This is a genomic window from Alkalithermobacter paradoxus (assembly GCA_002029295.1).
GTDB lineage: Bacteria > Bacillota > Clostridia > Peptostreptococcales > Peptostreptococcaceae > Alkalithermobacter > Alkalithermobacter paradoxus.
Map to the genome: position 1 here is coordinate 173,015 of MZGW01000003.1, position 57,671 is coordinate 230,685.

Below are 57,671 nucleotides of genomic sequence, written 5' to 3' on the forward strand. Positions count from 1 at the left end.
ACTTTGAGCTTGTGATGCTAGTTCTTGAGATGAGGCTGTTATTTCTTCAGAAGAAGCTGCTACTTCTTCAGTTGCTGCAGTGTTTTCTTCTGTTACAGAACTTACTTCTTCTACCCTCTCCATTACATTGTTTTTAGATTTTACTATATCATCCATTGCAACATATGTCTTTTTCATGAGCGGTGCTATATTCTCTATAGCTATTAATATATCTGCAAATGATTTTACTGTATTTTCAAGCGACTGAGATTGTTCTTTTACAGACTGTGTTACATTTTTAGAAGTATAAATTACATCATCAGTATTTTTGATGATAGAATTAACAAGATTTGTAATCTTTTCAGTGGATTGCCTTGACTGTTCTGCTAATTTTCGTACTTCTTCAGCCACTACCCCAAATCCTCTTCCATGTTCTCCTGCTCTTGCTGCTTCTATAGTTGCATTTAATGCAAGTAAATTTGTTTGTTCTGATATTCCTGATATTATTTCTGTTATACCACTTATTTCTCTTACAGAGTTAGTTAACATCTCAACCCTAGTAACTACTATCTCAAATGTATTTTTTATTTCGTTTATAGATCTAATTAATACATCCATCTCTTGTTTGCCTATATTTGCTTTATTTTCTGCATTTTCTGTTTCAAATTTTACACTTTCAAGCTCTTTATATACATTATCTATGTTGTTTGTTAATTCTGATAATGAATTCACAATTTCTTGAAGATCTTGTGCCTGACTAGTTGCTCCCTGTGCAACTTGTTGCATTGTTGATGCAAGTTCCTCAGAAGATGATGACATTTGCTCAGACACTGCAGCAAGATTTTGAGATTGTCCCGTTATCTTTTCAGATCCTATCTTTATATTAGCCAGTGCTTCTTTAATATTTTCAATAACTTTCGATAATGAACGATTCATTTGGGCAAATTCGTTCTTTCCATAGCTTTCTAAATCAACAGTAAAGTCATAATTTGAAAGCTTGGTTAATACATAATTTATTTGAGCCATTGAGTCTTTTAATAATTTTATCAATATAAAAGTTAAGGCAGCTAGTGTTGATATGACTATTATAGATATCCTAGTGAATACATTTCTAGCACTACTATAAATGCTATTAGCTTCGTCAACCATGCTTTGTATTTGATGTTTATCAAGAGTTTCAAAGTTCTGATAAAGTAAATTCATATCATTATTCAGTATTCTCATATTTTCTAGGGATGAATAAATTAAGTATCCTATAGATACTGATGTAAGAATTAATATTATGAATAACAGATTAATCATTCTAACGTTTTTGAGAAAATTGATATTAACATTCCCATTTTTTGTAAAACTATTACCTTCCATCCTAAATTCCTCCCGAAATAATATTTTATACTACAAACATTACTCCTGACTCATATGCTTTATTTTATTTATGGTAAGCTCAAGTTTCAAGTATTTTTAGTATACTTTCATGAAATTTTAGAATGAAATTAATTTTTAATTTACATAATACCAAGGTATCCTATTTATACATAGAAGATTTTTATCAACAATATTTGTTTACTTAAATTTTCTTATAAATAAAAATAGGGCTATACACCCTATCATAATTTAATTAAAGTATTTAGATGATCCTTCTAGTTGCCTTTTTGCAACTAATTTAGTAAGATCCATAAGTTCTAATCTTTTGATGTCTTTAAAAGATATGCTCATAACAAAGCTCACCTCAGTAAATGTCTCATCTAGATTGTATATTTCTGAATGAACCCTTATACTATCGTATTTGTACTCTTCTCTAAAATCATCTTCAATATGATCACACACATCTTTTATATATTCTTTTATATCTTCAAACATAACTTGAAAATAATCTTCATCAACTTCTATATCGTCATAAAATTCTCCGTCTGGTTCTTCATACTTAAACGCAGATTTATCTAATTTACAATCAAAAACCATTATATTGTTTTGCTTTATGCTATCTGTTATATCCTTTACATATTCAAAATCAGCCATCATTTTAAGTATATCTTCTATTTTTGAACTATTTAAGGTCATTTCTCCTGCTTTATTAACAAAGGTGATGTCTACCATACTTGGCCCCCTATCTTTATGTTTATATTTTATATTATTGTATATTTGATTTAAAAAATCAACTATTCTACGATTTTATATACTAGTTTTTCAAATGTAGGATCTACACCTAGCAATTTCTTAAGAGCATAGTATTCATCTAATGCTTTTTTATTTTCATCTTTTTTCTTTATTCCTCTTATCATCAAGTTTTTTGGAGTGTCAAGAGGAGATATGTATTCAACTACTGATACATCATATCCATAACCTTCTAAAAGAAGACTTCTTAAGCCATCAGTGATTAAATCCGCAAACCTTGCTTTAAAGACTCCGTGCTTTAGTATAGGATTAATCTCATCATATTTATACTGACTTAGTATTTCTTTATGACAACAAGGAACTACAACTATAGCTTTAGCTTCACTTCTAACTCCTAGTCCTAGTGCCATATCAGTTGCTGTATCACATGCATGCAGACTCATAACTATATCTATATCTCTAGTTGGTATATAGTGATTTAAATCTTCCTTTATAAATTCCATATTTTTATATCCTAAATTACTCGCCATCTTTTTTGAAGACTCTATTACATTGTCTGAGTAGTCTATTCCTATAAAATAGCAGTTTTTCTTTAGAACTTCTTTTATATAATAATTAAGAACAAAGCTTAAATATGACTTTCCACAAGCACAATCTAATATAGTTATACTATCCTTATTTCCAAGTTCTTTTATTAATTTATCTACAAGCTCTACAAAGTGATCTATTTGATTATATTTCCGTATTTTATCATTTTTTATTTTTCCTTCTTTAGTTAGAATTCCTATTTCTTTCAGAACTGAATTGGCAGCTCCAACCTTTACATAGTAATCTCTATTTTTTATCTGTGATGCAGTGTAGCTATCTATTTCTTCTTTTTCTTCATTTTCTAAGTATTTTATATTTACGCCTTTATTATCTCCTTCTATTAATATGGTAGTTCCTCTTTCCACATACTTAAATCTTATACTATCGTAATTTTCACTTTCTTTTAGTATATATTTACAAAGGTCATCAAAACTATAGTTATTAGTTGCTCCCTTGAAATTTAATTTATATTTTTCATCTTCTAAAACTACTATTCCCTTAAATTCCTTGAGTCCAGACTTATATATTATTTCTATTGATTTAAAGAAGTCTCTATTTTCTACACTTCTCTCTTTAAGTCCCATAAAAAACAAATTTAACTTTGCAATATTTTGTTTATTCATACAATCCTACCTTTCCTTACAATTTAAAAAAGGACCTTTTAGTCCTTTTTACATTCCTAATTTTCTTCTAACATTGTTTAGCTTTTCTCTGCCATTTACAATGTATTCATCAGATAATTTAAACTGCTGTTGCAATTTTATCATATATTTTGGATTTTTTCTATCTAAAAGCTTAAGACCATTATCTAAGGCTTCTTTTCTTAGAAAGTATGCTGTTTGAAGATCAGATTTTGCTGAGATTAATTCTTTTCTTATTTCAGCATCTAACTCTTTTGGTACTCTCAGTGCTTTGTATGCTTTTTCTGCATTTTCACAGTCTTGCCTTGCAGTTTTTGCTATTTCGTATAGATTATTCAAATTACCCTGTCCAGCCCTTACCTTGTTTATCTCATCATAGCATTCCTGAAATTTACTCAGCGCAGACTTTTCTATAACTACTAATTTATCATAGAACTCTTTAAATATATCTTTCTGTGTTTTGCTTACAACCACTTCAGGTTCTTTAACATCTTCTACCTTTACATTCTTTACTTCCTTAGTATCTTCTATCTTCTTATCTTCTACTTTTATGTCTTCATATTCTTCAGTTTCTTCTTCATCTTCTATTTTAATGCTTTCTACATATTCATTCTCTATTTCTTCTTTTTCTTTAATATCTTCTATATGAACTTTTTTATGATCCATCTTTATACTTTCACTTTTATTAGCTAGATTCAATACTGTTATTATCATTATGGTTGCTAATATCATGTATATAGACCCATATATTAACTTCTTACCTCTTACACTTCTCCACATAAGTATTACCATTAGTGGCGGGATATATAATGTTATGAATACGAAAAGCCAAATGGGCATTTGTATCTCCTCCTTTATAATATCTACATTTATACAAATGCCCATTATATTAATATTTCATAACTATTTTATTAACTTTTTTTAAACTGCTTCACCTCTATCAAACTGTGATTTATATAATTTTGCATATATACCATCTTTTCTTATAAGTTTTTTGTGATCTCCTTCTTCTACTATTCCTTCATCAGTTAGCACCATTATCCTATCTGCATTTTTTATTGTACTTAGTCTATGAGCTATTACAAGCGTAGTTCTATCCTTTGAAAGATCATGTAGAGACTGTTGGATTAATTTTTCTGTTTCATTATCAAGTGCAGATGTAGCTTCATCAAGTATTAATATAGGAGGATTTTTGAGGAATATCCTAGCTATTGATATTCTTTGCTTTTGTCCTCCAGAAAGTTTTATACCTCTTTCACCTATATATGTATCATATCCATCTTCTAATTCCATTATAAATTCGTGAGCGTTAGCTTTTTTAGCTGCTTTTATAATTTCTTCATCTGTAGCTCCTATTTTTCCGTATGCTATATTATCTTTTATAGTTCCCGAGAATAAAAATACATCTTGTTGAACTATTCCTATATTTTCTCTTAATGATCTTTGAGTTATATCCTTGATGTCAACATTATCTATGCGTATACTTCCTTTATCAACCTCATAAAATCTAGGAATTAAACTGCACAAAGTTGTTTTACCTGCACCTGATGGACCTACAAAAGCTATAGTCTCTCCTGCGTTAATCATGAAACTTATATCCTTTAATACATTACTCTTATCGTTATAGCTAAAAGCAACGTCTTTAAATTCTATATCTCCTTTAACTCTATCTATCTCCATAGCATCTTCCTTATCTACTATATCTGGATCAATTTCTAGTATTTCTACAAATCTATTAAAACCTGCCATACCTTTTTGATAGTTTTCAATAAGATGAACCATTCTTCTTATAGGCTGTAAGAACATTGAAACATATAGTAAAAATCCTACAAGTTCTCCTAAACTAAGCTCTCCACTACTGATTAAAAGTCCACCATAAACTAGTATTATTAAATTTATAAAATTCGAGAAAAAAGTTACACCCGAAAAAAACTCTGCCATTACCTTGTATGAATATTCCTTAGAATTTTTGAAATTCCTATTTCCTATCTCAAATTTCTGATGCTCATACTCCTCATTTGTAAAAGCCTTAACTACTCTAACTCCTGAAATACTATCTTCAACTTGAGCATTTATATCTGCAAGTTTTTTTCTTAGTTCTCTGAATGATTTTTTCATAGCTCTATTTTTTACTACTGCAAATACTAACATAACAGTTACAACAGCAAATGTAACTAATGCTAGCTTTACATTTAAGCTTACCATTATCACAAAAGACCCTACTAATGTTATAGTTGTTATAAACAAGTCTTCTGGTCCATGATGTGCAAGTTCTGATACTTCATTAAGATCATTAACTATCCTAGACATTATGTGACCTGTCTTTGTATTATCAAAGTACCTAAATGAAAGTTTGTGTATATGATTGAATAGATCCTTTCTCATATCGTATTCCATTCTTACACCTAGAATATGCCCCCAGTAATCAACTATATACTGGAACACACTTCTTAATATGTAAAGTAATAAAAGTCCTCCACCGAATAATAATATTAGCTGTACATTTTTCTGCGGAAGTACGTCATCAACCATTTTTCTAGCAACCATTGGGAATATAAGATCCATAATCGCAATAAAAAAGGCACATGTAAAGTCTAAGAAAAATAAGTGTTTATGTGGCTTGTAGTACTCTATAAACTTTTTTATCATTGTTTTCTCCCTCTTTGAGTTTATTAAATTTTCAAAATTTATTATACCATAATAAGGGTATTATATACACATAAAAACCTAAGCTACAAGCCTAGGTTTTATTTCTTAATGTAAATGCTATTATTCTTCTTAATATAGGTCTTATTTCATTTATTCTAATGCCATAAGATCTAAGTTCTCTTATAACAGGTTGATTTGTACTTATCATTTCACTTAATATTTCTGTAGCTTGAGATTGTATATCTAAAGGTATTTTATACATATCTCCTTTTTGAAGTGTATAGTAGACAATATCTTTTACTACTTTTGGAACCTGAGCTTGAGGTACACCGTAAGATCTTAATATCTGGAATATATTTGTGGTATTTCTTATTTCATTAGTTATTCTAATAGCCTCTCTTTCTAGACTTTGTTCTGTTGATTCTATGTGTTCTATAGTAAATCTTATTATAGTTCTTAGTATTGCTCTTATTTGATTCATAGGTACGCCATAAGATTGTAATTCTTTTATTGGCTCTAGATTTGACTGTTGCATCTTTATAAGTATATTTCTAACTTTTTCTTCCATATTAGTATATATATCCTCTAAATCTATATTTATTATAGTAAATATAACTAATGACTTTACTATATTGTCTATTCTTCTTTGAGGAATTCCATATCCTTTTAGGTCTGTGTATATATCTGTTTTTTGTCTTATTAGATTAGTTATCTGCTCTGCTTTTTTATCTACTTCAACTGGTATACCAGAAGGCCTATCTATATACGAAAGAACGAAAGATATTATACCTAATACTGCTTGATCTATAACTCTTGGAGGTATTCCATAAGCTCTTAATGTAAAGAATATCCATGGATTGTCTTTTCTTAAATCATTTAGCAATCTTTGAGATCTTTCTTCTATGCTTCCTTTGTATTTGTTAGCATTATCTAGTGTATATCTGACAATAAATCTTAATAATACTCTCATCGCCATATTATTTAAGCCAAGCTTACTAGTTTCAGTGTACATATAAGAGAATTGTCCTTCAAGTTCATTTATTATTTTATCTATGTCCTCCGTTCCCTGTCTTAATATATCTGTATATTCACTTTCAAGATTCTTACCAGACCTTGAATAAAGTGAATGATAGTAACTCATTATATTAAATGGATTGTTATTGTAGCTATAGTACATATTAAATCCCCCTTTCATACTTTTTCAATTCATAATATACAGTTTCTAAAAAATTGTTACAGTTTTTAGAGTAACTAAAATAGGAGTGTCAAATTTGACACTCCTATTTCATAATCTGTATTAATTTAAAGTCAGTATAGTCGCACGATGCCAAACTATACTCAACATTATTTCTTTCTCCTATAAGGCCATGCTTAAAAGATTCTTTCCCATGCAAATGCCCATATATAACTTTTTTAACTTTATATTCTTCGTACATTTTAGTGAAATTAGATTCATCTAGTCTATCGTTAGTAGGTGGATAATGAGTTATAACTATTATATCTTCAAATCCATCTTTTTTAGCTGCATCTAAAGATAATTTCAGTCTTTGTACTTCTCTATTATATATTTTTTCATCTTCTTCATCGAATTTAGTTTCATTAGGACAAAGCCATCCTCTTGTTCCACATATAGCATAATTTTCATAAGTATAATAATTATTTTGAAGAAATTTCATGTTATCAAATAGTTTATTTAACTTACTTACTGTAGACCACCAGTAGTCATGGTTTCCTTTTACTAGTATTTTTTTGCCCGGGAGATTGCCTATATCTTCTAAATCTGGCATTGCCTCCTTTAGATTTATTCCCCAAGATATGTCTCCAACAACTAATACTGTATCGTTATCATTTACACTCTCTGACCAGTGCTTTATTATTTTTTCTCTATGGTCTTGCCAGTTGTCCCCAAATATATCCATTGGCTTATTTACTGCTTTTCCAAAATGCAGATCTCCTATTGCATAAAGAGCCAAATTCCATCACTCGCCTTTTTAATTTTTCCTTATTCCCTTTAGTGCATTATCTATTGCTTTTTTTAATTTTATCATTGTATTTAAATCTTCAAATCCACCTATATTATCAAACTCCTTCTGGAAGGAAACAGCTAGTTCATCTTCTCCTACTCTATAAAGCTCCTGAATGGAGTCTAAAATATCTCTTGTAGTTGTAGACCTCATCTCAAACATAACTTGAGCCTTCATTATTTCTTCCCTTATCTCACTCATTTCTTGATCTAGTAAAAACGCTGCATCAGCTGCTCTTCTAAGTCTTTTAGCTATGTCCTCAGGCATAAAATGGTCGTATTTGTATCTTAAAGAATGTTCAATAGTAGCCCAAAAGTTCATCGCTAGAGTTCTTATCTGAATCTCCGCTAGTATGTCCTTAGATCCTGCAGCAGTTTGTATAGGGTACTTTATTATAACGTGGTAGCTTCTATATCCACTCTCTTTATAGTTGTTTATATAATCTTTCTCATAAACAACTTCCATATCATTTCTACTTCTTATCAAACTTGTTACAGTATATATATCTTCTACGAACTGACACATTATTCTTATTCCAGCTATATCTTCTATTTTCTCTTCAATTTCATCCATAGCTACACCTAATCTTTTAGCCTTTGATATAATAGATGCAACCTTCTTAACTCTACCTGTTACAAACTCTATAGGAGAATACTCTCCTCCCCCTTTTAGTTCATTTCTTATGTTCTTAAACTTGACTTTAAGCTCCTCGACAGCATACTCGTAAGGAGTTAGCAAAGATTTCCACTCTATTATTTCCATGCCCATCACCCTTAAATTTATTTTTGTCAGTTATTCAATTTTCCCCTATATATTTTATCATCAAATCCTAAAATATTTTACTATTTTTTCAAAGAGTAATATATTTTGCCACATTCGATTTTGTACTCTACCATATCTTTTTCTATTAAATACGATACCATTGACGCTAATGTAGACTTTGAAAAATAATATTCTTTGTAGTTTAGGATTAAATTATTCTTCTCTATTATATAAGCTAGTAACTCTTCCTGAGTACATTTGTTATCTAAAACACCTTTTATCTGCTCAATATACTTATTTATAGTTTCTATATTGTAATCTGCAAGATCAAAGACTTCTTTTTTAGTAAGTAATGGATTTCCATGACCTATAACCCCAAAATCAAAATCCATATTTTTTATATTTTCTAGCGTATTTAATTCACTTTCAACATCTATTATAAATGGAAAGTTGAATTTTTCTAGTATATTTTCATTCAAAAGTGAATCTCCTAGATAAAGCACCTTATCTTTAGTCATAACCCCTATATGTCCTAGACTATGACCTTTTAGATTTACTATTTCAAATTCCTCATTATTTAAAATTATTTTTCCTTCATCTAAAGTCTCATCTACTCTTAGTATTTCTCCTCTATTTTTGAAATTATCATCAAAAAATCTATTTGACTTTCCTCCATAAGTGTACATATTAAATATATATGGGTTGTCTATAACCAGCTTTGCATCATATGATGATAAAGATTTACAATCTTTGAAATGATCTAAAATTACCTTGCTTGCACCATAGTGATCAGAATGTTCATGTGTATTTATTATATATTTGACTTTAATTCCTTGCTTTTCAAACATCTTTATCAATCTATTTGCCCTAGAGTTAGATAATCCAGGGTCGATTACTAACGCACTATTATCTTCAAATATATACACTCCTGTATTCGTTCCACCTTTTAAATAATAACTTCTTCCTTTTATATTTTCTAATTGCAAGTTTTACCCCCACCTTCTAAAAGTAGTTTCTTTATTCGTTTAAGTGCAGTTTCTCTTATATTTTCATCTTTTGTTATTTTTATCTTTATGTTCATAGCTAAATTCTCATAAAATATAGATTCTATGAAATAATCTACAATGCCTCTATCTTTAAAATCAAACTTAATTAATCCTTTTGAATATAGTATAGAATCTAAAATCATTACTTCATCGGAGAAACTAAGCCTTTCTTCTTTAGTCATATATCCATTGCGTGGCTTAAATTCATAACAATAATTTATTTTATAATTTGATATCTTTTCATTTATTTTTATTCCGTAATTTTCACTTAAAACATTTGATAAATTTATATTATCATTTTTTACTTTATCATAGTTTTTTTCATAGTCTTCTTTTTTCCAATGTCCATATATTCTACAATTCAGTGGCCTTACATCATATATAAGGCATCTATTATTTTCATCTTTAAATGGACAAGGTTGTTTTTTTATATACTCTAAGAAATAGTAATCTAATATCTTATTCATTACTTTTATTTTTATATCTTTATTTTTATTTATATAATTATATATATTTAAAAATTCTATATAACTAACTCCAACTGATTCCATACAGCAATTTCCACATCCTGAGCAGTCCCCGCTAGGAATTGTGCTATATATTTTATTAAGCTTATTTAGCATATCCTGATTGTTTATATAATTTACAGCATCTTTTATATCTTCTCTTTTTATGCTAGGCATATTTGCATCTCCTTGTTATAATATTTTAATAACTAGGATATTATATCAAAATATTATAAGTCTATGGAGGTATTTATGAATAGATATACTAAAGTAATTACTATAATGGGATCGTACTTCACTAAGGATTTTGAAAAGAAGAGAAAAAATATGGTAAAAACTAGAGAAATAAAAGAGGAAACGGTTAGAAAGTTCTTTGTCCAAGGAGATTGTGAAGTTATCGTTCACTTTGAGGAAACAGGAAAGGAAATAGTTTTAGATTCTTTTAGTTCTCCAGAAGATATCAAAAAATACTTAGGACCTAAGTTTTTAGGATAAACCCTCCTTTTATAAGGAGGATTTATTTTGTTTAAAAACTTCTACTTTATCGTCTAAATCAACTATATTAATAACACTATATTTGTAATCTATCTCAAAGTTAGCAAATGCAGAATGTAAATCTATATCTCTTAGCATGTGACAAGTCATAACATTTCCACTTTTGCTAAACCTTATTACTAAGCCTCTAACCTTTGTAAACTGTATTCTAGATATATCTAGATCATTTTTTCCTATATTTAAATCTAAACTTCTATATCCTAAATCTATAAACAAATCTACATCCATATCATCTTCCTTTATAATTCTAATATCAAAGTCAGTATCTATTGTAAGATTTCCTTTTGTGAACATAATTATCTCCTTAAATAAATTTTTTTACAGTCTTTCCATTTAGGTAGTCGCACTTTTTACCTTGATATATATCATTTTCTTTCATATATTCATCTATCATATCTTTAATCTTCCACCAAGATGTGTTCCAGTTGCAAAATAAAGTATTTTCCTCAGGAGCTCTACCTATTAATCTATGTATGACTATATCTTCATTTAAGTATTCTAAAAATGTAGCTACCCTTTTTACATATTCATCTAAAGATATAATGTCTATGCTTTTATTTTCATACTCTTTTGCCATTTGAGTTCCTTTGACTATATATAAAGAGTGAAGTTTTACTCCATCAACTTTAAGTGCAGATAATACTTTTGCACTTTCTATAACATCATCTATAGTATCTCCTGGAAGATTAAGTATCAAATGTGCACAGGTTTCAAATCCGTATTTTTTAATTCTTAAAATAGCATCTATAAATTCAGCTAGTGTGTGTCCTCTATTTATTTTGTTTAAGGTATGATAATTAACAGTCTGAAGGCCAAGTTCTATGGATATGTTTATCCCTTCTTCTTGAAGATCTTTAAGTGCCTTTAGATATTCATCATTTATAGCATCAGGTCTTGTTGATATATCTATTTCTACTATATTATCCATCTTGGCATCTTTTATATATTCTCTAAAATCACTTAACTTCATATATGTATTTGTATAGTTTTGAAAATAAGCTATGAATTTTCTAGCTTTATATCTTTCTTTTATATATTCCATGTTCTTTGAAAGTTGTTCTTTAACTGAAAGTGTATTTTGTAGTGATTCAAATCCTGCTCCTACATCTGCACAGAAAGTACAACCTCCGTATCCATTTTCATCTCTATTTGGGCACGTTATTGGCAAATTTATAGGTAGCTTATATACTTTTTCTCCGTATTTATCCTTTAAATATTTAGAGTATATTCTGTATCTATCTTCCATTTTTTCCTCCCTGCAAATTTTAATATAATATATAGTATATATCAAAATCTTATATTAAATAATAATTATATAGTATCAGTATTGATAGAGTGTTGACAATTAAATCATTATATCGTAATATTGTAATATGATTAATTACTGAGGTGATATTCATGGAAAATTTTAAAAATAATCCACAGTTGTTTGAAGATAATGCAGAGCTTCTTAAAGCTTTAGCACACCCAGTTAGACTTTGTATGGTTAAGGGACTTTTGCAGGCTGGAGAAAGTAATGTTTCAAATATGCAAAATTGTCTTAATATGCCTCAATCTACTATTTCTCAGCATATTGCTAAGCTTAAATCTGCTGGTATTATAACTGGAGAAAGAAATGGGCTTGAGATAATATACAAAGTTTCTAACCCTAAAGTAATAAGTATAATAAATGCTCTGTTTTAGAAAGAAAAAAGGACCATTTGGTCCCTTTTTTAAGTATATAATGTAAAATAGCTTTTTTATTATAAATTTTTAATCTTGAAGTAATCCTAGAATTATCAAAATTAAAGGAAGAAACCAAATTCCAAAGGGAAGTTATCTCTAATAAGTCCATCCGACTCCAACATATAAATCCGAAAAGATTTTTCTGTAAATTTCTACAAAGAGGCTAACCTATATAGGCTAGCCTCTTTCTAAACATACTCGTTTATTTACTTGTTTTTCCATAAGCTTTTTTATATATTTCTGCAAGTTCACTAACTAATGGTAGCTTTGGATTAGCTCCTGTACACTGATCTTCAAAAGCCTTATCTGCAAGCTCATCTATTTTACTAAAGTACTCTTTTTCATCAATTCCACATTCTCTAACTGTAGAAGATATATTAAGCTCTTTTAAAAGATCTTTTATAGCATTTATTAGTGATTTTACACCTTCTTCAACTGTATCAGATTTTAGTCCTAAGGCCTTAGCTATTTGTGCGTATTTTTTATCTGCTATAAACTCTTTATATTTAGGGAATGCTGTTAATTTACTTGGTTTTGATGCGTTATATTCTATTACATGAGGAAGTAATATTGCATTTGCTCTACCATGTGGTATATGGAACTGACCTCCTAGTTTATGTGCTAAAGAATGATTTATTCCAAGGAATGCATTTGTAAATGCCATTCCAGCCATAGCAGATGCATTGTGCATTTTTTCTCTTGCTTCTTTATCATTTCCATTTTTATATGCTCTAGGAAGATATTCAAATACAAGTTGTATGGCCTTTATAGCTAATGCATCTGTAAAATCTGTTGCCATTATAGAAACATAAGCTTCTATCGCATGTGTAAGCACATCCATACCAGTATCTGCTGTTACGCTCTTTGGAACACTCATTACAAAACTTGGATCTAATATCGCAACATCTGGAGTTAACTCGTAATCTGCAAGAGGATATTTTGTATTATTTTTCTTATCTGTTATAACTGTAAACGCTGTAACTTCTGAACCTGTTCCAGATGTAGTTGGTATAGCTACTAACTTAGAGTGATTTCCTAATTTAGGGAATTTGAATGTTCTCTTTCTTATATCCATAAACTTAAGTTTAAGAGCATTAAAGTCTAAATCTGGATGTTCATAGAATAACCACATTCCCTTAGCGGCATCTATAGGAGATCCACCACCTAGAGCTATTATGGTATCAGGTTTGAATTTTCTCATTAAGTTAGCTCCATTCATAACTGTTTCAACTGATGGATCTGGCTCTACATCTGAGAATACTTCTACCATAACAGGATTTCTTCTTTTTCTTAAGTGATATAACACTTTATCTACATAACCAAGTTCTGCCATTACTTTATCTGTAACTATAACCACTCTATCTACATTTGGCATCTTAGTCAAATACTGAACTGATCCAAATTCATGATATATTCTTTCTGGAAGCTTAAACCACTGCATATTTACTCTTCTTTTCGTAACTTTCTTTACATTTACAAGATTTACTGCTGATACATTGTCCGTTGTTGAGTTATTTCCCATTGAACCACATCCTAATGTAAGTGATGGTATATTTGTATTATATATATCTCCTATAGCTCCATGAGTTGATGGTGCATTTACAATAAGTCTTCCAGCTCTTACCTTATTTGAAAATTCATTTATAACCTTATCATTATTTGAATGTATAACAGCTGAATGTCCTAATCCACCAAACTCTGTCATTTCTATTGCTCTTTGAATTCCTTCTTTGCTATTTTTAACTTTATAACAAGCTAATATAGGGCTTAATTTTTCTCTTGATAATGGATATTTTTCTCCTACACCTTCTAAATTTGCAACTAATATTTTTGTGTTTTCTGAAACATTTATTCCAGCCATCTTAGCTATTTCATAAGCACTTTGTCCAACTATCGCTGAGTTTATTGAGCATTTGTTTTCATCTATCGCAAACTTTTCAAGTTTTTGTGTTTCTTCTTTATTTAAGAAATAGCAGTCATATCTTTTCATTAAAGCTACTACATCATCATATATTTCTTCATCTATTATAACTGCTTGTTCTGATGCACATATCATTCCATTATCAAATGTCTTAGATAAAACTAAATCATTTACAGCTTGACTTACATCTGCGCTTTTTTCTATATAACAAGGAACATTACCTGCTCCTACTCCTAATGCTGGTTTTCCTGATGAATATGCAGCTTTAACCATTCCAGGTCCTCCTGTTGCTAATATAAGAGATACTCCTGAATGATTCATAAGCATATTCGATGCTTCTATCGATGGCTTATCTATCCATTGAATACAATCTTCTGGTGCTCCAGCTTTTATAGCAGCTTCTTTTACTATTCTTGCTGCTTCACTTGAGCACTTTTGAGCCGATGGGTGAAAACTAAATATAATTGGATTTCTAGTTTTCATTGCTATTATAGCTTTAAACATTGTAGTTGATGTAGGATTTGTAACAGGAGTAACTCCAGCTATAACCCCTATAGGTTCTGCTATTAAGCTATATCCTTCTTCTTCATTTTCTTCTATTACTCCTACTGTTTTATTGTACTTTATGCTATTGTATATGTATTCTGTAGCAAATATATTTTTTATTATTTTATCTTCATAAACTCCTCTTTTTGTTTCTTCAACAGCCATTTTAGCAAGCTCCATGTGATTTTCAATTCCTGCCATTGCCATTTCTTTTATAATGTTATCAACTGTTTCTTGATCTATATTCATAAACTCATCTTTTGCCTTGTTTGCCTTTAATACTAAATCATCAATCATAACCTTAACATCATTTTTTTGTTTTACTTCTTTAGACATAATACCATCTCCTTTGTTTGATAAATATCTAACCATGTTTGACTTAATAATACATATTATTTTATATTTTGTCAATCATTTTTCTATATTTTTCTAGATTTTTGTGCGGAAAACGTTTGTATTTAACCCTTCCTACTATTTATTTTTGTTGTTTTTTTATTATCAATCGTTATTTTTACATGTATAAATCTTATGTTATAATTTTATGTTTGATATTGTTTTATCATTTGTGTATAATGAAAAAGGGACCATTTGGTCCCTTTTTATGCCTTTTTCATCTCAACATTATTATCTATATTTTTATTTTTTATCTTAGCTGCAAGTTTCGAAGCTTGATCACAGAAGTATCCAAGTATAGCTCCACAAAGTAGTCCAATCGCAGCCATTTTATAATCTCCGTTTAGAGCAAATGTTATAAAGCATCCTATGAAACACGCAGGAACGGAAGATAGAATTTCAAATTTTGATTGGTAAATTACACATACAGTAACAATTCCTGTAGTGATTATTATTCCCATAGCAGGTATTCCTATTAAGTTACTTACATATATAGAAGTTGTAGCCCAGAATATTCCACTTAAATTGCTTATATATGATTTTATTGCATTTTTAAGGGGGTCTTTTTCTCCAACTACGAAGTAACTTGTGCAACCTGCAAATCCTACCCATGTAAATATTCCACTTAGAAAGCTTGCTGTTCCCCATGCCGTACATACGATACCCGTAAGAATTGCTGCTAATAATAATTCGCTAATAAGAATCAGTCCTTTCCTTCTAGTCTCTGAAGAATATATTATATCAACAAAGATTAAAAAAGAAAAGGACTTTTCTACATATTTCTACATGTTATTATGTTTTTTAATATATAATTTATATTCTTATTTTACATTAGAATGTATGGGCAATATCCTTTGCTCTTTTGAGTGCTTCTTGTTTTATTTCATCGCTTTCACTTGGATTTTTGCCCATACCTTCTATAAATATTGATTCTATAGATGTAATTCCAAGGAAATTTAGTATAAATCTTATATACTTATCTCCAAAGTCTACTTCTCCATTGTTATGCTTATAATAAATATCTCCACTTGATTGAATATGAAGAGCCTTTTTGTTGTCTAAAAGTCCTATCGGCCCATCTTCTGTATACTTAAATGTCTTTCCTGCAATACAGATTGTATCTATATAAGCTTTCATAATAGGAGGTATACTAAAATTCCACATAGGATTAATAAATACATACTTATCAGCTGAGACGAACTCATCTGATAGTTGATTTATTCTATCTATCTTTTTTCTTTCACTATCTGTTAAATCTTCTCCTTTTGCAAGCTTTCCCCATCCATTAAATACATCTTCATCTATATACGGTATATCGATTTTATAAAGGTCAAGCTCTACTACCTCATCATTTGGGTTTTTGCTTTTGTATATGTCTAAAAACTCATCTCCTACTTGTAAACTGTAGGACTGGCTTTCAACTTTAGGATTAGCTACAATATAAAGTAATTTAGCCATATTCATCCTCCTCTTTGTTTTAAATATTAGCTAATTAAAACCTAACATTTAAAGTATATCCATATTCATCGGAATATATATCAAGAAGGATGACAAAAGTCTTTATCTTTTTTCTAGTATTATATCTTCGTACCTTACTTTTCCTATTGGATTTAATACTACATTTGATACGCTATCTTTGTGTATATATGCTGTCTTTGGGTGATACAGTAGTATCCACGGCGCATCTTCAAGTATAATATCTTGTATTTTTTCATACATACTAGTTCTCTTCAAAGGATTTATAATTTTTTTGGCTTCATCCATAAGCTGAACAACCTCAGGATTGTCGTATCCACAGAAGTTTGTGTAATTACTCGGGTGGAATAAAGGCTCTAGATAATTATCTGGATCTCCTGTATCTGCAATCCATCCCATTATGAATAAATCACTCTTAGCTATACTTTCTGGTTTTAGATAATTTTCTTTAGGGACTTGAATTATCTGACACTCTATTCCTATTTCTTTTAAGTCTTTTACAATAAATTCTATAGTCTTTTCGTTATTTGTCTTTTTATTAGTATCATTTTTTTGAATTATTATTTTGAGTTTTTCATTTATCCTTCCAACTCCAGACCTTTGAAGTATTTCTTTAGCTTTTCTTAAATCATATCTAAATCCTGAAATATTTTTATTATCTAATATAGTAGTTGGAAATACCCCTTTTGCTTCAGATGCCATATTGCTCATTACATCTTGTATTATTCTTTGTTTGTTTATAGCATAGTTTATAGCTTTTCTTACATCTTTATTTCTTGCAAATATGGAATTTGATTTTAGGTTAAATCCACAAAATACTGTGGTCATAACGTCTTGAGTTTTTATTTTATTTTCATATTTTGTAGTTTTGAATTCATCTATAGATATATTATTGTTTAGTATAACAAAGTCATATTTATCATCTATTATATTTTGTATAATATTCTCATCATTATAAACAACTTCAATCTTGTCCACATAAGGTGCTCCTCCAAAGTATCCTTTACAAGCTGAAAGTATATACTTACTATCATCCTTGTGTTCTATTTTGTAAGGACCACATCCTGTAAACACTCCTTTTAGTACATCTTCTTTTGCTAGTACAACACAGCAAGGTTGTGCTAAATTAAGTAAAAATCCACTATAAGAATTTTCTAGTTTTATAGATAGTCTATATCTATCAAGCACTTTTATTCCACTAACTTCTCTAGCCTTGCCCTCCATGTAATCCTTAGCTCCGTCTATAGGTGCTAAAAACCAATTATTCGGTGATTTAAGAGAAGGACTTAGTACTCTTTCTAATGAATATTTAACATCTTCTGCTGTAACTTCTCTTCCATTATGGAATTTTGATCCTTTCCTTAAATTAAATATCCAAGTTAAGTTGTCTTCCTCCACATACCAACTCTTAGCTATTCCAGGCATTATATTTGTAGATTCACCCTGAGTTAGAAGTCCTAAATGTATATTGGTAAATATTCTAGAGCTTTCTTGATCAAATGCAATAGCTGGATCTAGTGTGGATATATCATTATTTATCCACGTTGTAAGTTTATATTCTTCATTAGCACTTCTTGCATTGAATATATTATCAGTTACATTCACTAAGTCTTTAGATGTTTTAGATAGCATTTGTATAGAAGATTTTGTATGTTCAGTACTCATAAGAGCTATCTCTGTCATTGATATTACTTTTTCAGATACCGTTCTCATGTATTCTGTAGATTCCATTACCTTTTGAAGATTGTTAGTTTGATCATTTATTGCACTATTTATCTCTTTTGTAACATCTGTTGTAGCACTTACTGACTGTATTATATTATTAAATACAGTATTTGTATCATTTGCTATTATTACTCCTTCTTTTACCTTAGCACTACTTTCATCCATAGCCTCTATAGTCTTTCCTATGCTATGCTCTATTTGTTTTATAGTTTTTGATATTTCCTCAACAGATTCATTACTTCTTTGTGCTAACTTTCTTACTTCATCTGCAACAACAGAAAATCCTCTACCTGCCTCTCCTGCTCTTGCAGCTTCTATCGCAGCATTTAACGCTAAAAGATTTGTTTGATTTGCTATATCTTTTATTATTTTAAGCATTCCTTCTATCTGCGTTGATTGACTGCTTAAAGAGTTTACTACATTTTTTATATATTCAACTGAATTTTCTATTTCATTCATAGCTTTAATAGAGTTGTCAACAGCTACACTTCCCTGTTTTGCAACTTCCATTGTATGATTAGCTATTTCTTTTGAGCTTTCAGTGTTAGCATGAACTTGCTGAACAAATGCATAATAGTTTCTAACTTCATCTATAACATTATTAACAGATTCCATTTGGAATTCTGCATTTTTAGATATATTGTTTATAGTATTAATTAAATTTTCTATTGAAAAGTCAGTTTCTTCTACTCTTTTGGATATTTTTTCTATTGTTGTTTTTTGATTCCTCATTAAAAGAACATTGCAACTTGGTTGTTCATCTTGTAATGTTAAAACTTTGCTTGCTGCAATTTCTTCATAAAGTTCTTCACTGTGTGAACTCCTTGATTTTGAGAAAAATTTTGAAATCATCTTTTGTCCCCCCTAACAAACTGTATGATTTTATATTATATCATCAATTTGTATAATAATCTAACTTTTGCAAATCTTTTTTATGTTTCAAATGTACTAAAAATTTTTATTTAAATATTATATCTATATCTTCATACCCCAAGTCTTTTAGAAATTCTTCTAAGAAAGTTTTTGCATTATTTGTTGCCTCATCTAAAAAACCTTTACTTATTAACTCTTTTTCTATAATCACTTTTTCGGTAGATATTTCATCTAGCATATCTTGTAAGCTCAATTTATTAAATATAGCGTTTTTTTCATCATATACATACACATTTCTTTCATCAACATTATGTTCTAGTATTACAGGTTTATTTAGTTCAATTTTTATGCTGTCTTTATTTATACTTGCTACATTAATTTCATCTAATTTTATACCAGCTTTTATATATCCTTCGTATTTTATTAGAAATGATTTTTGAGTAAATGGTATTTCTATTTCTTTTATTTTTTTAGTTTCCTTAAATGACACTATATTACTGTAATAATATTTGGTAGTAGCAAGTTCAGATATTGTAGATAATTTTTCCATGATAATCGTGGAATCTTTCTCCTTAAAATTTCCATAGTTTTTATTAATCATATAAATGCCTATAAAAGCTAATGATATAATTACAACAAGTATTATTGCTTTTATTTTATTTAAATTTTTAATCACTATAACACCACCCTTTCAACATATCTGATATAATCAGTATATTAAAGTAAAGTGTAAATATTAACCAAAGGAGGCCTAAAATTGTCTATATTAATATTTGGACACAAAAACCCAGATACAGATTCTGTGGCATCTAGTATTGCATTTTCAAACCTTAAAAGAAAATTAGGATACGAAACTATCCCTTGTGTTCTAGGAAATATAAGTAAAGAATCTAAGTTTGCTTTAGATTATTTCAAAGTAGAACATCCTAAAGTAATAAAAAATGTAAAGATACAAATAAAGGATTTAAGCTATGATAAGATAGAAGGAATTTCTCCAAATATTTCTATACTATCTGCATACAAGCTCATGGAAAGCAAAAATATAAGAACTTTACCTATAGTAGATGAAAATAACAAGCTTTTAGGCATAGTTACTATGAAAGATATAGCTATGGATCTTATAAAAGGAGATTTCTATACTTTAAATACTTCTTTATCTAATATACTTAATGACTTAGACGGAGAAATTCTAGTTGGAGATGAATTTCTTGTTTTTGGAAAAATATCTGTACTAGCTTATTATTATGAAACAGTAAAGAAAGGTCATTTAGATAAAGATAGTATAATAATCGTAGGAGATAGATATGACATTATAGAGCACTGTATAAATTCGAAGGTAAAGCTTATTATATTAACAGGAAGTAAAGATTTGCCTGAAAAGTACATATCTTTAGCAAAGGCAAATCATGTTCCTATAATATCTGTTCCTACTGATACTTATACTACTTCAAAACTTATAAACCAGTGCAACTACATTTCGTCTATAATGAGAAGAAATATTATAAAATTTGATGAAAATGAATATATAGAGGAAATAACAGATGATGTAATAGTTAATAACCTTAGAAACTACCCTATCGTTAGAGATAACAATATATTTTTGGGATTCTTAGGTAGAAAGCACTTAATAAATCCTAGTAAGAAAAAGGTTATATTAGTAGATCATAATGAATACTCTCAAAGTGCCGAAGGGTTAAATGAAGCTGAAATACTAGAGATTGTTGACCACCATAAGATAGGTGATATATATACATCTATGCCTATAAATTTTAGAAATATGCCCGTTGGAAGCACTTGTACTATAATATACAATATGTTCAAGGAGCAAAATGTAGATATAGATTATAAAACTGCTGGAATTTTAATTTCTGGTATAATATCAGACACCTTACTTTTCAAATCGCCTACTACAACAGTTCTTGATAGAAAGGCCGTTAGTGAGCTTAACGAGGTTGTTAATATAGATATAAATACATTTGCAATGGATATGTTCAAAGCTGGTACTTCTCTTGAAGGATTTACTATAGATGAAATCTTTTATAGAGATTTTAAAGAGTTTAATATCGAAGGAACTAAAGCTGGAATGGGTCAAGTGTTTACACTTGATATAGAAGATGTTTTCAATAGAAAAGATGAGTTTATAAATTTCATAGAAAAAGTTCACGAAGACAAAGGTTATTTCTTAACACTTCTTGTTGTAACAGATATATTAAAGGAAGGTTCTTATTTGCTTTATAAATGCGAAAATAATAGCTTAATGTCTATTGCTTTTGGTATTTCTGAGCAAGGGTCTTTCGTTGAAAATCTAGTTTCTAGAAAAAAACAAGTAGTTCCGAAGATATCTGAAAGCATTAAGATAATAAAATAGGAAGAAACGTTAATTTCTTCCTATTTTCTGTTAGTTTTTCTCTACTTCTCCGTATTCTACTCCAAAAGTTTCAACTGTTACATTTTTCATTCTTTGGTCTTCAAGTGGTCTATCCATGTGATTTGTTGTAACACTTACTATTCTATCTACTTCTTCCATTCCACTTATAACTCTACCAAAAGAAGCATATTGCCCATCTAAATGAGGAGATTTTGCAACCATTATAAAGAATTGTGATCCAGCAGAATTAGGCATTGAAGATCTTGCCATAGATATTACTCCTCTTTCATGCTTTAGGTTATTGGTGAACCCATTCATTGAGAATTCTCCTTTTATTGAGTATCCAGGTCCACCCATACCAGTTCCATTTGGGCATCCTCCTTGAATCATAAATCCAGGTATTACCCTGTGGAATATAAGTCCATTATAGTATCCTTTTTTAACTAAAGATATAAAGTTTCTAACTGTATTTGGTGCAATATGTGGATATAATTCTATTTCTATCTTATTTCCATTTTCCATTTCTATAGTAACTATTGGATTTTTTTGCATAATATCTCTCCTTTTTATGTATTTGAAAAAGAAGCTGATTTTTACTCAGCTTCATCACACAATTCTAATGTTTCTTTGTACTCAAGTCCTAATACTGAAAGTATCTTTTTAGCCCTTTCTTTTGTGCTTCCTGTAATTTCCATAAACTTTACATTTTCACTCTTTAAGAAAGTTAGTATAGCATCATCTACTGATTTTGCAATCTCTTCATCTTGCCATCTTACTCCATCTTGAACGTATCCAAATTCTCTTGGAACATAGAATATATAGTCATAATTTTGAATATCTTCTATAGCTAGTGAATAAAGATCTTTTAGTATTTCTATTTCTTTTTTGCTTCTATCTTTATTGCCTAGCATAAATCTACCGTACACATACGGTATAAAAGTAGCATAATCAGTAAGTGCATATTCAAAATCAGACAAACCGTCTTCTAATTTCTTTTGTCCTAAATATATTCCATATTGCTCTGCTATACTTTCAATCATACCTTTTTCTTTTAAATACTCAGTTGAATATTCAAAGGCACAACCTACATCTAATCCTAATATTTTCATTTCAACATAAAGATGCTGAATTAATGTAGTTTTACCACATCTTGGTCCACCTAGTATTGCAACTCTTTTAGCCATCTAACATTCACTCCGTAACCTTATATTTTTTAAGACGACTAATTTATTATACTAGTTTTTAGATGTATATTCAACCTAAGTATAAAAAGAATTTATGTATTTTCATATTTTACCAAACTAATCATTCATATATACAGATAATATTTCTCCATAATACAAAACATGGTAATCTCCATCTGGATAACATTTGTCTTTTACATTATTGTCCAAAAATCCATCTTCATTCATTTCTTGCTTGTATACTACTTTGCATTCCATATAAAGATCACACTCTTTTATTATCGGTGCATCCACATTTTTAGATTCTAATGGGTTTAAGTTACAGTCTTTAAATTTATCTATATCTCTTCCTGATTTTCTTCCACATATAGATAATTCATTCTTTAAGTCATTATTTATAGGGAAGCTAACTGTAAATTCATTCGACCTTTCTATTATGTCATAAGTATATCTTGAATATCTAACCATAGCTGTAAATATCGGTTTGTTCCACATATATCCTATAGATCCCCAAGCTATAGTCATAGTGTTTGTATTTCCATCTTTGTCTTTAACTGTTATAAATGCCCCTCTTTGAAGTTGCTCTAGCATTTCTTTAGACATATCACTAAATTTCATTTCTCTCATATTTTCCCTCCTAGAGTTTTATGTTCTCACTTAACTTATACCCTTCATGAAATAAATTTATACAAAATTCTTTTTCAAATCTCAGTGTATCTCTAGGTTCTAAATTACTCTCTGGACTTATTATAATTATATCTTCTTTGTTATAACTATCTAAAATATGCTCTGAGGCTTCATAATTATTTCTAAGAGGTATTATTATTAATTTCTCAACTTTATTATCTATAAAGGGGCTTAATAATGTATTATTTATTAAGCCTCCATCTAAGGAAAATCCGTCATATATTCCATTTTGTAAATCATATTTGAATTCTTCAGATAATCTCTTAAAATCAAATTCTCTTACAATATCATTCATAACCTTGCTTTTACCAGTTCTATATGGAAGTAATGAGCTATATTTTATGGAATCTAAAGCTTTTTCACAATCTAATTTAGTAATATCAACTATTACTTCTCTTATATTTTTATCTATAACATCTATATAATTTACATATACAGACTTTATAGCTTCATCTTTTCCAGTAAGGTTTCTTAATATATTCATTAGATTTGAATTTTCTATTACATTTTCTGTACATATGGTGTTTTTAAAGCTTTCCTCATCTACATTTTCCCAAGTTTCTTTAAGTTTTTCTATACATCCTCTGTATACAAAGTATGAATTTATAGCTCCTATTGATGTTCCACAAACTATGTCAAATCTTACTCCCCTTTTATATAGTCCATAAATAACTCCTGCTTGAAAAGCTCCTTTTGCTCCTCCACCAGGCAAGCAAAGCCCAAGCATACCATCAACCCCTTTTAAATTATTTCTAAACTTACATATTCTATGTTTATACTTTTTATCCCTTTATTCTCGAACGCTATGTTTACAGTAGAACCTATTTTACTTACAACTGTTCCTATTCCAAATTTTGGATGACGAACTTTAGATCCTAACTTTATTTCTCCATTTTGAACATTTTCTTTCTTTTTATCAATTTTATATTTTTCTCTGTATTTTTCTAGTAAGCTTGGAGTAGTATCAACTTTATTGTTTGTATTTTTTGTGTTAGTGCTTAAATTATCTATATAATCACTAGGAATCTCATCTATAAATCTAGAACTTCTAGAATAATTAGTCTTTCCATAAATAGTTCTCATAAGTGCATGTGTTAGGTATACTTTTTTCATACCTCTTGTTATTCCTACATAACAAAGCCTTCTTTCTTCCTCAAGTTCTAAATCATCTATTAATGCCCTAGATGTTGGGAATATCCCCTCTTCCATACCTGCTAAAAACACTACAGGAAACTCAAGACCTTTAGCACTATGAAGAGTCATAAGCGATACAAAATTCATATCTTCATCTAAAGAATCAAGATCAGAAACTAAAGATACAGAAGCTAAGAAAGTTTCAAGGTCTTTTTCTTCACTAGTATTTTCAAACTCTATAGCAACAGATATAAATTCCTTTAAGTTTTCTATTCTAGTTTGACTTTCTATATCTCCTTCTTTTTCTAGCTCTTTTATATATCCAGTGTTGTCTAATATTTTCTCTATTAATTTACTTACAGGATATATTTCTTTCATAGCCATAAATGTAGATATTATAGTTGTAAATTCATTAATCTTACTCTTTGCTCTTGTTGATATATCCGATATACTATCTACATCTAATAATACAGAATAAATGCTTTCTCCTTTTAATATTGCTATATCTTCTATTTTTTCTAAAGTCTTAAGACCTATTCCTCTTTTTGGAACATTTATTATTCTCTTTACACTTATATCATCAAGTGGATTCTGTATAGTTCTCAAATACCCTAGTAAATCTTTTATTTCTTTTCTTTCATAGAATTTTATTCCACCATATATTTTATATGGTATATTCTGCTTTATTAATGCTTCTTCTATTGCACGTGATTGAGCATTTGTTCTATATAAAATAGCGAAATCACTGTATTTTTTGTTTTCATTTTTCACTTGTTTAGCTATATTGTGAGCTATAAAGTCTCCTTCTTCTCTTTCGTCATTAGCTTTAAATAAAGATATTTTATCTCCAGATTCATTTTCAGTCCAAAGTTTCTTTCTTTTTCTAGTGCTATTGTTGTATATAACAGTATTAGCAGCATCTAATATAGTTTGAGTTGATCTATAGTTTTGCTCAAGCTTTACTATGTGTACATCATCAAAATCTCTCTCAAACTCTAATATATTTCTTATATCTGCTCCTCTCCAGCCATATATAGATTGATCATCATCTCCTACAACACATAGATTCTTGTGTTTTGAAGAAAGTAGATGAATAAATTTGTACTGAGCTTTATTAGTATCTTGATACTCATCCACCATTATATATTTGAATTTTCTTTGATAAAAGTCCAAAACTCCCTCATTTTTTTCAAACAGCTCTATAGTCTTCATTATAAGATCGTCAAAGTCTAGTGAGTTATTTCTAAGCAGTCTTTCTTGATAAAGAGAGTATATAGATGCTATTTTATTCATTCTAAGATCGCCTTCATGTATCTTACTAAACTTTTTAGGAGTAATTAATTTATCTTTAGCATCTGATATATAGTTTATGACAGTTTTAGGCTCGTACATTTTTTCATTTATATTAAGTTCTTTCATACAACTCTTTATTAAAGTTAATTGATCTGCTCTATCGTATATAACAAAAGATCTTGAATATCCTATTTTATCTATATCTTTTCTAAGTATCTTTACACAGCATGAGTGAAATGTGCTTATCCACATATCTTTAGATTTAGATCCTATTATTTCCTCTACTCTTTCCTTCATTTCATTAGCAGCTTTATTAGTGAATGTTATGGCTAATATATTAGCTGGGTGTACACTTAAATTTTGTATTAAGTGAGCTATTCTATTTGTCAAAACCCTAGTTTTTCCTGATCCTGCTCCAGCTAGTATCAAAACTGGGCCTTCTGTCCTAAGTACAGCTTCTTTTTGCATGGGATTTAAATTATCTATATTCATAAGTGCCTCCTTGTAAACTTTGCAGTAAATATATTTTAATTCAATTTATAAATTTTTTTAAGGTTATTTTTTTTATTATATGAAAGACTAATATTAAGGAGGGATGACAATGAAAGCTAAAAATCCTAATGATTCAATTCAAGCTACCTATAACGCAGAAAAGTATAAAGTTATAGAAAGACCTTTAACAGGACTTGTTATGCCGCTTGATATGAAAAGAGATTTTGACTGCATTGATTCAGTTAGGTTTTCTGAGGGCGAATCTTTAGTTGAAGATGATAAAAAGTAAAATATAGTGCAGGGTACCCTGCACTATATTTTCAGTTTTCATTTATTAAATCATTGTCTTGTATTTTGCCACTATCTAACTTTTTCATTTCAATGAATAACACTATAAATGTTAATATAAAAGCTAGAAAATCTGATATAGGAGATGCAAGCCATACTCCTTCAAGTCCTAAAAACTTAGGCATTATAATAAGAACTGGAATTAGAAATAAAACTTGTCTTGATAAACTCAAGAACATAGAATATTTAGCTTTTCCAACTGCTTGAAAATAATTTGATCCCACTATTTGAAATCCTACTATAGGAAGCATTCTCAAAGCAGCTTTCATTCCGTGAGCACCTATCTTTATCAAATCCTTATCCTCATTATTAAAAATCATTATTAAATTCTCAGGGTATCTCATAACAACTATAAATCCAACAATACATATTACTGTCGATGCTAGAATTGAGTATTTTAGCGTTTCCTTAACTCTATCATATTCTCTAGCACCGTAGTTATATCCTATTATAGGCTGTGAGCCTTGATTGATTCCGAATATAGGCATTAGTATGAACATACTTATACTATTTATTATACCCATTGCTGCTATAGCAGAATCTCCACCATAAGTATATAAATTCCTATTTAAAATTACAACTATTACACTTGCTGCTATCTGCATAGAAAAAGGTGCAAGACCTATAGCAATAATTTCTTTAACTATCCTCATATGAAGCTTTAAGTTCTTTAAGTGTATCTTTAAACTACTCTTTCCTCCAAAGAAATACCAAAGAACCCAAACAGATGATATAGCCTGAGAAATCACAGTAGCAATTGCAGCTCCTCTAATTCCCATACCAAATGTGAATATAAATAAAGGATCTAATGCAATATTAGCCAAAGCTCCTATTACCATAGTGTACATTGCTATTTTAGGATTTCCTTCAGCTCTTATAAATCCATTCATCCCAAATCCTATACTTTGGAATATACTTCCCATAAGTATAATAACTAAATACTCTCTAGCATAAGGCAAAACAGTACTACTTGCTCCAAACCTTATAAGTATCGGATTTACAAATATAAGTCCAAGTACGGTCATTATTATAGATGTGAGTATCAAAAGAGAAAGTGCATTTCCTAGAATTATCTCAGCTTCTTCGCCCTTTTTTTCTCCTAGTCTAATAGAAATCAAAGATGTAGCTCCAATTCCTATAAGCATACCAAAAGCCATTATTATAATCATAATAGGAAAACTAACAGTAATTCCAGTAAGTGCTATAGATCCTACTCCTCTTCCTATAAATATTCTATCTACAACATTGTATATAGAGTTTACTATCATTCCAACGATAGCCGGAATAGAAAACTTCAATAAAAGCTTTCCTATTTTTTCTTCTCCAAGTTGTTTTGAATGGTCCAAATCCAAATCCTCCTATATAATTATCATAACTTATATTTTATCTTTATTTTGATACTTGTGTCAATTTATATATATCCAATTTTAGCGTTCTCCAAAATGCTTCCGTTGGAATATTTTCATAAGTCTATAGATTCTTCTATTATTTACACGAAAATTTTGGTCTTGATTCAATTTTATGGTTATCTAATGATATAATAACATATATCTCCTTGACATCAATATAACAGCTAAATGCTTAAGCAAATCTTCATCAGGACGATGCTTTTCAATAGCTTTGATTTTCCCCGATCTGAGATCTGCCAAATAGAACAAAGTCTTTCTTTAGAAAGATTTTAAAAGAATACTTTGTTGAAACACATTACGTAAATTATAACTTCCCCACAATTTATTAAAGTACATAATTTCCTATGTGTTATAAAAAACTCTCCTTGTAGTACACAGTTTTTATTATTTTAACTGTCTGCAACAAGGAGAACATAGCAACTTGGTTGGATATTCATTTCATTAATGGTTTTATTTTTATTATTTTTTTCTACGATGAGTTAAATAAATTAATAAAAATATTATTGTAGGTATATTTGCTAATAAAAATGCTACAAGACCTACAAGGAATGTCATAGCCTGTAGAAGGTATAATAATGAAAATAAAAAGTTAATTGTAGGCAATATTAAACCAGGTATCTTACTTTCTTTCTTTGATAAAAATATTTGCAATAATATTATAGGGATGAGTGAAAGAATACCTGTAATACCATATAAAAATACATGCATAAACTAACCTCCCTTACTGTTTTTTTATATTCTAAAATTAAAGTTTTGGCTGTATCAAAATTTATTTTATCCTGTAAAACAAGTTTTTTATAAATACTATATGTGGCTCGCTTATATTGCTTTCATTTAATTCTATTTTCTCAATTAATCTGTTTAGTTTTAATATCACAGTTCTATAAGTACATTATATGCACTAGCTACTTTTTTCAGGAAGCAGAAGATAATATAAATTTTAATAAAATAATATATGCATACATTAATAAAGTTAAAGACGTAATATATATTATACTATAATATTTTGGTTTAAAGATGGTTATTTTATCTGGTATAATAGAAGTGGTTTATTGAAAATAACACCAAATATGTAAACGATAAGTGAAAGGGGTAGAGAATCGTGAGTTTATTTAAGAAAAAAGTTTCTTCTGTCGTATTAATTTTAACGTTATTATTTTCAAGTGGAGTAGAAACAATTAATGCATTTGCAGATTCAAACAAACAAATAACACAAACTACTTCAAGTACAATAAATAATAATGATGTAGAATCGGCAAATAAAAAAATAGACAATACAATAGATAAATTGATTAATTATCTAGATAATAAAAATGTTATGGCATTAGATGATAATATAATTGATGATTTCTTTCAAAATCAGCTTGATGAATCAGAAAAAATAACAGATAAGGAAATTGTATCGTTAATTAATAAATCTAACCAGAAGACTAATAATCTAAAAATAAAAGGATATTCAACCGAAGATATATTACAAACTCAAGTAACGAAATCAGTAGTTGTTAATGACAGTATAAAAATAGAAGTTTTAAGTAATGGTATTTTTACAGTAGAAGAGTTGACTGAAAATGGCGAAAATGAAGCAATATCTATTCTAGCTGCATCTACTACTCAAACTTCATCTGCTAGAAAAGATTATTACAGCTGGGTAGGAATACATATATTTACAGTATCAGCAATTGGTACATTCACTTATAATGGTTCAATATGTACTCTCAACAGCGGAACAAATAATTCATATATAAAAAGAGGAACATTGTCAATCTGGGGAGTTAGTAATCAGTCAACAAGCGGTGGATCTAGAGGAACTAGTGCATATGCTAAAATCTCTGCGAATTTACATATAGGATTTGCAGTTGGTGGAGGGATGCTAACCCTTCAAGATCTATATGTTATGCATGAAGTATTAGTTGATAAAGCTGGTAAGGTAACTAGAACTATGACAGCTGTTTAGATTAAAGAATAAGAATGTGTAGAAAATTAGAGAAAATGTTTTATTCTATTATTACATCAAAGTTACAATATAGATAATCCCTGAATAAATAAAAAAACTTCAACTGGAAGTGAACATACCTCTGTCAATTAGACAGTTTGACATCAATATAATCTTTAGCATCGTCCTGCTTAAGCAAATCTTCATCAGGACGATGCTTTTCAATAGCTTTGATTTTCTCCAATCTGAGATCTGCCAAATAGAACAAAGTCTTTCTTTAGAAAGATTTTAAAAGAATACTTTGTTGAAACACATTACGTAAATTATAACTTCCCCACAATTTATTAAAGTACATAATTTCCTATGTGTTGTAAAAAACTCTCCTTGTAGTACACAGTTTTGTCTACAACAAGGAGAATATATCATAATAGGTCATTTGTTATTTTTTCTTTCCTAAATAAGCTTCTTGTATAGAATCATCATTTATCAGATCCTTTGCGTATCCTTTTTTTACTATTTTTCCTTGCTCTAATATATAAGCTTTATCTGCTATAGATAATGCTTTATAAGCATTTTGTTCAACTAATAGTATTGTTTTGTTCATTTTTTTTATTTCTTCTATTATTTCAAATATAGTTTTTATCAAAAGAGGTGCCAACCCTAAAGAAGGTTCATCTAAAAGTATAATATCAGGATTACTCATAAGTCCTCTTCCCATAGCTAACATCTGCTGTTCTCCACCAGATAATGTTCCTGCCATTTGAGTTATTCTTTCTTTTAGTCTAGGAAATAGATTATACACATCTTCTAAGTCTCTTTCTATCTTTTCCTTATCATTTCTAAGGTAAGTCCCCATAAGTAAATTCTCTTTAACTGTAAGATTGGCAAATATATGTCTTCCCTCTGGAACTTGGCAAATACCTTCCTTAACTATCTTGTGTGGCAGCTTTGGAATTTCTTTTCCCTTATATGTTATTGTTCCTTCCCTTGGCTTTACTATACCAGAAATACTATTTAAAAGTGTAGACTTACCAGCTCCATTTGATCCTATTATAGATACTATTTCACCTTGACTAACCTCTATATCTACACCTTTTAATGCGTGAATACCTCCGTAATAAACGTTAAGATTTTCTACTTTTAACAAGATGTATCCTCCTTTCCAAGGTAAGCTTCTACCACGCTACTATTTTCTTGTATCTCTCTTGGAGTTCCCTGTGCAAGCTTTCTTCCAAAATTCAAAACTAATATGTTGTCACATATTCCCATTATAAGATCCATATGATGCTCTATTACAACGACTGTTAAATCAAATCTATCTCTTATCTCTTTTATAAGGTGCATAAGCTGTATTGTTTCTTCTGGATTCATTCCAGCTGCAGGCTCATCTAGTAGAAGTAGCTTTGGCTTTAATGCAAGAGCTCTACCTATCTCAAGTCTTCTTTGAAGTCCGTAAGGTAAATTTCCGGCTATATCATCTTTTCTATCCCAAAGTCCCATTATCTTTATAAGCTCATCTGCTTGCTTTATTAATTCACTTTCCTCTGTCTTAAATTTTTTATTTCTCATTATAGAATCTACTAAAGAATAATTAGAATTATTGTGACATGCTGTTAGAATATTTTCATAAGTAGTGAGCTTTTTGAAAAGTCTTATATTCTGAAATGTTCTAGTTATACCACATTCTGCAACTTGAAAAGGTTGTAAATTATCTATTCTTTTATCTTCAAATAGCATTTCACCATCTGTTATCTTATAAATTCCAGTTATAAGATTAAATATCGTAGTCTTTCCTGCCCCATTAGGTCCTATAAGTCCAAATATACTTCCTTTTTCTACTTCAAAGTCTACATTCCCTACAGCTGTCAGACCTCCAAACTGCTTAGTTATATTTTTTATTTTAAGTATCTTATCCAATCTAATCAGCCCCCGTTTCACTTTTTCTTCTAGATAATCTAGAGAACAGCTTCTTTATGTTGCTAATAGTTATCTCATATCCACCCATTAATCCTTGTGGTCTGCTTATCATTATAAAAATAACTGCTGCTCCATAAACAACCAATCTCCACTGCGAAAAAGTTCTAAGCATTTCTGGTAAGGCTGTAAGAGTCAATGCTCCTATTATACTTCCTGATATACTTCCAAGTCCTCCAAATATTACTATTATTGTGAGTTCCGTTGATTTTATTAGTTGAAACATTCTTGGCTGCAAAAATCCTAAATAATGAGCAAGCATACCTCCTGCAACACCTGCATAAGCAGCACTTATAGCAAGAGATGTTAATTTGTATTTAAATACATTTATTCCTACTATCTGAGATGCCATTTCTTCTTCTCTTATTGCCTTCATATTTCTACCATGTCGAGATTTTATTATGTTAACGAGAATTATTATTCCTATTATATTGATTATTGCTACATTCATTAGATTAGTTTTCATAGGAATTCCAGCCCAACCTCTAGCACCACCAAAATATTGTATATTATCTAATATAAGTCTTATAGCCTCTCCAAATCCAAGTGTAGCTATACAGAAATAATCCCCTTTAAGGTTTAGTGTTAATTTACCTATTATAAGACTTATCAAGCTAGCTGAAAGCCCTCCTATCAAAAGTGCAGGTATAAAAGGAATTCCAAAATTCACTGTCATCATGGCAGTAATATATCCACCTATAGCCATAAATCCTGCATGACCAAATGAAAACAATCCCGTAAAGCCTGTAAGTAGTGATAATCCAAGCACAGCAAGTAAATTTATTCCAGATAATATCAAAATACCTTGTATATAAAACCAATCCATAATATACCTCCTTATGCCTTATCCTCAGTAGATTTGCCCATTATACCTGTTGGCTTTACTACCAATACAAATATTAATAGTGCAAATGCTATGAGATCTCTATATTGAGATGATATATAACCGGATGTAAGCGTTTCTATTATTCCTAATAAAATAGATCCTATAACTGCTCCTGGAAGACTTCCTAATCCCCCAAATACTGCTGCGATAAACGATTTCATAGTTATAAAACCTATTTGAGGATAAACAGTATATTTCATTCCAAATAAAACTCCAGCAATTCCAGCTAAAAATCCTCCAAGTGCAAATACTATGAATATAATTCTATTTGTATCTACCCCCATTAGCGTACTTGCTTTTATGCTATATGAAGTTGCTCTAATTGCCATTCCTGTTTTCGTTTTTTCTATTATATATATAAGGATTGATAAGCTTATTGCTGATATTATGAACATGGTCAAATCTAATCTTCCAATTGAAATCCCACCTATATTTATAGGAGTTGATGAGAATACTGCCGGATATGTTCTAAATGTAGGCCCTATAGTTGCTACAACTATATTTTCTAAGAATATAGACGCTCCCATAGCAGATATTATAAAGTATAAAAACGGAGCATTTCTTTTTCTAAGTGGGCTATATGCTACTTTTTCAACACTTACTGCCAAAATAGCAGTACCTACTCCAGCTAGTAAAAAAGAAATAAAAAATGGTAAATTCAGAATTGTCATTAAGAAAAATCCTATGTATGCACCTATCATTATAACTCCACCATGTGCAAAGTTACTAAAATTCATAATACTATAAACAAGAGAATATCCTACTGCCATAAGTGCATAAACGCTTCCTATCGAAAGCCCATTTATTATCTGTTGCAAAAAAGAATTCATATTTTCCCTCCCCCTCAATTTATTGACCTTTAGAACAAAAGAGGGATTTCTCCCTCTTTAAATTATTTAACTCCGTATTTTTCTTGGAATTTATATCCACCATTTTCAATTTTAATTATCGCAGCTTCTTTTCCTTCTGGATTATGAGTATCCTTGCTTATATTTATTTGACCAGTTATACCCTTTACACTTGTTGTTGAAAGAGCTTCTGCTATAGCTGCAGAATCTAAGCTATTAGCTTTTATTACAGCTGCTTCTAGTAATTTAACTGCATCGTGAGCTAAGAATCCATTTATTTCTATGGCTTTATTGTGTTTTGATTCGTAAGCTTTTTTAAATTCTTGAACATCTGGATCATCAAAGTCTAAGTGATTAACTACATAGCTTCCTTCTATAGCATCTTTTGCCATTTCTAGAAGTTGATCAGATGGCCATCCATCTCCTCCCATTAATACTGCATCTATTCCTAATTCTCTAGCTTGATTTGCACTTAAAGCAACTTCTTTATAGAAATACGGCATAAATATTACATCTGGATTAGCATCTTTTATTTTACTTAATTGAGGTCTAAAGTCTACATCACCAAATTTAAATCCTTCTTTAGCTACTATTTCTCCACCCTTTTCCACAAAGTTCTTTTCAAAGAACTCTGTAAGTCCTTGTGAATAATCATCAGTTATATCGTATAATATAGCAGCTCTTTTGAATCCTAAAACCTCAGCAGCGTATCCAGCAGCAACTGCTCCTTGATAAGGATCTATAAAGCATACTCTAAAGTTATAAGGTTTTACCTTATCATCTACAACTGTTACCTTAGGATTTGTAGCAACTGTTGCTATACTTGCAACTTTCATTTCTTCAAGTACTCCAGATATAGATATTGCCTGACCACTTGAATTTGGACCAATTATAGCTATAACTTTGTCTTGAGATGTAAGTCTTCTAACTGCATTTACAGCTTCCATTGCATCCCCACGAGTATCATAACCAATAACTTCTACTTTCTTTCCTAAAAGTCCACCATTGTTGTTTATTTCTTCTACCATCATCTTAACTGCATTAAATTCGCAAGTTCCCCAAACTGCTTGATCACCAGTTAAAGACCCTATCCATCCTATCTTTACAGTGTCTGAGTCTGAAGAGTTACCAGGTGTACATCCTGTAAGCACTACACTCATAAGTACGATTAAGGAAGTAATTAGAGCTGCAAACCTTCTTTTCAAATCCATCCCCCCATTGATTTTGTATTTATGAAACAACTTCCATAATCTAACCTATGAATATAAAATGTGATTTATTCTAAAAAAAAGAAGGGCCAAGGCCCCTAGCTAATGAAATACTCTTTTATATCTGTATAATCAATTTCTACATCTTTTCGCTTTAGATATATAGCTTTCAAAAATAATCTTGCAGTGTCTAAAGATGTGAATATAGGAATTTTATGTTCTATTGCAGATTTTCTTATCTTAAATCCTTCTCTTTGCGGAATATTACCTTTAGTTGGTGTATTAATTATTATGTCTATGCCTTTTGATGCTATTTGATTACTTAAATTTTTAAGTTCTATTATTTCGCAATCTATATTGTTTTTCATAAGGAATTCATAGGTTCCTCTAGAGCCATATATCTTAAATCCAAGATCTACGTAGTTCTTTATAACTAGTAGCCCTTCATCTTTATCTACATCTCTAAGTGATATATACAAAGATCCACTTTTAGGTACTGTAAGATTTGCTCCTACAAATCCTTTATATATAGCAATGTCTAACTCCTTATCTATTCCTAGTACTTCACCTGTAGATTTCATCTCCGGTCCTAGATGCATATCAGCCCCTACTATCTTCTCGCTTGAGAAAACAGGTACCTTAACAGCGTGAAGATTTTTATCTTTCATAAGTCCAGTTCCATAAGTATAATCACTTAACTTTTTACCTAACATTAAGTTAGTAGCTATTTTCACCATAGGAACTTGTGTCACTTTACTCAGTATAGGTACGGTTCTTGAAGCTCTAGGATTAACTTCTATAACATATATATTTTCTCCATCGTACACATATTGTATGTTTATAAGGCCTACAGTTTTAAGTCCTATACTTATCTTTTTTGTATATTCAACTAAAGTGTCTATCACATCATCACTTAAACTAACTGGTGGATATAAGCTTATACTATCTCCTGAGTGAACTCCTGTCCTTTCTACATGCTCCATAATTCCAGGTATTAATATATCATCTCCATCACATATTGCATCTACTTCTATTTCTATCCCCCTTATGTATTTATCTATAAGTACAGGGTGATCTTTTGATATATTGACTGCTTGCCTCATGTAACTTATAAGTGATTCTTCATCATACACCACTTGCATAGCTCTTCCACCTATAACATAAGAAGGTCTAACAACAAGTGGGTATCCTAGCTTCTTTGATATATTGATAGCTTCATTTGTATCACTAGCTATATCACCTTTAGGAGCCTTTATATTTATACTCTCTAAGAATTTTCCAAACTTATCTCTGTCTTCTGCTAAATCTATATACTCAAAAGGTGTTCCTAATATACTAACTTTATTTTCATGTAGCTTCTTAGCAAGATTTATTGAAGTCTGACCACCAAATTGAACTATAACTCCCTTTGGCTTTTCTTTGTTTATTATATCCATTACATAATCTATCTGAAGTGGTTCAAAATATAATTTATCTGCAATGTCAAAGTCTGTACTTACGGTTTCAGGATTGTTGTTAATCATTATAGCTTCATATCCAGCTTCTTTACTACCTAGTACTCCATGAACACAACAATAGTCAAATTCTATTCCCTGCCCTATTTTTATAGGCCCTGAACCTAATATAATTATTTTTTCATTATTAGATATTTCATTTTCATCTTCTTCATCATAGCATGAGTAATAGTATGGAGTTTTCGCATCAAATTCTCCACCACAAGTATCTACCATTTTATAAACTAAAGATTTATTTTTATTATTTTCTTTAGACACTATATTTTTTATCTTATACAAAAACCACTTATCTATCTTTGTTATATTGTATATTTCATCTATATCAATGCCTATTCTTATTGCATGTGCTATTGCAAATATTCTTTCGTGGTCGCAAGCTTTTATCTTAGCAATTATTTCTTCTTTTTTCATATTTATCATAGTTTTATTTTCTAAATTATTTATTTCTGTGTCTAGTGACCTTACAGCCTTCAAAAGTGCATCTTCAAAGCTCCTACTTATAGCCATTACTTCTCCTGTTGCTTTCATCTGAGTTCCCAATCTTTTTTCTGAAGTTGTAAATTTATCAAATGGAAACTTAGGAATCTTTAGTACTACATAATCTAATGTCGGTTCAAAGCATGCACTTGAATTTCTAGTTACACTATTTCTAAGCTCATCTAAACTATATCCTAGTGCTATCTTTGCACTTATCTTAGCAATTGGATATCCCGTAGCCTTTGATGCAAGAGCACTTGACCTGCTAACTCTTGGGTTAACCTCTATAACTATATATCTGTTGCTATGTGGATCTAATGCAAATTGTACATTACATCCACCTTGTACATTTAGATTTCTAACTATATTTATAGATGAGCTTCTTAGCATTTGGTACTCTTTATCTCTCAACGTCTGAGATGGAGCTACAACTATACTATCTCCAGTATGCACTCCTACTGGATCTAGATTTTCCATGTTACATACTATTATACAATTGTCTTTGCCATCTCTTATAACTTCATATTCTATTTCCTTCCAACCTGCAACACTTTGTTCTAGAAGTATCTGCCCTATAGGACTACTTTTTATTCCATTTGTACATATTCTTATAAGTTCTTCATAATTGTTTGCTATACCCCCACCTGTTCCACCTAAAGTATATGCAGGTCTTATTATTACAGGGTATCCATTTTCCTTAACAAACTCTACACATTCATTTATGCTTTGAGCTATTATACTATTTGCCACAGGTTCTCCTATACTTTCCATAAGTTCTTTGAACTTTTCTCTATCTTCTGCTTTTTTTATTGTCTCGCTACTTGTTCCAAGTAACTTAACATTATATTTTTCTAATATCTTAGCATCATATAGTTTCATAGCTAGATTTAGAGCTGTTTGCCCGCCAAATCCAGCAAGTATTCCATCGGGTCTTTCTTTTTGTATTATCTTTTCTATACTTTCTAAGTTTATAGGCTCTATATATACCTTATCTGCTACATCAGAATCTGTCATTATTGTAGCTGGGTTGCTATTTACAAGTATTGTTTCTATTCCTTCTTCTTTTATTGCTCTACACGCTTGAGTTCCAGAGTAGTCAAACTCTGCTGCTTGTCCTATTATTATAGGTCCAGAACCTATTATCATAACTTTTTTAAGGTCTTTATTTAATGGCATAATTATTCCCCCTTAACCATGGATATGAATTTATCGAATATATAAGATGTATCAGTAGGTCCCGGAGAACCTTCAGGATGAAATTGCACTGAAAATACTGGAAGTGTTTTATGCTTCATTCCTTCTACAGTCTCATCATTCAAGTTAATATGAGTAACTATCATATCTTTTTCTATACTCTCTTTATCAACTACGTATCCATGATTTTGAGATGTTATATATGCTCTATCTCTTTCTATATCATATACTCCATGATTGCCACCTCTATGGCCGTATTTCAATTTATAAGTTTTTCCACCTACTGCTAGTGCTAATACTTGATGCCCCATGCATATTCCAAGCGTTGGAATGCTTTTGATTATCTTTTTAATAGTTTCTACTGCCTCTGTAGCTTCTTTTGGATCTCCCGGTCCATTACTCAAAAGAATTCCATCTGGGTTTATCTTAACTATATCATCATAAGAAGTATTGTATGGAAATATAGTTATATCGCAATCTCTACTAATTAAATTTCTTATTATATTTTGTTTTATACCAAAATCTATTACCCCTATCTTAGGACCTTTTCCCTTTATACTTATTACTTCTTTTGTTCCTACCCTTTTCATAAAGTCATGTTTTAACTCTACTTCACTTAGTTTTTTCTTTATTTCATCTAATGACAGATCCTCATTAGATATTAAGCATTTCAAACTTCCACAACTTCTTATCTTTTTTGTTATACTTCTTGTATCAACATCATAGACTCCAACTACCCCCATATTCCTAAGCATACTGTCTATATCTATATTGGCCATGTAATTAGAGTATTCTTTGCATATTTCTTTGACTATAAGGCCTTTTGCATGTACCTTAGATGATTCATTTTCTATTTCGTTTACTCCATAATTGCCTATAAGTGGATATGTCATGTTTACTATTTGTCCACTGTATGATGGGTCTGTAAGTATTTCTTGATATCCTGTCATAGATGTATTAAATACTATTTCCCCAACAGAAGTTCCAGCTTTCCCAAATCCTTTACCTTCATAAATAGTTCCATCTTCTAAGTAAATTATTCCACGCATTTTATCACCCCTTCAAAAGTTTTTGAGGCAACAAAAAACCTTCTTGCCATAGGTGCAAGAAGGTATAGGTATCCCTTATTTTCAAAAGAATCCATATTTGTTTACCTTTCTAGCCTCTCTGGACCAGTTTAAAGAAATATATCTTTTATAGAATATTATCACTTAGATTTTTCGTTGTCAATAATCTATTTTCCCTTCATATAATATTATTTTTTTACATATTTCCCGAGAAATAATTATTTTTCATCCTTATTCTCTCTAAAATTGCATATATGCAACTAATTGTTACAACAAGAATATATTGCTACTTTCGCACATATCTATCATTTCTTGTGGCCATATAGAAGCTTGAACTTCGCCTATATGTGCTTTCTTTAAAAAGAACATACACATTCTAGATTGCCCAATCCCACCACCTATTGTAAATGGTAGTTTTTCTTCTAATAACATCTTGTGATATGATAACTCTTTTCTTTCCTCACATCCTGATAGTGCTAATTGTCTTTGTAGAGCTTCTTTGTCAACTCTTATCCCCATAGAAGAAAGCTCTATAGCTCTCTCTAATACTGGGTTCCAAAATAGTATATCTCCATTCAATCTCCAATCATCATAATCGGGAGACCTTCCATCATGCTTATAACCTGATTTTAATATATCTCCTATTTGCATAATAAATACAGCACCTTTTTCTTTCGCTATCTCATCTTCTCTCTCCTTAGCTGTAAGACTAGGATACATATCTTCTAGCTCCTGAGAAGTAATGAAAAAAATCTCATCTGGAAGATATTTATCTATATGAGGATATAATTTATTTACATACTCTTCTGTATCCTTAAATACTTTATAGATTTTAGATACAATACTTTTTAGTGTTTCTTCATTTCTATCCTCTTTACTTATTATTTTTTCCCAATCCCATTGATCAACATAAATTGAATGTAGGTTTCCTAAATCCTCTTGCCTTCTTATTGCATTCATATCTGTATAAATACCTTCTCCAACACTAAACCCATATCTATATAAAGCCATACGTTTCCATTTAGCTAGTGAATGTACAATTTCTGCTTTTCTATTATCAATTCCTTTAACTTCAAATGTAACAGCTGTTTCAATTCCACTTAAGTTATCATTTAATCCAGTTTCAGGTTCTACAAATAGGGGAGCTGATACTCTTATTAAATTAAGTTCCTTTGAAAGTGAAGACTCAAAAAAATCTTTTATATGTTTTATTGCTATTTCAGTTTCCTTAAGGTCTAACTTTGATTTATATCCTTCAGGTATTATTAAGCTCTTTTCCATATTAATTCCTCCTTTAATTGTTTAATTTAAAAGAAAAATATATCTAAACTTTAAAGATTATTTCAGAAATCATGGCCACAATTCCTAGTAAATAAAAAAGCCTTCCGTCCCTATACAAAGGGACGAAAGGCTATAGCTTCCGCGATACCACCCTGATTGTCATATAAAAATATGACCAGCTCAAACCAGTACGGAGATATGTTCTCGATACTGTCCAATGTATAACGGTTTGGTTCCGTCTAAGCCTACTTTCAATACATTTCGGTTAGAAACTCAGAGATGTTCTTCAATATAGAATTTGTATTGGGCTTCCACCATCCCCAACTCTCTATAACTCCAACTATATCTACTCTTCTCATCATTGTCTTTAATATATATGTTTTTAATTTATTAGATTATATGATTTATTATTTCCTATGTCAATTTTATAATTCAAATTTTATAAATAATTTAATTTATATTACTTATTAAAAGCTATTTTAAGAGCTTCATAATTCGATTTTATTGTATATTCTATATCATCATCTGTATGTGCAGTAGATAAAAACATAGCTTCAAATTGAGTAGGTGCAACAAGTATTCCTCTTTGAAGAAGTTCTTTAAAATATATATTAAAATTTTCTACATCACATCTTTTAACATCATCGTAATTATCTACAGGGCCTTCTCCTAAGAACATACAAACTAATGATCCTACTCTATTTACTGTTCCAGCAATACCTAGTTTGCTTAGATTATCCATTATTCCTTTTTCTAGTTTCTCAGCCTTTATTTCCAAATCATTATATATTTCTCTGTTATTTTTCAATATGGTAAGCATTCTATGTCCCATGTACATAGCAAGAGGATTTCCTGATAATGTTCCCGCTTGATAAACTGGACCTATTGGAGATACCATATTCATTATTTCTCTTTTTCCACCATATGCTCCTACAGGAAGACCTCCTCCTATTATCTTACCAAAACAAGTCATATCAGGCTCTATGTTGTAATATTCCTGTGCTCCTCCAAATGCTAGTCTAAACCCTGTTATCACTTCATCAAATATAAGAATACTTCCATACTCTTTTGTTATTCTTCTAAGTCCTTCTAAAAATTCTTTCTTAGGTGCTACAACTCCCATATTAGCAGCTACTGGCTCTAATATTACTGCTGCTATATCACTTCCTTGTTTTTTGAATATATCTTCTACAGATTTTAAATCATTGTATGGGCATACTAATGTATCTTTGACAACATCTTCTGGAACTCCTGGACTTGTAGGAACTCCATACGTCAATGCACCAGAGCCTGATTTTACTAAAAGAGAATCTGAATGCCCATGATAACATCCCTCAAATTTTAATATCTTACTTCTTTTTGTGTATGCTCTTGCCACTCTTAATGCACTCATAGTAGCTTCTGTTCCTGAGTTAACCATTCTCACCATCTCTACAGATGGATACGCCTGAACTATTAGTTTTGCAACTTCAACTTCTATCTGAGTTGGCACTCCATAGCTTGTACCTTTTCTTAGTGCATCTTCAACTCCTTTTAGAACATCTTCATTGCTATGACCAAGTATTAGTGGCCCCCATGAACATATATAATCTATGTACTCATTTCCATCTACATCATATATTTTAGATCCATGTGCCTTATCTATAAATATAGGGTTTAGTCCTACTGATTTGAATGCTCTAACTGGACTATTCACCCCACCCGGTATATACTTTACCGCTTCACTATATATTTTTTCAGATTTTATGTTATTCACTTGCACTCCTCCTTAATCATCTTTGCAATATCCTTTGCAAAGTAAGTTATTATTATATCCGCTCCTGCTCTTTTTATCGAAAGAACACTTTCCATTATAGCCTTTTCACTTAAAAGCCCGTTTGATATTGCAAGTTTTATCATTGAATATTCACCGCTTACATTATAAGCTGCTATAGGGGCATTTATATTGTCTTTTATTCTTCTTATTACATCTAAATAAGATAGTGCCGGTTTTATCATTATTATATCTGCTCCCTCTTCTATATCCAGCTTAGCTTCTCTTAATGCTTCATTTATATTTGCAGGATCCATCTGGTAAGAACTTCTATCTCCGTACTGAGGTGCTGAATGTGCTGCATCTCTAAAAGGACCATAAAAAGCTGATGCGTACTTTGCACTATATGACATTATAGGTATGTGAGTATATCCTTCACTATCTAAAATATTTCTTATATAAGCTATCCTTCCATCCATCATATCAGATGGAGCAACCATATCAGCTCCAGAATATGCATGACTTACAGCTATCTTTCCTAAATACTCTAAAGTTTTATCATTATCCACGTACCCATCTTCGCATATTATTCCACAATGTCCATGACTAGTGTATTGACACATACATATATCTGTTATTACATATATATCTTTGAAATTTTTCTTTATTTCTCTTATTGCCTTTTGAACTATTCCCTGATAACTGTATGCTTCTTTTCCTTTTTCATCTTTTTGATTTGGAATACCAAACAATATAACATATTTTATTCCAAGTTCTTTAATCTCTTTTACTTCCTCTATAAGCCTATCTATAGATAAATGATAGTTTTCTGGGAGGGATGGTATCTCTCTTTTTATGTTCTCCCCTTCTACAACAAATAATGGATATACTAAATCTTCTATTTGTAATTTAGTCTCTCTAACTAACTTCCTAACCAGTGAATTTGCTCTTAATCTTCTGGGTCTTTTTATTATTTCCAAAGTTATTTCCTCCTTGAATCTTCTATTATTTGCTCTAATATTCCATCTATTGTATAATTCTTAGCTTCTCTATATATATTTAAACCAAATTCAGTTATAGTTTTAGAAGTTACAGGTCCTATAGATATTAGTTTCGTATTTTTCAATTTATCTATATTTTCTTTACCTATTATGGATATAAAGTTTTTTACAGTTGATGAGCTTGTAAATGTTATATAGTTTATGATTTTCTGGTCTAAAAGCTTTATTATTTGTTCTTTCTTACCTTCTCCTAATATTGTTTCGTATATCTTAATCTCTTTTATATTACATATCTTGCTTAAATTCTCTATTAGATAATCCCTAGCCTCACTAGCTCTTGGAATTAATATATTGTCATTCTCATTTAATTCACCTTTTAGACTTTCTAATATATATTCTGGTATGTATTTATTTGGAACAAAGTCAGGAACTATTCCTCTATCTCTCAATGATTTTGCAGTGGAAGGTCCTACGGCTATTATTTTGCATTTATTCATACTTCTAAAATCTTTTTGCATCTTTATCATTTTATCTAGGAATATTTGAACAGAGTTTTGGCTAGTAAATACTATATACGTATATTTCTCTATATCTTCTATTTCTCTTTCAAGCTCTTTATTATCTTTTGTTTCATTTATTTTTATTGTAGGAAACTCTATGCAGTTTCCACCAAGCTCACTTATTTTATCTACCAATGTACTGCTTTGAGATCTTGCTCTTGTTACAACTATATTTTTACCGAATAATATTTTATTTTCGAAGAAATTTAGTTTATCTCTCAATCTAACAACCTCTCCAACAACAATCAAGCTTGGAGATTTTATATCTTCTTTTGTAGCTTTTTCTTTTATATTTCCTAAATTCCCTACAACTACCTTTTGATTATATCTAGTAGCCCAGTTTATTATAGCTACAGGAGTGTTTTTGTCTTTTCCTTCCTTAATTAAATTTTCGCATATTGACTTTAGGTTTGACATTCCCATCAAGAAGACTAACGTTCCATCTACAGATGATAGACCCTTCCAATTCAATTCCTTTTCTTCATCCTTTAAATGTCCTGTAATAACATGAAAAGAAGATGCATAATCTCTATGAGTTATAGGAATTCCTGCATAACAAAGCCCTCCTATTGCTGATGTTATTCCGGGAACAACCTCAAAGTCTACTTCCTGTTCTAGTAAATACTCTCCTTCTTCTCCACCTCTACCAAATACATACGGATCTCCTCCTTTAAGCCTTGTAACAACTTTTCCTTCTTTTGCTTTGCTAACTATTAGCTGATTTATCTTGTCTTGAGATAATGTATGATTGCTCGATTCTTTCCCAACATATATAAGCTCACATTTATTTTTACATTCATCTAGTAATTTATCATTTGCCAATCTATCGTATATTACTACATCTGAGTTTCTTATACACTCTAAACCCTTAACTGTTATTAATTTGTAATCTCCAGGGCCTGCTCCAACTAAATAAACTTTACCCTTCAAAACTTCTCATCTCCTCAACTATTATTTGAGATAACTTGTATCCTAAATTCTCACACTCATCTACATTCCCAGATATAGATTTTCTAACAATAATACTTCCATCTTCATTTCCCAAAAGACCTTCTATTACTACTTTATCTCCATTTATTTCACAAAGTGCACCTATAGGTATGTGACAACTTCCATTTACTCCCTTTAGAAAAGCTCTTTCAGCCTTAACCTGTAATCTAGTATTTTCATGGTCTATGCACTTTAGTATTTTTTCTAAATCTTCCTCATTTTCTCTTATTTGTATGCACAGTGCACCTTGTGATGGAGCAGGAATCATTATTTCTACAGGTATATAACAGCTAATTTTATCATAAAGTCCTAATCTATGCATTCCAGCTGCAGCTAAAACTATTCCGTCTAAATTTTCTTCATCTATTTTTCTTATTCTCGTATCAACATTTCCTCTTATAGCTACTATATTAAGATCATTTCTGTATCTTAAAAGTTGATATTTTCTTCTTTTGCTTCCCGTTCCTATTTTCGCACCTTGTGGAAGATCATCTATGCTATTATATCCTTCTCTCAATATCAAAACATCTCTAGCATCTTCTCTTTTTGGAATACACGAAAATTTAAGTCCCATAGGAACATCTGATGGCATATCTTTCATACTATGAACAGCTATATCTATTTCTTTGTTTAAAAGAGCTTCTTCTATTTCCTTAACAAATAGCCCCTTATCTCCTATCTTTTCTAGTGCTATATTTTGTATTTTGTCACCTTTAGTTTTTATTATCTTTATCTCAAAATCTATTTCTGGATTATTTTCTTTTAGTTTGTCTACAACCCAGTTAGTTTGGCTTAAGGCAAGCTTACTTCCTCTAGATCCAACTACTATTTTCATACTCATATCTCCTCATTTTTAATTCTTCTATACTTAATGACACTATTTCATTCAATATTTTCTTTTTTTTATGTTCATCACTACATTTTTGTAGAACTATTTGCCTTATATCTCCTAGAAGTTTTATGTACTCTATGTATTCCTCTGTATACTTATATTCTAATTCTTTTATTATCTTAGATGATAAAGAAGGACTTTTTCCGCTTGTAGATGCAGATATTACAAGATCACCTTTTTTTATAGATGACACAGATATAAAGTCTGAATTGTTTATATTGTCTACTGCACTACATAGTATCCTATTTTTCTTACAGTAAGATACTACATCTTCATTTATACATTTTGAAGATGTAGCTGCAATTACCATAAATGAATTTCTTATATGCTCTTCATTATATCTATCTTTTATAATTTCTATTTCATCACCTATGTTATAGATTTCTGGTATTATGGAAGGACTTATAATTTTTAGATTAGCACCGTATTCTAAAAGTTTCTTAGCTTTTCTAAATGCGATTTTCCCTCCTCCTACTATTGCAACTTCCTTGTTTTCTAAATTTATCATAATTGGATAAAACATATAATCACTTCCTAAAAATCGAATAACTCGTCTATAACGTCTATATATTTCTCTATTTTTCCTTCGTTTTTTGTATTTTTCAAATTCTTTATTGGCTCTCGTATTAGCCTTTTAAGTGCTGATCCTATCATCTTTTCTATTATCTTTTTTTCTCTAGCGTCAAGATCTATTTTTCTATATATATACTCTAATGTATCTGCTTGTATTTCTTCGCACTTAGTGTTAAGTGATTGTATTATAGGGTCAGCTTTTATACTACTGATCCAGATTTCAAATTCTTCTACACTCTTATCTATCATATCTTTAGCTATTTTAGATAGCTGCTCTCTTTTTCTCTCATTTTGATCCGATATATCTTTAAGATCATCTATATCATAAAGCTGTATATTCTCTATCGTTCCAACACTTTCTTCTACATCTCTAGGTAATGCTATATCCATTATATATATATCTTTGTCTATTTTTTTCATTTCATCATACATTATTATAGTGTGTGGAGAAGCTGTAGCACTGATTACTACATCTACATCATGTATTATTTCATATCTGTTTTTGTACTCTATCGGAATAACATTAGGATAATCTTTTGTTAAGTCTAATACTTTCTTGTGACTTCTATTAGTCATATATATTTCTTCAAGATTTTCCTCTAATAGATGCTTTAGTGCAAGCAAACTCATTGTACCTACACCTATTATCAAAGCTTTCTTTCCGGTTAGGTCTATTTTTTGCTTTAATAATTTGACACATATATAGCTTATTGATAGGGGATTTTCTGATATTTTAGTTTTATTTTTTATATTCTTAGCTACAGTTATAGCTTCTCTACAAAGCTTGTTTAGTATTTTTTTACTACAACCTAATTCCATGGAAAATAGGATAGCCTCTTTAACTTGTCCTAGTATCTGATCCTCTCCTAATACTATAGAGTCAAGTCCTGCACATACATTGTATATATGATATATAGCTTCTCTTTCTTTTTTTACAAATAGATAGTCCTTTATACCATCAAGACTAAAAAAGTCTTCAAAGAATTCCTTTACTATTTCTACTTTTTTATCTATATCATAACTTGCTATATATATCTCACTTCTGTTACAAGTAGATAGTATAACTAATTCCTCTATTCCATTGTCTAAAAGATAATTGGTTCCTTCTATTTTTTTAGATTCAGTAAATGAAACCTTTTCTCTTATACTTATAGGAGCTGTATTGTGGTTTACTCCTATTACTCCTATTTTCATTTCATACCTCCATATTTTTATACTTAACTACTATTTTAAATCTATATATCATAAACTGATGTGATAAATATCATACCCTAAAGAATAATACTTAAAAACCTATGACATACTTATTTGTCATAGGCTTAATATCTACTGTACTCTTCTAATTATTATTTCTATAAGGTTAGGGTCGTATCCTATACTTTCTAAAAATCTTATCTTCAATCCAATATACTTTCTTTGTATCGAATCTATTTCATTTGGTATGCAGTTTCTTATATGACTTCCATTAAATAAAAACAAAGGAAATATGGTTATATCTGTACATCCCTTTTTGTATAGTCTATGTATACAAGCTTCTAAAGACGGATCTATAAATTGAAGATATGCCCCTTCAACTAAATCATATGATACTTTTGATTTAACTTCATCTATTATTCTTAGAAGTACTTCCTTAACCTCATTTATTTTGCTTCCATGAGCTAGTATTATCAAACCTTTCATTATAGACTCCACCTTTTACTATATCTAAAGGATATATTCTTTTGTATTTTTTATCTAAATTATTCAAAATCAATTCATCTTTAAGCTTTTTCCAGTCCATTTCTTTATCTAAAATTATTCCAATGACAGTTCCACTATGTGCTACATTTACTCCGTATGCACCAAATTCTTTTGAAATATTCATCACTTCTTTGAGCCCTTCTTTTTGATGAATAACTTGATTCATTATGCTACTTAAATTAGATGCTTGACCTATTAGTTTAAGGCTTTTGTTCTTGAATCCTTCTTCTAACAACTTAAATGCCTCACTAATTCCATCTTTGTTCTTTTCTTTTATTAAGTAATAATCTCCCTTGCTTCTTAACTTGATAGTATTCAAAGTTTCATCAGGTTCTAAAACTAATACTCTCATTCCCTCTATAAATCCTAATGTCTTTATTATTTCTCCATTTAAAGGATTGAATATTGAAACTTGTTTTATTAATATAGAGTCTGTAGGTTCTATATTTGTAGCTATCTTTGATATTTGTTGTAAAGATATATTTTTTCCTAAATAATTTAATGTAGCTTTTATTGTAGCTCCTATATCAGCAGTAGAACTTGCCATCCCTTTTCCTCTCGGAATGTTACTTTGAACTTTTAAGGATAGATTCTTTGTATATCTTATATCTATATTAAAATATTTACATACTTCTTCTATGGCTTTTCTAGACTTGTAAGGTCCTTTTGATATATTATCTTTCTTTTCTTCTATGGTAGCCTTAGAGTATAAGTTAACAGCATAAGAGGCTAAATACTCATCTTTACCTAGGATACCTTGCACAAATTCCCCGCATGATCCAGGACATACTCCGAAATACTTCATATTATTCTCCTAATACCTTTTTCAGTGCATCTAGTATTATTTCATTATTTTTTCTATCTTTTATAGCTATTCTTATATAGCTTTCATCAAGACCCTTAAAATTTGAAGCATCTCTTATCAAAATATTATTTTCTAGAAAAAGCTTTTCTTTTACATATGATGAATTATGTTTTAGAAGTTTCAATAAAATAAAATCAGTTTGAGTATTGTAAACTAATATATTATTTATTTTGCTTAGCTTATTCATCATAAAATCTATTTCTTCTTTGAAATAATTTCTAGTCATTTGTATATAATCTTTATCATTAAATATATACTTACATATATTTTCTGCAAACGTATTAACAGTCCAAGGCTCCTTAAATTTCCAAAGTGTATTTAATATTTCTTTGTTGCTAGTAACTCCATACCCAAGTCTTATTCCTGGAAGTCCAAAGAATTTAGTTATAGCTTTTATTATAAATAGATTTTTATATTCATTTATAAAACTAAGCAATGTGTATTTACTTTGATTATGAACAAACTCCATAAAAGTTTCATCTACTATCAATAATTTATTATGCTTTTTCATAAGATCTAACACTTCAGTTATATCATCTATATTTCCTGTTGGATTATTTGGATTGCATATAAATAAAGCCTTAAACTCATCTATTTTATTTTTTATACTGTTAATATCTAGCTTGAAATTTCGATCGAAATATAAATCCACAATTTCTATATTATTTAATTTTGCACTTCTTTCGTATTCCGAAAAGGTTGGATTTATTATAGCTAGTGGCCCATTTAAAGCCTTCATAATTAAATATATTATCTCTGTAGCACCGTTTCCTGGGATTATATATTCATAATTTATATTTAAATAATTCCCTATATCCTTTCTCAAGCTTATATATTCTACATCTGGGTAATTTTTGCAGTTTCTTATAGAATCTAATATATACTTATCTATATTTTTAGGAATATATGGATTTATATTTGAGCTAAAATCAATAATATTATGCTCATTTTTCCCATATTTTAAAGCCATACTTACTACATCTGCACCATGCCCTAATTTTGTTTTTTCATCCATTTAGCTATAACCCCTTTTTGATTTGGATTTTTTAAACCTTTATCAAGTGTAACAGCTAACATTATGTTTAGGAAAGAAACTATAGTAAGAGGCATAGCAACTGCTACAAAAAATCCCATACTGTATAGTGGAGCTAGAGAAAGTGGACATAAAATTCCATTTATAATAGTTGCAACTAACACAGCAATAGAAGTATTTACTTTTTTTCTTATGTATCCAAATAAGAACACTGCTATGAACATTTCAATAGCTATAATTGTATGAGTTAATATTCCAAGTGGAAATCCGGTGTTAAGTGCAGTAGCTAGATGTCCTAAAAATCCTATAATTCCTCCATCTAGTGGAGATAAAATTATAGCTCCAAAGTACCCTGGAAATGAATCTAGTGACATTGAAGTTCCAGGTACCCTTATTACTATTGAAAGTATTACGCTTAATGATACTAACATTCCTATTCTCGTGATTCTTCTAGTTTTGCCCATATTAACCTCCATATCTTAACATGCTAAATATTATAATTGCTATAAATGATGTTACATACATTATTTGATTTGTAGTCAATATATCTTCTTCATTTATTTCTCTTACCTTATCTCCAATAGTTGGCTTAAATACCTTTTCTCCAAAGTAATAGTTAGTTCCACCTAACTGTATGTTTAAAGCTCCTGCAACAGCCCCTTCAGGATAAGCACAATTAGGACTTTTGTGATTTTTTCTATCTCTTATAGCTATTTTAATGCAGCTTCTGTAGTCTAATCTAAGTATAAAAGTAGCAAATGTCATGAATATTGCAGTAAGCCTAGCAGGTATGAAATTTGCTATATCATCTATTTTTGCTGATGCAAATCCTATATCTATGTACTTTTCATTCTTATATCCAACCATTGAATCTAGCGTGTTTATAGCTTTATATGCCATAGCAAGAGGGGCTCCCCCTATGAAAAGATAAAACATAGGTGATATTATTCCATCTACAGTATTTTCTGCAACTGTTTCAATTACAGCCCTTACAATTTCATCTTTAGATAAGTTTTTTGTATCTCTTCCTACTATGTAAGATAACTGCTTTCTAGATTTTTCAATATCTCCTTCTTTTATTACATTATATATTTTAGTAGCTTCATCTTTGAGGCACTTTGTAGCCAAGGTTGTATATATTATTAAAGAGTTAATAATTATGTACAAATAATAATTTATTTCCTTAAGGAATTTCAATAGTAAAAACGTTATCAAATAAGTTACACCAACAACCAAGATATTAAGTATAAATCCTCCAATCTTCAGTCCTAATCTTGTAGTAGTGCTTTTTCTTATTATTTTTTCTATAAATCTAATTAGATTACCAATATATCTTACTGGATGAGGAAATGAATACGGATCTCCAAATATTAAATCAGATAAATATCCTATATAAATTGACAATATATCCATTTTTTCTACTCCCTTGCTTAAGATATACTCAGTATACCATAAATTTAAATTAAATATATTCTCTAAAATGTAACTATTTTTATTATTGTTTAATATATATATATTGAAGATAAAAATATATTTCTAGGAGGTAAAATATGAAATATTGTAACGATAAAAAAGCTAAAAATGATATGGAAAACATGATGCATATGTATCCTATGCTTTCACCATTCCCAATGATGCCTTGGATGATGCCTGGTATGATGCCTGGTATGGAAGATATGGAAAACATGCCTAATATGGAATTTGCTAAGCCTATGGCTTACATGCTTTATTTATATCCTATAGAAATGAATATGGTAAATCAATGTACTCCTATGATGTATCCTATGATGCCACACATGATGCCTCATATGATGATGCCTGGTATGATGCCTGGTATGATGCCTGGTATGATGCAAGACAGAATGGATTATTATGATGATGAAGAATAAATAATTAAAAGCAGGAGAATTTCTCCTGCTTTAATTTCTTATTATTATATAAGCCATATAAACGATATAACAAGTTGATAATAGTGCTCCTTCTATTCTAAATACAGTTCTTTTTGTGAATGATACTATATATGTTATCGAAGTAGCAACAAGAAGATATACAACATCAAAGAATATATCTTGAGCTATTGGAATTGGATTTATATAAGATGATACACCTAATATAAATAATATATTAAATAAGTTAGATCCTATTACATTTCCTACTGCTATATCAGCTTCTTTCTTGAATGCTGCAACTATAGATGTAACAAGCTCTGGTAAAGATGTTCCTATAGCAACTATAGTAAGACCAACCAGTGTTTCGCTCATTCCAAATGCAATAGCTATTGATGAACTTGCCTTAACTACCCAGTCTCCTCCTATTATTATACCTATAACTCCTATTATAGATAAGACTATACTCTTTCCTACAGACATTTGTTTAGTGTCTTCTTCGTAATCTTCTTTTGACAAGATAGCCATCTCAACTAGATAATATACGAATATAGAAAATAGTGAAAGAAGAATTAATCCGTCTCCTCTAGATATCATGTTAGAGTTGGAATTCTGAAGACTTACATCTGCACACAATATAAATAGCACTAATGAAGCCAAAATTCCAAAGGGAAATTCCTTAAGTATAGTCATTTTTTGAACTTTCAAAGGATTTATAATCGATGCAACACCTATAACTAAAAGTGTATTAAATAAATTAGATCCTATTACGTTTCCAAGAGCTATTTCATTTGCTCCTTTTATAGCTGAGTTGATACTTACAGCTGCTTCTGGAGCACTAGTTCCAAAGGCTACTATAGTAAGTCCTATAAGTATAGGTGGAACTTTAAATATCTTCGCTATAGAAGATGCTCCTTCTACAAAAAGATCTGCTCCCTTGATCAAAAATACAAATCCTAAAAGCAAAATAACATAATCCAAATACTCCATCTCCTTTGTATATTATTCACTTATAAAATCATAAAAGTTAGAATAGCCATCCTGTGCAAATTCGTATATCAAAGAACCTTCAAATCCATATTCATCTTCAAACTCTACATAATTTGAATATTTTTCCTTTATAGTAGTATCTGTATATATTTTATCATCTTCACAGTAATTTGCTACTATTAATTGATCTTCATTTGTAATGTAGTATATAGATTTTATATCATCACTTATTATATATGTATTATTTTTTACGTGGTCATTGTTTTTCTTAAATTCTGTAAACATAACTCCACTTTCGAATTCCATTTTCATAAGATATGGATTATCTTTGTAGAAATTATTCTTAAAGTCTTGTCCATTATTCACTCTATATATAGTTATATATTCTTTTTTTCTCAGCTCTTTTAGGACATAGAAGTGATCTACAGCTTCTTTTTCTCCAACCATCAAAGAAGTTATTTTGAAATCTCCTACCTGAACTCCTATATTTATCTTATAGTACCCATCATCATCTTCAAATAATGATTGACACTTGTACTTTTTTTCAGCTATCTTTGTAACCTTGTTTTTTAACAAAGTACCATTGGCATTTGTAATGTACATATCAGAAATTTGTTTATTAAGCGAAAAATATTCTAATGCTTCTCTATCTCTTGCAATAAATCTCATAACAATATAATTTACAAATTCTACTTCTGTTTCAATATCCTTGCATATCTTTGAGAACATATCAATTTCTTTTACTTTCTTATCTATCATAAATTTATATTCTTCAATTTTTCCTGGGAGCTCCTTTTCATATCTCAAATTCTTATTTCCAAAATAATTCACTAAAAATACTGCTTCATCTTCGGATATGTATATTCTTTCTGCCCCTAATCCTCCCATTAATCTTTCTTCTTCTCTATGTAATATATCCTTACTTGGATTTTTTATAGAAACATAATCTGCAATACCAAGACCTTCTGCATCTAAAAGAAAGTATTGATAAACAGTATCATTTTTATCCTGCCAACATATTATAAGTCCAACACTTCCCATAAGTCTTGATCTTGTAATCTTAGAAAATATAAACTCCATTTATTCACCTTCTTATATTATATTTTCATATTATATCATAATAAGAATTTATCCCATATCTTCAACATAAAATTTTTATATCATCTAATATTCTTGTACTTTTTATTGTAAAATAATACTATTAAATACTTAAAAGGTGGTGGTTTTTTGAAACATGTAGCAGCATTCTTCGATATAGATGGTACTTTATACAGGGATTCACTTATGGTTGAGCACTTTAAGAAATTAATAAAATACCAGATCATAGATCCTTCTCATTGGTATACACATGCTCAGAAGACTTTCTTAGAATGGGATAAAAGACAAGCTGACTATGATGAATATCTATTAGAACTTGCAGATGTATATGTAAGTTCTCTAAAAGGCATCGATATAGATACTGTCAACTTTACTAGTAATCAAGTTATAGATCTAAAATCTGAAAGAGTATATAGATATACTCGTTCTAGAATTAAATATCATATAGAGCAAGGCCATATAGTAATATTTATCTCTGGAAGTCCTGATTTTCTTGTATCGAGAATGGCTAAAAAGTATGGAGTTACTGATTATATAGGAAGTAGTTATATATTTGAGAATAATATATTTACAGGAAAAGTAATTCCTATGTGGGATTCTGATAATAAAGATATGGCAATAAAAGACTTTATAAAAAAATATGATATAGATTTAAATCTATCTTATGCTTACGGGGATACGAATGGAGATGTTTCAATGCTTAGAAACGTTGCAAATCCTGTAGCAATAAATCCTTCTAATGAACTTTTAAGAGCTATAAAATCTGATCCTTATCTATATGAAAAAACGAAGATAATAATTGAAAGAAAAGATGTTATATATAATATAAAGCCTGATGTAGATGTCTTATCTGAATCTTAGGAAAATAAATCAAGGAGACTAAATAGTCTCCTTGATTTGTTTTCAGTTATCTTTATAGTCTAATATATCTTTTAATTTTTCAGTTTGTTCGCTCGTAGCAGTATAATAATTACTTGTGCCTCTTTTAACAATTATAGTTCCATCTTCAATATACCAAATATACGCCAAAATCTCAATGATACCTCTATTTGCTAGCGTTACAAAAATATCAGCTTCAGCTTCAGTTTTCAAATCGTTGGGTTGTTCAAGATTTTCCAAGTTATCAAACCAAATCCGAACCTCTTTTATTTTGTCCTTATCTGTAATTTCTTTATAAAATTCTACCCCGTTTTCGTTCGGATATCCTGCCGTAAGTATATCCTGATTTGAACATCCTGAAAACATAAGTAGTAAGCATACAACAATTATACATTGTATATATTTCAAAAAACTCCTCCCTTAATCTTTATTTACTACCTCAAAAATCTAATTATAGTAGGATAATATATAAGTATTATAGAAGTTATAGCACTTATATAAAATATAATTTTACTAAGTCTACTCGCATTTCTTCTTTCTAACTGTCTATGAGCTATATAAAGCATAACTGCCGAAAATATAACAAATAAATTTCTATACGGTGCTATTTTAGCTGCAAATGCAAGTCCTGCTGTCCCTAGACCTAGGGATGCTAATAATATTCCTCCACCTCAACAAAGTGCTGCAAACATTGCTGGAAAAACCGAAAACAAACTTAATAATTTTTCTTTCATAATTAAAACCTCCCTTTATAAATATAGTATCAAAACTATCTCATTTGAATAGTATATTTTAGATAAAAATTTTTTAAAACTTAATTCTAGGGGGTATTGATATGGAAGAATTAAAATTAGATCAATGTGAAGAAACAACTAGAAACCAGTCACCTGAAGAAACTCAAGCAAGTATTCCAAGTGTAGATCCTTGCGAGTACATAGTTGGGAACGTAAGCGAAACTATTGAAATATCAAAGAATTCTAAAATATGTGAAGTAAAAGCAGACTTTAGAGTAAACAAACAAAGAAGTGTAAGAATATGGGGTCAAGTTAAGGATTGTAACGAAAATCCAGTAAAATGTGCATTAGTTAAATTAGTTAAGCAAGTATGTAGATGTGGAAAAGTTGATTATGTAGGTGTAGCGCATACTGTAACTGACTGTAAAGGATTTTATCAATTCGATGTTTGTGTTCCTGAAGCTATAGAAAAGTATAAAGTAATAGTTAGCAAGCCTGCCCACGGTCTAGAAATAATAAAATTAACAGAATGCGCCCCTTGTGGAAAAGATAAGTGTCTATGCATAAAATAAAAATAGTGGCGTAAGCCACTATTTTTATTCTTCAATCATCATACTTGCAGTTGCTGCTATTTGTTGTCCTTTTGCGGTTACTTCTTGTACTACAGATGATATATTAGTTATAGCTTCATTAACTGCATTAACTTTATTATCAAGCTCGCTAGATACTTTAAATATTTCTGATACATAATTCAATATAACTTCTTCATCTGATTTAGTTGATATTGCTACATTTTTAGAGTCTTCTGCAAGCTTTTTCACTTCATCTGCTACTACTCCAAATCCTCTACCATGCTCTCCAGCACGTGCTGCCTCTATAGATGCATTAAGTGCTAGAAGATTTGTCTGACCTGCTATCTTTACAATATCTTCTGAAGCCTGAACAAATTTATCTAACTTTTCCTGTACTTCTTTTATATTATCTCTAAGAAGTGCAGCTGTGTTATTTATGTCATTTATTTCATATGCAATACTTTCTATATTGTTTGCTATATGTTCATTTCCTGTATGAACGTCACATATAGATTTTGTTATTTCCTCTATACAGTATTTAAGATGGTCTACTCTTTTTAATCTTTCTTCACTTAATTTGTTTACCTTCGATACTGCTGCCTCTATTTCTCTATTTTTTATTTCTAATTGGCTCTCCTGCTGAATTATAAGCTCCTGCTTATTGTAGTATATACAGTTTTCTGGGCTGTTTAATCCATTTATTATGGCTTTTGCCATCTTCTTGCAATCACCATATCCACATGCAAAGCAATTTATACTTTTATCTTTATCGCTACTCTTATGAAGCATATCAAATATTTCATTATACTCTGCTTGTGTAGGTTCATTTGTTTTTACAACATAAGACTTATCTTCATATTTTCTAACAAAGTCTTCTAATCTAAGCTTTCTATCGAATACTAAATCCATCTCTTTTAGCTTACTTCTTAAAATCTTAGATTTTTCCTTTAGCTTTATATTTTTGAGTTCATTGAATTTACTGTCTATATCATCTATAGATATATCTTTGCATGTACCTGTTCCTATATTACATCCATAGCTGCAATTAAGGATATCTACAAGAGTTGGAACAGCTTTATTATTTCTAACTCTACTGCTATATTCTGATAAATACTCATATGTGTGAGTATACCCTTCTATTTGTCTTATCCACGCATTTTTTACTCTAGCTTCTATGTTTTCTCTTAATCCGCCTGGCCTACTATACAAAAGTCCTAGGCTACAGTCTGAGTCAAAGTCGTACTCTTGATAGCTATTTATATTTATATTATTTTCTTTTATGTA

The 57,671-nt window shown here is 29.9% G+C and carries 55 protein-coding genes and 1 other annotated feature (2 of these 56 running past the window's edge); of the genes, 8 read left to right on the forward strand and 47 right to left on the reverse strand.

The window, feature by feature from the left end; translation table 11 throughout:
* The 10 genes from CLOTH_RS05475 to CLOTH_RS05520 all read right to left on the reverse strand — a co-directional run.
* Positions 1–1,344, reverse strand: the 5' portion of a protein-coding gene (locus CLOTH_RS05475) for a methyl-accepting chemotaxis protein (protein WP_079411950.1). 54 nt of this gene lie to the left of the window's left edge; 1,344 of the gene's 1,398 nt are visible here — the first part of the coding sequence; the start codon lies at positions 1,342–1,344; its stop codon lies off the left edge, out of view.
* Positions 1,345–1,593: 249 nt separating this feature from the next.
* On the reverse strand, positions 1,594–2,076 hold the full coding sequence (locus CLOTH_RS05480; RefSeq protein ID WP_079411951.1) for a hypothetical protein: 483 nt from the start codon (positions 2,074–2,076) through the stop codon (positions 1,594–1,596).
* A gap of 62 nt (positions 2,077–2,138) precedes the next feature.
* The gene (locus CLOTH_RS05485) at positions 2,139–3,305 is read right to left on the reverse strand and encodes a class I SAM-dependent methyltransferase (protein ID WP_079411953.1); all 1,167 of its coding nucleotides are present in this window, start codon (positions 3,303–3,305) and stop codon (positions 2,139–2,141) included.
* Positions 3,306–3,353: 48 nt separating this feature from the next.
* A complete protein-coding gene (locus tag CLOTH_RS05490) occupies positions 3,354–4,163 on the reverse strand; it encodes a hypothetical protein (RefSeq protein ID WP_079411955.1) in 810 nt (269 codons plus the stop codon).
* Positions 4,164–4,244: 81 nt separating this feature from the next.
* On the reverse strand, positions 4,245–5,972 hold the full coding sequence (locus tag CLOTH_RS05495) for an ABC transporter ATP-binding protein (protein ID WP_079411957.1): 1,728 nt from the start codon (positions 5,970–5,972) through the stop codon (positions 4,245–4,247).
* Positions 5,973–6,063: 91 nt separating this feature from the next.
* Positions 6,064–7,149: a hypothetical protein gene (locus CLOTH_RS05500; RefSeq protein WP_079411959.1), complete on the reverse strand. Its 1,086-nt coding sequence runs from the start codon at positions 7,147–7,149 to the stop codon at positions 6,064–6,066.
* A 103-nt stretch (positions 7,150–7,252) separates the two neighbouring features.
* The gene (locus CLOTH_RS05505; RefSeq protein WP_079411961.1) at positions 7,253–7,945 is read right to left on the reverse strand and encodes a metallophosphoesterase; all 693 of its coding nucleotides are present in this window, start codon (positions 7,943–7,945) and stop codon (positions 7,253–7,255) included.
* A gap of 18 nt (positions 7,946–7,963) precedes the next feature.
* Positions 7,964–8,758, reverse strand: coding sequence for a GTP pyrophosphokinase (locus CLOTH_RS05510; RefSeq protein ID WP_079411963.1), 795 nt, complete (start codon positions 8,756–8,758; stop codon positions 7,964–7,966).
* Between the two features lie 80 nt (positions 8,759–8,838).
* Positions 8,839–9,744 (reverse strand): MBL fold metallo-hydrolase, encoded by a 906-nt coding sequence (locus tag CLOTH_RS05515; RefSeq protein WP_079411965.1) that lies wholly within the window; start codon positions 9,742–9,744, stop codon positions 8,839–8,841.
* On the reverse strand, positions 9,735–10,487 hold the full coding sequence (locus tag CLOTH_RS05520) for a YkgJ family cysteine cluster protein (protein WP_079411967.1): 753 nt from the start codon (positions 10,485–10,487) through the stop codon (positions 9,735–9,737). Before CLOTH_RS05520 ends, CLOTH_RS05515 begins: the two co-directional genes overlap by 10 nt.
* Positions 10,488–10,562: 75 nt before the next feature.
* Here CLOTH_RS05520 and CLOTH_RS05525 point away from each other — a divergent pair, with 75 nt between their 5' ends.
* Positions 10,563–10,805 (forward strand): hypothetical protein, encoded by a 243-nt coding sequence (locus CLOTH_RS05525; RefSeq protein WP_079411969.1) that lies wholly within the window; start codon positions 10,563–10,565, stop codon positions 10,803–10,805.
* Positions 10,806–10,814: 9 nt separating this feature from the next.
* Here CLOTH_RS05525 and CLOTH_RS05530 read toward each other — a convergent pair whose 3' ends face one another.
* The gene (locus tag CLOTH_RS05530; RefSeq protein ID WP_331722021.1) at positions 10,815–11,159 is read right to left on the reverse strand and encodes a hypothetical protein; all 345 of its coding nucleotides are present in this window, start codon (positions 11,157–11,159) and stop codon (positions 10,815–10,817) included.
* A 10-nt stretch (positions 11,160–11,169) separates the two neighbouring features.
* Entirely contained in the window at positions 11,170–12,111 is a 942-nt protein-coding gene (locus tag CLOTH_RS05535; protein WP_079411973.1) for a TIGR01212 family radical SAM protein, read from the reverse strand.
* A gap of 152 nt (positions 12,112–12,263) precedes the next feature.
* Here CLOTH_RS05535 and CLOTH_RS05540 point away from each other — a divergent pair, with 152 nt between their 5' ends.
* A complete protein-coding gene (locus CLOTH_RS05540; protein ID WP_079411975.1) occupies positions 12,264–12,548 on the forward strand; it encodes an ArsR/SmtB family transcription factor in 285 nt (94 codons plus the stop codon).
* A gap of 244 nt (positions 12,549–12,792) precedes the next feature.
* On the opposite strand, the gene adhE is transcribed toward CLOTH_RS05540, so the two are convergent.
* From adhE to CLOTH_RS05565, 5 genes are all read right to left on the reverse strand, one after another.
* Complete coding sequence (gene adhE, locus CLOTH_RS05545) at positions 12,793–15,393, reverse strand: bifunctional acetaldehyde-CoA/alcohol dehydrogenase (protein WP_079411977.1); 2,601 nt, start codon at positions 15,391–15,393, stop codon at positions 12,793–12,795.
* A 263-nt stretch (positions 15,394–15,656) separates the two neighbouring features.
* Positions 15,657–16,202, reverse strand: coding sequence for a DUF1097 domain-containing protein (locus CLOTH_RS05550; protein ID WP_079411979.1), 546 nt, complete (start codon positions 16,200–16,202; stop codon positions 15,657–15,659).
* A 79-nt stretch (positions 16,203–16,281) separates the two neighbouring features.
* Positions 16,282–16,908: an FMN-dependent NADH-azoreductase gene (locus tag CLOTH_RS05555; protein ID WP_079411981.1), complete on the reverse strand. Its 627-nt coding sequence runs from the start codon at positions 16,906–16,908 to the stop codon at positions 16,282–16,284.
* A 102-nt stretch (positions 16,909–17,010) separates the two neighbouring features.
* Positions 17,011–19,503 carry an ABC transporter substrate-binding protein gene (locus tag CLOTH_RS05560; protein ID WP_079411983.1) on the reverse strand — a complete coding sequence of 831 codons (2,493 nt, stop codon included), beginning with the start codon at positions 19,501–19,503 and terminating at the stop codon, positions 17,011–17,013.
* Positions 19,504–19,609: 106 nt separating this feature from the next.
* Positions 19,610–20,200: a DUF4230 domain-containing protein gene (locus tag CLOTH_RS05565; RefSeq protein WP_079411985.1), complete on the reverse strand. Its 591-nt coding sequence runs from the start codon at positions 20,198–20,200 to the stop codon at positions 19,610–19,612.
* A gap of 81 nt (positions 20,201–20,281) precedes the next feature.
* Between CLOTH_RS05565 and CLOTH_RS05570 the strand changes: the two genes are divergently transcribed.
* Positions 20,282–21,892: a putative manganese-dependent inorganic diphosphatase gene (locus CLOTH_RS05570; protein ID WP_079411987.1), complete on the forward strand. Its 1,611-nt coding sequence runs from the start codon at positions 20,282–20,284 to the stop codon at positions 21,890–21,892.
* A 30-nt stretch (positions 21,893–21,922) separates the two neighbouring features.
* On the opposite strand, the gene CLOTH_RS05575 is transcribed toward CLOTH_RS05570, so the two are convergent.
* The 5 genes from CLOTH_RS05575 to pcrA all read right to left on the reverse strand — a co-directional run bounded on the left by CLOTH_RS05575 (position 21,923) and on the right by pcrA (position 26,682).
* Positions 21,923–22,447 carry a peptidylprolyl isomerase gene (locus CLOTH_RS05575; protein ID WP_456297648.1) on the reverse strand — a complete coding sequence of 175 codons (525 nt, stop codon included), beginning with the start codon at positions 22,445–22,447 and terminating at the stop codon, positions 21,923–21,925.
* A gap of 38 nt (positions 22,448–22,485) precedes the next feature.
* On the reverse strand, positions 22,486–23,076 hold the full coding sequence (locus CLOTH_RS05580; RefSeq protein WP_079411992.1) for an AAA family ATPase: 591 nt from the start codon (positions 23,074–23,076) through the stop codon (positions 22,486–22,488).
* 117 nt (positions 23,077–23,193) lie between these two features.
* Positions 23,194–23,703 carry a flavin reductase family protein gene (locus CLOTH_RS05585; RefSeq protein ID WP_079411993.1) on the reverse strand — a complete coding sequence of 170 codons (510 nt, stop codon included), beginning with the start codon at positions 23,701–23,703 and terminating at the stop codon, positions 23,194–23,196.
* Positions 23,704–23,713: 10 nt separating this feature from the next.
* Positions 23,714–24,490 carry a patatin-like phospholipase family protein gene (locus CLOTH_RS05590; protein WP_079411995.1) on the reverse strand — a complete coding sequence of 259 codons (777 nt, stop codon included), beginning with the start codon at positions 24,488–24,490 and terminating at the stop codon, positions 23,714–23,716.
* A 14-nt stretch (positions 24,491–24,504) separates the two neighbouring features.
* Entirely contained in the window at positions 24,505–26,682 is a 2,178-nt protein-coding gene (gene pcrA / locus CLOTH_RS05595) for a DNA helicase PcrA (RefSeq protein WP_079411996.1), read from the reverse strand.
* A 109-nt stretch (positions 26,683–26,791) separates the two neighbouring features.
* On the opposite strand from pcrA, the gene CLOTH_RS05600 reads away from it, so the two are divergent.
* On the forward strand, positions 26,792–26,971 hold the full coding sequence (locus tag CLOTH_RS05600; protein ID WP_079411998.1) for a hypothetical protein: 180 nt from the start codon (positions 26,792–26,794) through the stop codon (positions 26,969–26,971).
* Between the two features lie 31 nt (positions 26,972–27,002).
* On the opposite strand, the gene CLOTH_RS05605 is transcribed toward CLOTH_RS05600, so the two are convergent.
* Positions 27,003–28,376, reverse strand: a complete 1,374-nt coding sequence (locus tag CLOTH_RS05605; protein ID WP_079412000.1) for an MATE family efflux transporter — start codon at positions 28,374–28,376, stop codon at positions 27,003–27,005.
* A 522-nt stretch (positions 28,377–28,898) separates the two neighbouring features.
* Positions 28,899–29,147, reverse strand: a complete 249-nt coding sequence (locus CLOTH_RS05610; RefSeq protein ID WP_143715428.1) for a hypothetical protein — start codon at positions 29,145–29,147, stop codon at positions 28,899–28,901.
* A 394-nt stretch (positions 29,148–29,541) separates the two neighbouring features.
* Between CLOTH_RS05610 and CLOTH_RS05615 the strand changes: the two genes are divergently transcribed.
* Positions 29,542–30,393 carry a hypothetical protein gene (locus CLOTH_RS05615; protein WP_079412002.1) on the forward strand — a complete coding sequence of 284 codons (852 nt, stop codon included), beginning with the start codon at positions 29,542–29,544 and terminating at the stop codon, positions 30,391–30,393.
* Positions 30,394–30,811: 418 nt separating this feature from the next.
* On the opposite strand, the gene CLOTH_RS05620 is transcribed toward CLOTH_RS05615, so the two are convergent.
* From CLOTH_RS05620 to cbiB, 19 genes are all read right to left on the reverse strand, one after another.
* Positions 30,812–31,519 (reverse strand): ABC transporter ATP-binding protein, encoded by a 708-nt coding sequence (locus CLOTH_RS05620; protein WP_079412004.1) that lies wholly within the window; start codon positions 31,517–31,519, stop codon positions 30,812–30,814.
* Positions 31,513–32,289 carry an ABC transporter ATP-binding protein gene (locus CLOTH_RS05625; protein WP_079412005.1) on the reverse strand — a complete coding sequence of 259 codons (777 nt, stop codon included), beginning with the start codon at positions 32,287–32,289 and terminating at the stop codon, positions 31,513–31,515. The genes CLOTH_RS05620 and CLOTH_RS05625 overlap by 7 nt, the downstream gene beginning before the upstream one ends.
* A gap of 1 nt (position 32,290) precedes the next feature.
* Positions 32,291–33,172: a branched-chain amino acid ABC transporter permease gene (locus tag CLOTH_RS05630; protein WP_079412007.1), complete on the reverse strand. Its 882-nt coding sequence runs from the start codon at positions 33,170–33,172 to the stop codon at positions 32,291–32,293.
* 11 nt (positions 33,173–33,183) lie between these two features.
* Positions 33,184–34,062, reverse strand: a complete 879-nt coding sequence (locus tag CLOTH_RS05635; RefSeq protein ID WP_079412009.1) for a branched-chain amino acid ABC transporter permease — start codon at positions 34,060–34,062, stop codon at positions 33,184–33,186.
* 62 nt (positions 34,063–34,124) lie between these two features.
* Complete coding sequence (locus tag CLOTH_RS05640; protein WP_331722022.1) at positions 34,125–35,285, reverse strand: ABC transporter substrate-binding protein; 1,161 nt, start codon at positions 35,283–35,285, stop codon at positions 34,125–34,127.
* Between the two features lie 101 nt (positions 35,286–35,386).
* Complete coding sequence (gene carB / locus CLOTH_RS05645) at positions 35,387–38,455, reverse strand: carbamoyl-phosphate synthase large subunit (protein WP_079412012.1); 3,069 nt, start codon at positions 38,453–38,455, stop codon at positions 35,387–35,389.
* A gap of 2 nt (positions 38,456–38,457) precedes the next feature.
* Positions 38,458–39,522 carry a glutamine-hydrolyzing carbamoyl-phosphate synthase small subunit gene (gene carA, locus CLOTH_RS05650; protein ID WP_079412014.1) on the reverse strand — a complete coding sequence of 355 codons (1,065 nt, stop codon included), beginning with the start codon at positions 39,520–39,522 and terminating at the stop codon, positions 38,458–38,460.
* Between the two features lie 285 nt (positions 39,523–39,807).
* Entirely contained in the window at positions 39,808–40,821 is a 1,014-nt protein-coding gene (gene asnA / locus CLOTH_RS05655; protein ID WP_079412015.1) for an aspartate--ammonia ligase, read from the reverse strand.
* A 115-nt stretch (positions 40,822–40,936) separates the two neighbouring features.
* Positions 40,937–41,192, reverse strand: a binding site (T-box leader).
* An 89-nt stretch (positions 41,193–41,281) separates the two neighbouring features.
* Complete coding sequence (gene hemL / locus CLOTH_RS05660; RefSeq protein ID WP_079412017.1) at positions 41,282–42,577, reverse strand: glutamate-1-semialdehyde 2,1-aminomutase; 1,296 nt, start codon at positions 42,575–42,577, stop codon at positions 41,282–41,284.
* The gene (gene hemB / locus CLOTH_RS05665) at positions 42,574–43,548 is read right to left on the reverse strand and encodes a porphobilinogen synthase (protein ID WP_143715439.1); all 975 of its coding nucleotides are present in this window, start codon (positions 43,546–43,548) and stop codon (positions 42,574–42,576) included. Before hemB ends, hemL begins: the two co-directional genes overlap by 4 nt.
* An 8-nt stretch (positions 43,549–43,556) precedes the next feature.
* Complete coding sequence (gene cobA, locus CLOTH_RS05670; RefSeq protein WP_079412020.1) at positions 43,557–45,065, reverse strand: uroporphyrinogen-III C-methyltransferase; 1,509 nt, start codon at positions 45,063–45,065, stop codon at positions 43,557–43,559.
* Positions 45,055–45,960: a hydroxymethylbilane synthase gene (gene hemC / locus CLOTH_RS05675; protein ID WP_079412022.1), complete on the reverse strand. Its 906-nt coding sequence runs from the start codon at positions 45,958–45,960 to the stop codon at positions 45,055–45,057. The genes cobA and hemC overlap by 11 nt, the downstream gene beginning before the upstream one ends.
* On the reverse strand, positions 45,938–46,525 hold the full coding sequence (locus tag CLOTH_RS05680; protein WP_331722023.1) for a precorrin-2 dehydrogenase/sirohydrochlorin ferrochelatase family protein: 588 nt from the start codon (positions 46,523–46,525) through the stop codon (positions 45,938–45,940). The genes hemC and CLOTH_RS05680 overlap by 23 nt, the downstream gene beginning before the upstream one ends.
* 26 nt (positions 46,526–46,551) lie before the next feature.
* Positions 46,552–47,784, reverse strand: a complete 1,233-nt coding sequence (gene hemA / locus CLOTH_RS05685) for a glutamyl-tRNA reductase (RefSeq protein ID WP_079412026.1) — start codon at positions 47,782–47,784, stop codon at positions 46,552–46,554.
* Between the two features lie 132 nt (positions 47,785–47,916).
* Positions 47,917–48,270 (reverse strand): sirohydrochlorin chelatase, encoded by a 354-nt coding sequence (locus CLOTH_RS05690; protein ID WP_079412028.1) that lies wholly within the window; start codon positions 48,268–48,270, stop codon positions 47,917–47,919.
* A complete protein-coding gene (locus tag CLOTH_RS05695; RefSeq protein ID WP_079412030.1) occupies positions 48,227–49,135 on the reverse strand; it encodes a GHMP family kinase ATP-binding protein in 909 nt (302 codons plus the stop codon). Before CLOTH_RS05695 ends, CLOTH_RS05690 begins: the two co-directional genes overlap by 44 nt.
* A 1-nt stretch (position 49,136) precedes the next feature.
* Entirely contained in the window at positions 49,137–50,210 is a 1,074-nt protein-coding gene (locus tag CLOTH_RS05700; RefSeq protein ID WP_079412032.1) for a pyridoxal phosphate-dependent aminotransferase, read from the reverse strand.
* A complete protein-coding gene (locus tag CLOTH_RS05705; protein ID WP_158080472.1) occupies positions 50,189–50,692 on the reverse strand; it encodes an ECF transporter S component in 504 nt (167 codons plus the stop codon). The genes CLOTH_RS05700 and CLOTH_RS05705 overlap by 22 nt, the downstream gene beginning before the upstream one ends.
* A gap of 1 nt (position 50,693) precedes the next feature.
* The gene (cbiB, locus tag CLOTH_RS05710) at positions 50,694–51,641 is read right to left on the reverse strand and encodes an adenosylcobinamide-phosphate synthase CbiB (RefSeq protein WP_079412035.1); all 948 of its coding nucleotides are present in this window, start codon (positions 51,639–51,641) and stop codon (positions 50,694–50,696) included.
* Between the two features lie 137 nt (positions 51,642–51,778).
* Between cbiB and CLOTH_RS05715 the strand changes: the two genes are divergently transcribed.
* Positions 51,779–52,117 (forward strand): hypothetical protein, encoded by a 339-nt coding sequence (locus CLOTH_RS05715; RefSeq protein ID WP_079412036.1) that lies wholly within the window; start codon positions 51,779–51,781, stop codon positions 52,115–52,117.
* Between the two features lie 30 nt (positions 52,118–52,147).
* Here CLOTH_RS05715 and CLOTH_RS05720 read toward each other — a convergent pair whose 3' ends face one another.
* Both CLOTH_RS05720 and CLOTH_RS05725 read right to left on the reverse strand, forming a co-directional pair.
* Positions 52,148–53,095, reverse strand: coding sequence for a calcium/sodium antiporter (locus CLOTH_RS05720; RefSeq protein WP_079412037.1), 948 nt, complete (start codon positions 53,093–53,095; stop codon positions 52,148–52,150).
* A gap of 21 nt (positions 53,096–53,116) precedes the next feature.
* Positions 53,117–54,184, reverse strand: a complete 1,068-nt coding sequence (locus tag CLOTH_RS05725) for a hypothetical protein (protein ID WP_079412039.1) — start codon at positions 54,182–54,184, stop codon at positions 53,117–53,119.
* A 147-nt stretch (positions 54,185–54,331) separates the two neighbouring features.
* On the opposite strand from CLOTH_RS05725, the gene CLOTH_RS05730 reads away from it, so the two are divergent.
* A complete protein-coding gene (locus CLOTH_RS05730) occupies positions 54,332–55,063 on the forward strand; it encodes an HAD family hydrolase (protein ID WP_079412041.1) in 732 nt (243 codons plus the stop codon).
* A 42-nt stretch (positions 55,064–55,105) separates the two neighbouring features.
* Here CLOTH_RS05730 and CLOTH_RS05735 read toward each other — a convergent pair whose 3' ends face one another.
* Positions 55,106–55,489 carry a hypothetical protein gene (locus CLOTH_RS05735; protein ID WP_079412042.1) on the reverse strand — a complete coding sequence of 128 codons (384 nt, stop codon included), beginning with the start codon at positions 55,487–55,489 and terminating at the stop codon, positions 55,106–55,108.
* A gap of 427 nt (positions 55,490–55,916) precedes the next feature.
* On the opposite strand from CLOTH_RS05735, the gene CLOTH_RS05740 reads away from it, so the two are divergent.
* Complete coding sequence (locus CLOTH_RS05740; protein ID WP_079412044.1) at positions 55,917–56,387, forward strand: hypothetical protein; 471 nt, start codon at positions 55,917–55,919, stop codon at positions 56,385–56,387.
* A gap of 24 nt (positions 56,388–56,411) precedes the next feature.
* Here the strand turns inward: CLOTH_RS05740 and CLOTH_RS05745 are convergent, their stop codons facing one another.
* On the reverse strand, positions 56,412–57,671 hold the 3' portion of the coding sequence (locus CLOTH_RS05745) for a [Fe-Fe] hydrogenase large subunit C-terminal domain-containing protein (RefSeq protein ID WP_079412046.1). It continues 657 nt past the right edge of the window; 1,260 of the gene's 1,917 nt are visible here — the last part of the coding sequence; its start codon lies off the right edge, out of view; its stop codon occupies positions 56,412–56,414.

Bases quoted from the DNA above. Each gene is read 5' to 3' on its own strand.
- CLOTH_RS05480 (WP_079411951.1), bottom strand. From the start codon at position 2,076: ATGGTAGACATCACCTTTGTTAATAAAGCAGGAGAAATGACCTTAAAT.
- CLOTH_RS05485 (WP_079411953.1), bottom strand. From the start codon at position 3,305: ATGAATAAACAAAATATTGCAAAGTTAAATTTGTTTTTTATGGGACTT.
- CLOTH_RS05490 (WP_079411955.1), bottom strand. From the start codon at position 4,163: ATGCCCATTTGGCTTTTCGTATTCATAACATTATATATCCCGCCACTA.
- CLOTH_RS05495 (WP_079411957.1), bottom strand. From the start codon at position 5,972: ATGATAAAAAAGTTTATAGAGTACTACAAGCCACATAAACACTTATTT.
- CLOTH_RS05500 (WP_079411959.1), bottom strand. From the start codon at position 7,149: ATGTACTATAGCTACAATAACAATCCATTTAATATAATGAGTTACTAT.
- CLOTH_RS05510 (WP_079411963.1), bottom strand. From the start codon at position 8,758: ATGGAAATAATAGAGTGGAAATCTTTGCTAACTCCTTACGAGTATGCT.
- CLOTH_RS05520 (WP_079411967.1), bottom strand. From the start codon at position 10,487: ATGCCTAGCATAAAAAGAGAAGATATAAAAGATGCTGTAAATTATATA.
- CLOTH_RS05525 (WP_079411969.1), top strand. From the start codon at position 10,563: ATGAATAGATATACTAAAGTAATTACTATAATGGGATCGTACTTCACT.
- CLOTH_RS05530 (WP_331722021.1), bottom strand. From the start codon at position 11,159: ATGTTCACAAAAGGAAATCTTACAATAGATACTGACTTTGATATTAGA.
- CLOTH_RS05535 (WP_079411973.1), bottom strand. From the start codon at position 12,111: ATGGAAGATAGATACAGAATATACTCTAAATATTTAAAGGATAAATAC.
- CLOTH_RS05540 (WP_079411975.1), top strand. From the start codon at position 12,264: ATGGAAAATTTTAAAAATAATCCACAGTTGTTTGAAGATAATGCAGAG.
- adhE (WP_079411977.1), bottom strand. From the start codon at position 15,393: ATGTCTAAAGAAGTAAAACAAAAAAATGATGTTAAGGTTATGATTGAT.
- CLOTH_RS05555 (WP_079411981.1), bottom strand. From the start codon at position 16,908: ATGGCTAAATTACTTTATATTGTAGCTAATCCTAAAGTTGAAAGCCAG.
- CLOTH_RS05560 (WP_079411983.1), bottom strand. From the start codon at position 19,503: ATGATTTCAAAATTTTTCTCAAAATCAAGGAGTTCACACAGTGAAGAA.
- CLOTH_RS05580 (WP_079411992.1), bottom strand. From the start codon at position 23,076: ATGGCTAAAAGAGTTGCAATACTAGGTGGACCAAGATGTGGTAAAACT.
- CLOTH_RS05585 (WP_079411993.1), bottom strand. From the start codon at position 23,703: ATGAGAGAAATGAAATTTAGTGATATGTCTAAAGAAATGCTAGAGCAA.
- CLOTH_RS05590 (WP_079411995.1), bottom strand. From the start codon at position 24,490: ATGCTTGGGCTTTGCTTGCCTGGTGGAGGAGCAAAAGGAGCTTTTCAA.
- pcrA (WP_079411996.1), bottom strand. From the start codon at position 26,682: ATGAATATAGATAATTTAAATCCCATGCAAAAAGAAGCTGTACTTAGG.
- CLOTH_RS05600 (WP_079411998.1), top strand. From the start codon at position 26,792: ATGAAAGCTAAAAATCCTAATGATTCAATTCAAGCTACCTATAACGCA.
- CLOTH_RS05610 (WP_143715428.1), bottom strand. From the start codon at position 29,147: ATGCATGTATTTTTATATGGTATTACAGGTATTCTTTCACTCATCCCT.
- CLOTH_RS05630 (WP_079412007.1), bottom strand. From the start codon at position 33,172: ATGGATTGGTTTTATATACAAGGTATTTTGATATTATCTGGAATAAAT.
- CLOTH_RS05635 (WP_079412009.1), bottom strand. From the start codon at position 34,062: ATGAATTCTTTTTTGCAACAGATAATAAATGGGCTTTCGATAGGAAGC.
- carB (WP_079412012.1), bottom strand. From the start codon at position 38,455: ATGCCATTAAATAAAGACCTTAAAAAAGTTATGATAATAGGTTCTGGA.
- carA (WP_079412014.1), bottom strand. From the start codon at position 39,522: ATGCGTGGAATAATTTACTTAGAAGATGGAACTATTTATGAAGGTAAA.
- asnA (WP_079412015.1), bottom strand. From the start codon at position 40,821: ATGGAAAAGAGCTTAATAATACCTGAAGGATATAAATCAAAGTTAGAC.
- hemC (WP_079412022.1), bottom strand. From the start codon at position 45,960: ATGAAAATAGTAGTTGGATCTAGAGGAAGTAAGCTTGCCTTAAGCCAA.
- CLOTH_RS05680 (WP_331722023.1), bottom strand. From the start codon at position 46,525: ATGATAAATTTAGAAAACAAGGAAGTTGCAATAGTAGGAGGAGGGAAA.
- hemA (WP_079412026.1), bottom strand. From the start codon at position 47,784: ATGAAAATAGGAGTAATAGGAGTAAACCACAATACAGCTCCTATAAGT.
- CLOTH_RS05690 (WP_079412028.1), bottom strand. From the start codon at position 48,270: ATGAAAGGTTTGATAATACTAGCTCATGGAAGCAAAATAAATGAGGTT.
- CLOTH_RS05695 (WP_079412030.1), bottom strand. From the start codon at position 49,135: ATGAAGTATTTCGGAGTATGTCCTGGATCATGCGGGGAATTTGTGCAA.
- CLOTH_RS05700 (WP_079412032.1), bottom strand. From the start codon at position 50,210: ATGGATGAAAAAACAAAATTAGGGCATGGTGCAGATGTAGTAAGTATG.
- CLOTH_RS05705 (WP_158080472.1), bottom strand. From the start codon at position 50,692: ATGGGCAAAACTAGAAGAATCACGAGAATAGGAATGTTAGTATCATTA.
- cbiB (WP_079412035.1), bottom strand. From the start codon at position 51,641: ATGGATATATTGTCAATTTATATAGGATATTTATCTGATTTAATATTT.
- CLOTH_RS05715 (WP_079412036.1), top strand. From the start codon at position 51,779: ATGAAATATTGTAACGATAAAAAAGCTAAAAATGATATGGAAAACATG.
- CLOTH_RS05725 (WP_079412039.1), bottom strand. From the start codon at position 54,184: ATGGAGTTTATATTTTCTAAGATTACAAGATCAAGACTTATGGGAAGT.
- CLOTH_RS05740 (WP_079412044.1), top strand. From the start codon at position 55,917: ATGGAAGAATTAAAATTAGATCAATGTGAAGAAACAACTAGAAACCAG.